This is a genomic window from Ensifer sp. R1-3 (assembly GCF_056739175.1).
The window spans coordinates 1,257,194-1,312,654 of record NZ_CP096516.1 but is presented as its reverse complement, the minus strand read 5'-3'; the positions used below and the strand labels follow the sequence as shown (position 1 = coordinate 1,312,654).

General features: G+C 62.2%; 52 protein-coding genes, 1 tRNA gene and 9 pseudogenes (1 of these 62 running past the window's edge). 30 read left to right on the top strand and 32 right to left on the bottom strand.

Annotated features, from left to right (window positions below; translation table 11 throughout):
• Positions 1–216 (top strand): hypothetical protein, encoded by a 216-nt coding sequence (locus tag M1D43_RS23315; protein ID WP_014527842.1) that lies wholly within the window; start codon positions 1–3, stop codon positions 214–216.
• Between the two features lie 16 nt (positions 217–232).
• Here the strand turns inward: M1D43_RS23315 and M1D43_RS23310 are convergent.
• Positions 233–770, bottom strand: a pseudogene (locus M1D43_RS23310) (cupin domain-containing protein).
• Positions 771–910: 140 nt separating this feature from the next.
• Between M1D43_RS23310 and M1D43_RS23305 the strand changes: the two are divergent.
• Complete coding sequence (locus M1D43_RS23305) at positions 911–1,633, top strand: glutathione S-transferase (protein ID WP_014527844.1); 723 nt, start codon at positions 911–913, stop codon at positions 1,631–1,633.
• Between the two features lie 4 nt (positions 1,634–1,637).
• Here the strand turns inward: M1D43_RS23305 and M1D43_RS23300 are convergent, their stop codons facing one another.
• Positions 1,638–2,279, bottom strand: a complete 642-nt coding sequence (locus tag M1D43_RS23300) for a UdgX family uracil-DNA binding protein (protein ID WP_014527845.1) — start codon at positions 2,277–2,279, stop codon at positions 1,638–1,640.
• Positions 2,280–2,365: 86 nt separating this feature from the next.
• On the bottom strand, positions 2,366–4,171 hold the full coding sequence (treZ, locus tag M1D43_RS23295; protein WP_014527846.1) for a malto-oligosyltrehalose trehalohydrolase: 1,806 nt from the start codon (positions 4,169–4,171) through the stop codon (positions 2,366–2,368).
• A gap of 142 nt (positions 4,172–4,313) precedes the next feature.
• Here treZ and glgX point away from each other — a divergent pair, with 142 nt between their 5' ends.
• Both glgX and M1D43_RS23285 read left to right on the top strand, forming a co-directional pair.
• On the top strand, positions 4,314–6,410 hold the full coding sequence (gene glgX / locus M1D43_RS23290; RefSeq protein WP_498814276.1) for a glycogen debranching protein GlgX: 2,097 nt from the start codon (positions 4,314–4,316) through the stop codon (positions 6,408–6,410).
• Positions 6,403–7,545 (top strand): DNA topoisomerase IB, encoded by a 1,143-nt coding sequence (locus M1D43_RS23285; RefSeq protein ID WP_122103566.1) that lies wholly within the window; start codon positions 6,403–6,405, stop codon positions 7,543–7,545. The genes glgX and M1D43_RS23285 overlap by 8 nt, the downstream gene beginning before the upstream one ends.
• A 378-nt stretch (positions 7,546–7,923) precedes the next feature.
• On the opposite strand, the gene M1D43_RS23280 is transcribed toward M1D43_RS23285, so the two are convergent.
• Positions 7,924–8,667: a BON domain-containing protein gene (locus M1D43_RS23280; protein WP_014527849.1), complete on the bottom strand. Its 744-nt coding sequence runs from the start codon at positions 8,665–8,667 to the stop codon at positions 7,924–7,926.
• Between the two features lie 429 nt (positions 8,668–9,096).
• On the opposite strand from M1D43_RS23280, the gene M1D43_RS23275 reads away from it, so the two are divergent.
• From M1D43_RS23275 to M1D43_RS23265, 3 genes are all read left to right on the top strand, one after another.
• Entirely contained in the window at positions 9,097–9,411 is a 315-nt protein-coding gene (locus tag M1D43_RS23275) for a DUF2934 domain-containing protein (protein WP_014527850.1), read from the top strand.
• A gap of 74 nt (positions 9,412–9,485) precedes the next feature.
• A complete protein-coding gene (locus M1D43_RS23270; RefSeq protein ID WP_122103565.1) occupies positions 9,486–9,926 on the top strand; it encodes a CBS domain-containing protein in 441 nt (146 codons plus the stop codon).
• Positions 9,927–9,999: 73 nt separating this feature from the next.
• Positions 10,000–10,362: a hypothetical protein gene (locus tag M1D43_RS23265; RefSeq protein WP_014527851.1), complete on the top strand. Its 363-nt coding sequence runs from the start codon at positions 10,000–10,002 to the stop codon at positions 10,360–10,362.
• A 115-nt stretch (positions 10,363–10,477) separates the two neighbouring features.
• Here the strand turns inward: M1D43_RS23265 and M1D43_RS23260 are convergent, their stop codons facing one another.
• Positions 10,478–10,912 carry a DUF4168 domain-containing protein gene (locus M1D43_RS23260; RefSeq protein ID WP_003526223.1) on the bottom strand — a complete coding sequence of 145 codons (435 nt, stop codon included), beginning with the start codon at positions 10,910–10,912 and terminating at the stop codon, positions 10,478–10,480.
• A gap of 306 nt (positions 10,913–11,218) precedes the next feature.
• On the opposite strand from M1D43_RS23260, the gene M1D43_RS23255 reads away from it, so the two are divergent.
• The 5 genes from M1D43_RS23255 (at position 11,219) to M1D43_RS23235 (ending at position 15,863) form a co-directional block, all read left to right on the top strand.
• On the top strand, positions 11,219–11,611 hold the full coding sequence (locus tag M1D43_RS23255) for a RidA family protein (protein WP_014527852.1): 393 nt from the start codon (positions 11,219–11,221) through the stop codon (positions 11,609–11,611).
• Between the two features lie 135 nt (positions 11,612–11,746).
• A complete protein-coding gene (locus tag M1D43_RS23250; RefSeq protein WP_010976088.1) occupies positions 11,747–12,745 on the top strand; it encodes a TRAP transporter substrate-binding protein in 999 nt (332 codons plus the stop codon).
• 83 nt (positions 12,746–12,828) lie between these two features.
• A complete protein-coding gene (locus M1D43_RS23245) occupies positions 12,829–13,305 on the top strand; it encodes a TRAP transporter small permease (protein ID WP_027990149.1) in 477 nt (158 codons plus the stop codon).
• Complete coding sequence (locus tag M1D43_RS23240) at positions 13,302–14,582, top strand: TRAP transporter large permease (protein ID WP_010976086.1); 1,281 nt, start codon at positions 13,302–13,304, stop codon at positions 14,580–14,582. The genes M1D43_RS23245 and M1D43_RS23240 overlap by 4 nt, the downstream gene beginning before the upstream one ends.
• Before the next feature lie 36 nt (positions 14,583–14,618).
• Positions 14,619–15,863 (top strand): Zn-dependent hydrolase, encoded by a 1,245-nt coding sequence (locus M1D43_RS23235; protein ID WP_014527854.1) that lies wholly within the window; start codon positions 14,619–14,621, stop codon positions 15,861–15,863.
• Positions 15,864–15,918: 55 nt separating this feature from the next.
• Here the strand turns inward: M1D43_RS23235 and M1D43_RS23230 are convergent, their stop codons facing one another.
• Positions 15,919–16,839: a LysR family transcriptional regulator gene (locus M1D43_RS23230; RefSeq protein ID WP_010976084.1), complete on the bottom strand. Its 921-nt coding sequence runs from the start codon at positions 16,837–16,839 to the stop codon at positions 15,919–15,921.
• 272 nt (positions 16,840–17,111) lie between these two features.
• The gene (locus M1D43_RS23225) at positions 17,112–17,921 is read right to left on the bottom strand and encodes a class I SAM-dependent methyltransferase (protein WP_014527855.1); all 810 of its coding nucleotides are present in this window, start codon (positions 17,919–17,921) and stop codon (positions 17,112–17,114) included.
• A 105-nt stretch (positions 17,922–18,026) separates the two neighbouring features.
• On the opposite strand from M1D43_RS23225, the gene M1D43_RS23220 reads away from it, so the two are divergent.
• The 3 genes from M1D43_RS23220 (at position 18,027) to M1D43_RS23210 (ending at position 21,111) form a co-directional block, all read left to right on the top strand.
• Positions 18,027–19,160 (top strand): ABC transporter substrate-binding protein, encoded by a 1,134-nt coding sequence (locus M1D43_RS23220; protein ID WP_014527856.1) that lies wholly within the window; start codon positions 18,027–18,029, stop codon positions 19,158–19,160.
• Positions 19,161–19,288: 128 nt separating this feature from the next.
• Positions 19,289–20,356: a FecCD family ABC transporter permease gene (locus M1D43_RS23215; RefSeq protein WP_014527857.1), complete on the top strand. Its 1,068-nt coding sequence runs from the start codon at positions 19,289–19,291 to the stop codon at positions 20,354–20,356.
• Positions 20,350–21,111, top strand: a complete 762-nt coding sequence (locus M1D43_RS23210) for an ABC transporter ATP-binding protein (protein WP_010976078.1) — start codon at positions 20,350–20,352, stop codon at positions 21,109–21,111. The genes M1D43_RS23215 and M1D43_RS23210 overlap by 7 nt, the downstream gene beginning before the upstream one ends.
• A gap of 24 nt (positions 21,112–21,135) precedes the next feature.
• Here the strand turns inward: M1D43_RS23210 and rfbC are convergent, their stop codons facing one another.
• Positions 21,136–21,675: a dTDP-4-dehydrorhamnose 3,5-epimerase gene (gene rfbC, locus M1D43_RS23205; protein ID WP_015242878.1), complete on the bottom strand. Its 540-nt coding sequence runs from the start codon at positions 21,673–21,675 to the stop codon at positions 21,136–21,138.
• Positions 21,676–21,854: 179 nt separating this feature from the next.
• Between rfbC and M1D43_RS23200 the strand changes: the two genes are divergently transcribed.
• The 3 genes from M1D43_RS23200 to M1D43_RS23190 are packed head-to-tail and all read left to right on the top strand — an operon-like array spanning position 21,855 to position 23,963.
• Entirely contained in the window at positions 21,855–22,343 is a 489-nt protein-coding gene (locus M1D43_RS23200) for an acyltransferase (protein WP_088195198.1), read from the top strand.
• The gene (locus M1D43_RS23195) at positions 22,343–23,185 is read left to right on the top strand and encodes an NAD-dependent epimerase/dehydratase family protein (protein ID WP_014527859.1); all 843 of its coding nucleotides are present in this window, start codon (positions 22,343–22,345) and stop codon (positions 23,183–23,185) included. Before M1D43_RS23200 ends, M1D43_RS23195 begins: the two co-directional genes overlap by 1 nt.
• Position 23,186: 1 nt before the next feature.
• Positions 23,187–23,963, top strand: coding sequence for a cephalosporin hydroxylase family protein (locus M1D43_RS23190; protein WP_003526207.1), 777 nt, complete (start codon positions 23,187–23,189; stop codon positions 23,961–23,963).
• 46 nt (positions 23,964–24,009) lie between these two features.
• On the opposite strand, the gene M1D43_RS23185 is transcribed toward M1D43_RS23190, so the two are convergent.
• From M1D43_RS23185 to M1D43_RS23165, 5 genes are all read right to left on the bottom strand, one after another.
• On the bottom strand, positions 24,010–25,746 hold the full coding sequence (locus M1D43_RS23185) for a CocE/NonD family hydrolase (protein WP_014527861.1): 1,737 nt from the start codon (positions 25,744–25,746) through the stop codon (positions 24,010–24,012).
• A gap of 2 nt (positions 25,747–25,748) precedes the next feature.
• Positions 25,749–26,744 carry an ABC transporter permease gene (locus M1D43_RS23180; RefSeq protein ID WP_010976073.1) on the bottom strand — a complete coding sequence of 332 codons (996 nt, stop codon included), beginning with the start codon at positions 26,742–26,744 and terminating at the stop codon, positions 25,749–25,751.
• Complete coding sequence (locus M1D43_RS23175) at positions 26,737–28,233, bottom strand: sugar ABC transporter ATP-binding protein (protein WP_498814273.1); 1,497 nt, start codon at positions 28,231–28,233, stop codon at positions 26,737–26,739. The genes M1D43_RS23180 and M1D43_RS23175 overlap by 8 nt, the downstream gene beginning before the upstream one ends.
• The gene (locus M1D43_RS23170; RefSeq protein WP_017264944.1) at positions 28,230–29,291 is read right to left on the bottom strand and encodes a sugar ABC transporter substrate-binding protein; all 1,062 of its coding nucleotides are present in this window, start codon (positions 29,289–29,291) and stop codon (positions 28,230–28,232) included. The genes M1D43_RS23175 and M1D43_RS23170 overlap by 4 nt, the downstream gene beginning before the upstream one ends.
• A gap of 73 nt (positions 29,292–29,364) precedes the next feature.
• Positions 29,365–30,792 carry an arabinose isomerase gene (locus M1D43_RS23165; protein ID WP_014527864.1) on the bottom strand — a complete coding sequence of 476 codons (1,428 nt, stop codon included), beginning with the start codon at positions 30,790–30,792 and terminating at the stop codon, positions 29,365–29,367.
• 245 nt (positions 30,793–31,037) lie between these two features.
• On the opposite strand from M1D43_RS23165, the gene M1D43_RS23160 reads away from it, so the two are divergent.
• Positions 31,038–31,925: a helix-turn-helix domain-containing protein gene (locus tag M1D43_RS23160; RefSeq protein ID WP_017264943.1), complete on the top strand. Its 888-nt coding sequence runs from the start codon at positions 31,038–31,040 to the stop codon at positions 31,923–31,925.
• A 21-nt stretch (positions 31,926–31,946) separates the two neighbouring features.
• Here M1D43_RS23160 and M1D43_RS23155 read toward each other — a convergent pair whose 3' ends face one another.
• The 3 genes from M1D43_RS23155 to rfbF are packed head-to-tail and all read right to left on the bottom strand — an operon-like array spanning position 31,947 to position 35,020.
• Positions 31,947–33,179 carry a class I SAM-dependent methyltransferase gene (locus M1D43_RS23155; protein ID WP_014527866.1) on the bottom strand — a complete coding sequence of 411 codons (1,233 nt, stop codon included), beginning with the start codon at positions 33,177–33,179 and terminating at the stop codon, positions 31,947–31,949.
• 6 nt (positions 33,180–33,185) lie between these two features.
• Positions 33,186–34,256, bottom strand: a complete 1,071-nt coding sequence (gene rfbG / locus M1D43_RS23150; protein WP_122103562.1) for a CDP-glucose 4,6-dehydratase — start codon at positions 34,254–34,256, stop codon at positions 33,186–33,188.
• Positions 34,253–35,020 (bottom strand): glucose-1-phosphate cytidylyltransferase, encoded by a 768-nt coding sequence (gene rfbF / locus M1D43_RS23145; protein WP_122103561.1) that lies wholly within the window; start codon positions 35,018–35,020, stop codon positions 34,253–34,255. The genes rfbG and rfbF overlap by 4 nt, the downstream gene beginning before the upstream one ends.
• A 243-nt stretch (positions 35,021–35,263) precedes the next feature.
• On the opposite strand from rfbF, the gene M1D43_RS23140 reads away from it, so the two are divergent.
• From M1D43_RS23140 to M1D43_RS23120, 5 genes are all read left to right on the top strand, one after another.
• Positions 35,264–36,703, top strand: a complete 1,440-nt coding sequence (locus M1D43_RS23140) for an FAD-binding oxidoreductase (protein ID WP_014527869.1) — start codon at positions 35,264–35,266, stop codon at positions 36,701–36,703.
• A gap of 42 nt (positions 36,704–36,745) precedes the next feature.
• Positions 36,746–38,167, top strand: coding sequence for a pyridoxal phosphate-dependent decarboxylase family protein (locus tag M1D43_RS23135; protein ID WP_122103560.1), 1,422 nt, complete (start codon positions 36,746–36,748; stop codon positions 38,165–38,167).
• A 172-nt stretch (positions 38,168–38,339) separates the two neighbouring features.
• Positions 38,340–38,807 carry an EF-hand domain-containing protein gene (locus tag M1D43_RS23130; protein WP_164777830.1) on the top strand — a complete coding sequence of 156 codons (468 nt, stop codon included), beginning with the start codon at positions 38,340–38,342 and terminating at the stop codon, positions 38,805–38,807.
• Positions 38,808–38,889: 82 nt separating this feature from the next.
• The gene (locus M1D43_RS23125; protein ID WP_014530232.1) at positions 38,890–39,252 is read left to right on the top strand and encodes a DUF488 domain-containing protein; all 363 of its coding nucleotides are present in this window, start codon (positions 38,890–38,892) and stop codon (positions 39,250–39,252) included.
• Between the two features lie 342 nt (positions 39,253–39,594).
• On the top strand, positions 39,595–39,870 hold the full coding sequence (locus M1D43_RS23120; RefSeq protein WP_013850457.1) for a hypothetical protein: 276 nt from the start codon (positions 39,595–39,597) through the stop codon (positions 39,868–39,870).
• 68 nt (positions 39,871–39,938) lie between these two features.
• Here M1D43_RS23120 and M1D43_RS23115 read toward each other — a convergent pair whose 3' ends face one another.
• The 5 genes from M1D43_RS23115 to M1D43_RS23095 all read right to left on the bottom strand — a co-directional run bounded on the left by M1D43_RS23115 (position 39,939) and on the right by M1D43_RS23095 (position 44,647).
• Complete coding sequence (locus M1D43_RS23115; RefSeq protein WP_014527872.1) at positions 39,939–40,739, bottom strand: class I SAM-dependent methyltransferase; 801 nt, start codon at positions 40,737–40,739, stop codon at positions 39,939–39,941.
• Between the two features lie 905 nt (positions 40,740–41,644).
• On the bottom strand, positions 41,645–41,986 hold the full coding sequence (locus M1D43_RS23110; protein WP_234704479.1) for a helix-turn-helix domain-containing protein: 342 nt from the start codon (positions 41,984–41,986) through the stop codon (positions 41,645–41,647).
• 123 nt (positions 41,987–42,109) lie between these two features.
• Complete coding sequence (gene ku / locus M1D43_RS23105; RefSeq protein ID WP_010976057.1) at positions 42,110–42,928, bottom strand: non-homologous end joining protein Ku; 819 nt, start codon at positions 42,926–42,928, stop codon at positions 42,110–42,112.
• Positions 42,929–42,939: 11 nt separating this feature from the next.
• A complete protein-coding gene (ku, locus tag M1D43_RS23100) occupies positions 42,940–43,824 on the bottom strand; it encodes a non-homologous end joining protein Ku (protein WP_010976056.1) in 885 nt (294 codons plus the stop codon).
• 169 nt (positions 43,825–43,993) lie between these two features.
• Positions 43,994–44,647 (bottom strand): isochorismatase family protein, encoded by a 654-nt coding sequence (locus tag M1D43_RS23095; protein ID WP_122103558.1) that lies wholly within the window; start codon positions 44,645–44,647, stop codon positions 43,994–43,996.
• A 68-nt stretch (positions 44,648–44,715) separates the two neighbouring features.
• Between M1D43_RS23095 and M1D43_RS23090 the strand changes: the two are divergent.
• A pseudogene (locus M1D43_RS23090) lies at positions 44,716–44,936 on the top strand (LysR substrate-binding domain-containing protein); the annotation flags it as partial.
• A gap of 953 nt (positions 44,937–45,889) precedes the next feature.
• Here the strand turns inward: M1D43_RS23090 and M1D43_RS23085 are convergent.
• Positions 45,890–46,087: pseudogene (locus M1D43_RS23085) on the bottom strand (hypothetical protein).
• Positions 46,088–46,122: 35 nt separating this feature from the next.
• On the opposite strand from M1D43_RS23085, the pseudogene M1D43_RS23080 reads away from it, so the two are divergent.
• Both M1D43_RS23080 and M1D43_RS23075 read left to right on the top strand, forming a co-directional pair.
• A pseudogene (locus M1D43_RS23080) lies at positions 46,123–46,484 on the top strand (hypothetical protein).
• Between the two features lie 392 nt (positions 46,485–46,876).
• Positions 46,877–47,080 (top strand): hypothetical protein, encoded by a 204-nt coding sequence (locus tag M1D43_RS23075; RefSeq protein ID WP_371070291.1) that lies wholly within the window; start codon positions 46,877–46,879, stop codon positions 47,078–47,080.
• Here M1D43_RS23075 and M1D43_RS23070 read toward each other — a convergent pair.
• Positions 47,037–48,200, bottom strand: a complete 1,164-nt coding sequence (locus tag M1D43_RS23070; RefSeq protein ID WP_010976052.1) for a calcium-binding protein — start codon at positions 48,198–48,200, stop codon at positions 47,037–47,039. The genes M1D43_RS23075 and M1D43_RS23070 overlap by 44 nt on opposite strands.
• A gap of 540 nt (positions 48,201–48,740) precedes the next feature.
• On the opposite strand from M1D43_RS23070, the gene M1D43_RS23065 reads away from it, so the two are divergent.
• Positions 48,741–48,983, top strand: a complete 243-nt coding sequence (locus M1D43_RS23065; RefSeq protein ID WP_017269815.1) for a hypothetical protein — start codon at positions 48,741–48,743, stop codon at positions 48,981–48,983.
• Positions 48,984–49,148: 165 nt separating this feature from the next.
• On the opposite strand, the pseudogene M1D43_RS23060 reads toward M1D43_RS23065, so the two are convergent.
• Positions 49,149–49,383 (bottom strand): annotated as a pseudogene (locus M1D43_RS23060) (hypothetical protein).
• 103 nt (positions 49,384–49,486) lie between these two features.
• Here M1D43_RS23060 and M1D43_RS23055 point away from each other — a divergent pair.
• A complete protein-coding gene (locus M1D43_RS23055) occupies positions 49,487–49,660 on the top strand; it encodes a DUF3606 domain-containing protein (protein ID WP_013850466.1) in 174 nt (57 codons plus the stop codon).
• 140 nt (positions 49,661–49,800) lie between these two features.
• On the opposite strand, the gene M1D43_RS23050 is transcribed toward M1D43_RS23055, so the two are convergent.
• From M1D43_RS23050 to M1D43_RS23030, 5 genes and pseudogenes are all read right to left on the bottom strand, one after another.
• On the bottom strand, positions 49,801–50,076 hold the full coding sequence (locus M1D43_RS23050) for a hypothetical protein (RefSeq protein WP_014527876.1): 276 nt from the start codon (positions 50,074–50,076) through the stop codon (positions 49,801–49,803).
• A gap of 67 nt (positions 50,077–50,143) precedes the next feature.
• Positions 50,144–50,254: pseudogene (locus M1D43_RS23045) on the bottom strand (hypothetical protein); the annotation flags it as partial.
• A 94-nt stretch (positions 50,255–50,348) separates the two neighbouring features.
• A pseudogene (locus M1D43_RS23040) lies at positions 50,349–50,790 on the bottom strand (hypothetical protein).
• 518 nt (positions 50,791–51,308) lie between these two features.
• On the bottom strand, positions 51,309–51,593 hold the full coding sequence (locus M1D43_RS23035) for a hypothetical protein (RefSeq protein ID WP_411756087.1): 285 nt from the start codon (positions 51,591–51,593) through the stop codon (positions 51,309–51,311).
• A pseudogene (locus tag M1D43_RS23030) lies at positions 51,482–51,733 on the bottom strand (IS110 family transposase); the annotation flags it as partial. The pseudogene M1D43_RS23030 and the gene M1D43_RS23035, both read right to left, overlap by 112 nt.
• Positions 51,734–52,006: 273 nt before the next feature.
• On the opposite strand from M1D43_RS23030, the pseudogene M1D43_RS23025 reads away from it, so the two are divergent.
• Positions 52,007–53,196: pseudogene (locus M1D43_RS23025) on the top strand (helix-turn-helix domain-containing protein).
• A gap of 37 nt (positions 53,197–53,233) precedes the next feature.
• On the opposite strand, the gene M1D43_RS23020 reads toward M1D43_RS23025, so the two are convergent.
• The 3 genes from M1D43_RS23020 to M1D43_RS23010 all read right to left on the bottom strand — a co-directional run.
• Positions 53,234–53,310 (bottom strand) — tRNA-Arg (locus M1D43_RS23020).
• 182 nt (positions 53,311–53,492) lie between these two features.
• Positions 53,493–54,278 carry an ATP-binding cassette domain-containing protein gene (locus M1D43_RS23015; RefSeq protein WP_003535549.1) on the bottom strand — a complete coding sequence of 262 codons (786 nt, stop codon included), beginning with the start codon at positions 54,276–54,278 and terminating at the stop codon, positions 53,493–53,495.
• Between the two features lie 14 nt (positions 54,279–54,292).
• Positions 54,293–55,461, bottom strand: partial view of a sugar ABC transporter permease gene (locus M1D43_RS23010; protein ID WP_015242893.1) — the 3' portion only. It continues 193 nt past the right edge of the window; the window shows 1,169 of its 1,362 coding nt (coding positions 194–1,362); its start codon lies off the right edge, out of view; it ends in the stop codon at positions 54,293–54,295.

The following is a 55,461-nucleotide window of genomic DNA, read 5'->3' as shown; positions in this document are numbered from 1 at the left end:
ATGCATTCCGAAGACTACCTCGAACTTCACTACGATCTGCTGAGCCACAGGGCACTCCTGTCGTGTGGCCGTAAGGCATATGTGCTGCCGGACATCTACGAGACCAAGGAAATGGCACAGGTCGCGGCCCAGAAATTCGCATGGGAGAAGCTGGGACTGAAAGAGCGGGCAGCGGGCTGCCGCACGGCCGCCGATCTCCCCGTCTGGCTGCGCTGACGATTGCGGCGAGCGATCAGAGGCCCTGTCCTTCGCCGAGACCGCGCTCCGCATGCATGGCGGACTGCCAGACCGTGACCGCAGGTCCCTCTGCGCCGAGAACGGGGTCAAGGCTCGGCAGCGGGACCGAGACGATCGCCTTAAGGTCATCCGTGGTCGCAGCGCCGCTCTGAATCCCGGCGTCCTGACCCGGCGGATAGCCGCCGACGACCAGGAAATCCACGCTTGCCTCGTTCCGGCGATGGCCCGTACCCGCGGGGAGGAGGATGACGTCGCCGGCTGCGACCTCGATCTCCTGACCGTCCGGCCCTCCGATCATAAGCCGTGCCCGGCCTTCCGCGATCCCGAGAACCTCGTGCGCACCGCAATGGTAATGGTGATGGGCAAAGACGCCGTCGCGCCACAGGCCGCCAACCATTGGCCCGGAAGCGTTCCTCTATCCGTGTGGCTCCATTTTCCGTAACGTCGATCGCTTGACGATAGACCAGCACCGGCAGGCGCGGGTTGTTCGGTACGCCGCCGCTTTCCGCGAACATGAGCTCTTCGATTTTCATTGGTATTCTCCTCGGCGCAGGATGTTCTGTTTCCCTGCCGAACCGGAACGAATTCCGCGGCTGTATGTTTCCTTCAATCGTGCTCAGAAAAGACTTCGGCCGCGAACCAAGATTGATTCTGGCAAAGAAGGGGACCTTTCATGCCATACAAGCTCTATTACTGGGACGGCATTCCCGGCCGCGGTGAATTCGTGCGCCTTGCGCTGGAGGAGGCCGGCGCGGATTACGTCGACATTGCCCGCCAGCCGGGCGGAACGAATGAGATGCTGAAGCTGATGAAGATGCCCGGTGGAGCCGCCGCTCCCTTCGCTCCCCCGTTCCTCGTCGATGGCGACCTCGTCATAAGCCACGTCGCCAACATACTTTTTTATCTCGGGCCGAGGCTCGGCCTTGTTGCCGAGGACGAGGGGCTTCGAACCTTCACCAATGGCCTGCAGTTGACGATCACCGATTTCATCGCGGAGATTCACGACACGCACCATCCGATCGCCGTGTCGCTCTATTATGAGGACCAGAAGCCTGAAGCGCTGAGGCGGTCGGCCGATTTCCTCTCCGAGCGCCTGCCGAAGTTTCTCGGCTATTTCGAACGCGTGCTCACACAGAATCCCAGCGGCCCGGAACATATGGTCGGGGACCGGCTGAGCTACGTCGATCTTTCGCTTTTCCAGGTGGTCGAAGGACTTCGCTATGCCTTTCCCAAGGCGATGGATGCCTATGAGACAAACATTCCCGGACTGGTCGCCTTGCACGATGCCGTTCGTGAACGGCCGAGAATTCTGAGCTACATGGCCTCGGAGCGGCGGCTTGCCTTCAACGAATCCTGCGTCTTCCGCCACTATCCGGAACTCGACCGGCAGTCCTGACCGGTCAACCGATGCGAGCGGCCACCTTGGCGAGATCGCCGACAAACCGGGCGCGTTCCGCTTCGGGGTCGGATCTCCCTCGAATTCTCAGAAGATAGGAGGGGTGGATAGTCACGAGCACGGAGAAGCCCCCGGGGGCCGTCAGAAGTTCGCCGCGGTTTCTGGTGACACCCACGCTTCGCCCGAGCAGGGACATCAGCGCCGTTGCCCCGAGCGCGACGACGATTTCGGGGCGGAGCTCATCGAGTTCGGCGCCGAGCCACCAGGCGCAGGCCTGAATCTCACCGGCATTCGGCCGCGAATGCAGCCGGCGCTTGCCGCGCTGTTCGAATTTGAAGTGTTTGACGGCATTGGTGAGATAGCATTCCGACCGGTCGATGCCGGCTTCGTGCAGGCACTCGTCCAGGATGCGCCCGGCGGGTCCGACGAACGGGCGCCCGGCAAGGTCCTCGCGGTCGCCGGGCTGTTCGCCGACGAGCACGACACGGGCATCGACCGGGCCCTCGCCGAAGACCAGTTGCGTGGCGTCCTTGTAGAGGTCGCAGCGCTCGCACCTCTCCGCCTGCCGCCGCAGAGAGGCAATCGTCGTTGCCTCGGCGTGTTCGCCGGCAAGGGCCGGGCCAAGTTTCGCAGGCTGTTTCGGCATCGTTCCTCAAGACTCTCCCCCGTCATTCTCGCCGCGATGTCTAACCGTGAGGCTCAAGGCATGTTCCACTGTCTGCCGGTGTCGTGTCACCGTGCAATGGCGACGACAATACCAGGGCCGGCCAACGCGCTGCCGTTGACGGTCTCGCCTCCGGACGTTTCGCTCGTGAAGATCGGCTGACCGCGTATTGCGGGAACGGCGTGTGTCTCCTGCAAAAGATTGACGCGCAATTCCAGGCAAGCCTCCCCGAACCGCCAGTCGACGGCGATGATGCCGTCCTTGGTTTCGTATGCACCGCAATCCGGTACGGCGGTGCCGGCGATCAGCGGTACGATGTGCCGCTGCCTTATACCGGCGAGGTCGCGCATATAGGCAAGATGCCGCTCGCCAGCAGGGCTTGTCGCGCGATCCCAACGTAGCTTCGAACCGGCAAAGACATCCGGGTCGAGCGGATCGGGCAGATCATCCATCGTCTTGCCCTCTGGGAGGCCGCCGAAATTTTCGGCTTCGTCCCGGCGTCCCAGCCGGATAGCAGCGGCGATTTCCCCCTGGTAGTCGGAGAAAAAATAGAAGGGCTGCGTCTCGCCGTATTCCTCACCCATGAACAGGAGAGGGATTTGCGGCGTCAGCATGTGCATGGCCGCCAACACGCGCAGGCTGTCCTCCTGGAGGAGCGAAGCGAGACGCTCGCCGAAGGCGCGGTTGCCGATCTGGTCGTGGTTCTGCAGGAAATTCACGCGGCCTTGCGGCGGCACGCGGGCTCGGCTCCCCTCAGGAGAGAAATTGTCTTCCTTTGCCGGCACGGCGAAGCCTTCGGCCAGCGCGCTGCGGATCTTGCCCCAAGGCTCGTCCGCGAAGAGGCGGTAATGGCCCTTGGTTTCGCCGGTCGCCACGACGTGGAGGGCATTGTGAAGATCGTCGTTCCATGCCGCATCGAAGAGCATGCGCGCGCCGCTCGCGTCGCGCTGCAGAAGGCTTCTGCGGCGGTGCGCGTCTTCCAGCACCAGGTGGATTTGCCGCTCGGCGAACGCTTCCCGGACCTCGTGCTCCAGCGCGACGAGAAAATGCGGCTTGGTCGTATCGCGGATCTGTTCGGTCGCATCGAGACGCAATCCGTCGAAACGGAAATCCCCGAGCCAGTAGAGCGCGTTCTCGATGAAATAGCGCCGGACCGCTTCCTCCTCGAAGGCGATCGACGCGCCCCACGGTGTCGGGCGGTCCTTGTTGAAGAAGCGGCTTGCATAGCGGGAAAGGTAATTCCCCTCCGGCCCGAAGTGGTTGTAGACGACATCGAGCAGGACCGTGAGACCGAGCGAATGGGCCGCATCCACGAGCGCCTTCAGGTCATCCGGCTTGCCGTAGGCATTGTGCGGAGCATAGTGCAGCACGCCGTCGTAGCCCCAGCCCCGCACACCGGGGAATTGCGGGACGGGCATGATCTCGATCGCGGTGATTCCGGCCCCTGCCAGATGCGGCAAGCGCTCGATTGCAGCTCGGAAGGTGCCCTCCGGCGTGAAGCAGCCGACATGCAACTCGGAAATGACCGCCTCCTCCCAGGGCCTGCCGCGCCAGGAGGAAGCCTGCCATTCATAGGCGGCGTGATCGACGACGATCGACGTACCCGACGCTTCCCGCTCCTGTGCCGAGGAGGCGGGATCGGCCACCTCGGTGCCGTCGGCAAGGCGGAAGCAATAGCGCTCTCCCGCCTTCGCCTCGAGCGTGATTTCGAACCAGCCGCCGGCGAGCGACTGCATCTTATGCGCGGCCCCGCCGAGAACCAGATCGACGCCCCGCTCGTCGGGAGCCCACAAACGAAACCGGCATGTGTCGCCGTCGATGAAATTCGCGCCCCAGCTGTTTCTGAAATGTGCACGCGTCGAACTTGCCGGCATCGATATGTCCCTCGAGATGAAAGGCGAGGAACTGGCCGAGGGCGGGGAAAGTTCCCCCGGCACCCGTTCGTGGAGAGGAACAAATGCCTGCCCGTTGCGTTGCATCAAAGCTGCCGGGCAAGGCGGTAGAGGGCGCGATTGAATGAACCTGACTTTTTCCGAACTCGATTTCATGAAACCTGAACTCGGTGCAGAATACACCGGCCAGGGGACGCATTTTGCGGTCTTCTCGGCCCATGCGGAGAAGATCGAGCTCTGCCTGTTTTCCGAGGATGGGCGCGAGGAAACGGCGCGCATGCCGCTGCCGAAGCGCGAGGGCGATATCTGGTCCGGTTACATCGAGGGTATCGGTCCCGGCACCCTCTATGGCTACCGCGCCCACGGACCTTACGACCCGCACAATGGTCACCGCTTCAATCCGAACAAGCTGCTGCTCGATCCCTACGCGAAGCTGGTCGCGGGTGAGCTCATCTGGGACGATGCCCTCTTCGGTTATACGATCGGCAGCCCTGAGGGCGATCTTTCTTTTGACGAGCGCGACAGCGCCCCCTTCATGGTGAAGGGCGTCGTTCAGGACCCGACTTTCGACTGGGCGGGCGAAGAAGCGATCCGCCGCCCCTGGACCGAAACGATCATCTACGAGTCGCATGTCCGCGGCATGACCATGACGCATCCCTGCGTGCCGGACGACCTGCGTGGCACGTTTCTCGGCATGGCGAGCGATCCGATCATCGAGCACCTGACGAAGCTCGGCGTTTCGGCGATCGAATTGATGCCGGTGCAATATTTCCTCGACGACCGCTACCTGGTGGAGCGGAACCTCAGAAACTATTGGGGATATCAGACGCTCGGGTTCTTTGCTCCCCACGAGCGCTATCTCAAGGGCGACCGCTTTACCGAATTCAAGACGATGGTGAAGCGGTTTCATTCCGTCGGCATCGAGGTTCTGATGGATGTCGTCTACAACCATACGGCCGAGGGCTCGGAACGCGGCCCGACCTTGAGCTTCCGCGGGCTCGACAATTTCAGCTACTATCGCCAGTCGCCGGACAAGCCGCGCCACACCTACGACACGACGGGCACCGGCAACACGCTCAACGTTGCCCATCCCCTGGTGCTGCGGATGGTCCTCGACAGCCTGCGCTACTGGGTGGGCGTGATGCATATCGACGGCTTCCGCTTCGATCTCGCAAGCACGCTCGGCCGCGAATACATGGAGTTCGATCGCGAAGGCGGCTTCTTCGACGCGATCCGGCAGGATCCGATTCTGGCAGGTGTGAAGCTGATCGCCGAACCCTGGGACGTCGGCGAGGGCGGCTATCAGCTCGGCGGCTTCCCGCCGCCGTTCCGCGAATGGAACGACCGGTTCCGCGACGATGTCCGGCGCTTCTGGAAGGGAGACGGCGGCATGGTTCCGGTGCTTGCCGAGCGCATTCTCGGCTCACCGGTGCAGTTCAGGCATTCGGACCGTGCCGCGACCTCGTCGATCAACCTGGTGAGCGCCCATGACGGCTTCACCCTGATGGACACGGTCTCCTACGGCGAAAAGCACAACGAGGCGAACGGAGAGGAGAACCGGGACGGTCACTCCGACAATCATTCCGACAACATGGGCGCAGAAGGCCCAACCGACAACGGGGAGATCATCGAGGCGCGCAAACGACGGCGGGCGGCCATGCTCGCCACCCTGATGATCAGCCAGGGCGTGCCGATGGTGCTCGGCGGCGACGAGCTGGGAAACAGCCAGCAGGGCAACAACAACGCCTATTGTCAGGATAACGAGATCGGCTGGCTCGATTGGAGCGGAGCGGACGATGGCTTCGTGGATTTCTGCCGCAAGCTCCTCGCCTTCCGCAAGGACCATCCTGTCCTGCGGCAGGAACGATTCCTCGACGGAGAGCCCGACGAGAATGGACGGGTCGAAATCGCCTGGTACAAGGCGGATGGCAGCCCGATGGACGAGGACGCGTGGCACGACGCTGAGCTCCGCCTGATCTGCGCCTATATCTGCCGCGTCGGGCAGGGCGAAGCTCCGCCGGCCGGCGAGATCGTCCTAGTGCTCAATGCCGGCGGTGATTGCGAGATAGCCCTTCCCCACGGAAATGGAAGCAGGCGCTGGCTACGCGTGCTCGACACGGCAGCCGACGAACCGTTCGGCATGCGCGCCAGCGCGGTTCGCGACACTATCCCGGCGCAGAGCGTCGTCGCCTTCGTGCCGCAGGAGGGAGGCAATGGCTAGAGCAACGTCGGTCGACGTGCTCGAATGTCCGCCTTGCGTGATTGCGGATGGTCCGCGGCACTTGGCGGCGGCCGGTCTCGTGCCCGAGGAAACCGGACTCGTCTATGTCAGCGACAGCGAACCGGGCATCCGGCGGCAAAGGCGCGGCAAGGGGTTTGTCTACCGAATGCCGGACGGCTCGATCGTTACCGATCCGTCGATCAAAAGCCGCATAGCGGCGCTGGGCCTGCCGCCTGCCTATGACAACGTCTGGATCTGCCTCGAAGAACGGGGGCATCTGCAGGCCACGGGCTACGATGCGCGCGGACGAAAACAGTACCGCTATCACAGCGAGTGGCAGGCTCTCAGGAGCGCCGACAAATTCGCGCAACTGGTGGAATTCGGCAAGGCATTGCCCAAGATACGCCGCACCATACGCCGCCACATGCAGGGCGACGTGGAAAACATGCAAACCGTGCTCGCTGCGCTGGTGGCCCTGCTGGACGAAGCCCATCTGCGCACCGGCAACCAGGCTTATGTGCAGGCCAATGGGAGCTATGGTGCCACGACGCTGCTGAAGCGGCATCTCAGGCTGGGCGATGGCTTCATAGAGCTGAAATTCATCGGCAAGGGCGGCAAGCGCGTCCAGCGCCTGCTCCGCCGCCCCAAATTGCAGCAGTTGCTCGAAGAGATCGCGGATCTGCCGGGCAGACAGCTTTTCGTTTGGAAGGATGAAAACGACGTCCTGCGGCCGGTCGATTCCGGGCGGCTCAACCGGTACCTTTCAGATGTGGCCGGAACAGCGGTTTCTGCAAAGACATTCCGGACCTGGGGCGGCACTCTCGCGGCTTTCACGGCCGCCCGGACTTCGATCGAACAGGGCGAGTGGCCGACGATCAAACAGATGAGCGAAGCGGCTGCGTCCGTTCTTCACAACACCCCCGCCATCAGCCGGAGCAGCTACATTCATCCCGATGTGCTCGCTCTCGCCGACAAGTCGGCCTCGATCTCGGCACGGCAGCTTCAGGCGCGCGGGCGCTTGGACAGCGTACTGCGTGTGGAGGAACAGCGCTTGCTGAGCTTTCTTCAGCGCTCGGCGCGCTCCAGGGCGCGGCAGGCAAAATCGGTCGCAGAAGAGCGGCGAGCTTCCAGCTAAGGCCTGTTGAGATTCATCTCGAGTTTTGACGGCTGCTTCAAGATGATTGCTTTTGTCGACGCGTAGGGCGGTGCGGACAAGGTAGCCGGGCGCAATTTCTCCTCGCTCTCATCTCTGTGCTTGTCACAGAGATGAGGGCAGCGCCGCGTCTGCGGCGCGGGAAGCGTTGTTTCAGCCCAAGGACTTGGTCTGGCTGGATCCCTGTGACGAGCACAGGGATGAGGAAATCAAACAAGCCGCCGCGGTATCTCGATAGTCCTTAGCTAAGAGCGGGATGAGGAAAAGTGTGTGCGGTTTTCCGCGCGCCTTCCGCTGATCTAGGCAAAGACGCCGCGCAAGCTTACGCGGCGCTCCTCGGCTCGCACGCACGCAATCGCCTCAACTAAGATCGGTGAGGTTCGGGTTCTGCTGGACAGTGCCGGTATCCGCCGTCTCTATGCGCAGATTGTTTTGTACATTCGTGACCCCGGATACGTTTTCGGCACAGTCCTCGGCGCGGCGTTTCGCCCATTTCGAGCTCACCGACCCGTTGAGCTGTACTTCGCCGTTCGTCACGCTCACTTCGATGTTGGAGGCGTCGAGAGCGCCGTCGTCGCTCAGGCGGTCGCTGACATCTTCCTGGATGCGGCCGTCGGTGCGCCTGTAGCCTTTCGGACCCTTGCCCCGGTGCCGGTCCATCTCCCGTCTGCGCTCGGCATCTTCGTCACCGAACCAGGAAGCGACCTCGTCGCTGGCGCGGTCGAGAAAATCGCGGTCGCGGCGATAATCGCGTGTTTCGCCGTAACCTCCATAACCGCGGTAACGGCCCTCGCCGCGATAGCCATAACCGGGCCCGTGATAATCCCTGAAATAACGCTCGCGGTCCCTGCGATCGTAGTCGTCGTCGCTCCAGCGTTCGCGTTCGCTTTCGCCGCCGCGGTAGCTCCCGGTCGGCCACGACATCGAGCTCTCGTAGTCGGCGCCACGCGGCTCGACATCCTCATCGAAGCGGCTGCGCGCCCGACCGCGGCGCTCGGATCCATAGTTGTAAGGGTCGCGGTGGCGCTCGTTCTCCCAGTCGCGGCGGGCCCAATCGCGACGGCCGTAGGGATCGTATCTGCCATAGTCCGGATGTCTGGGCATGGGCTCTCTCCTGGCTTTTGCTCTTGCTGATGTTGGGTCAAACCCGCGATCGACCCAAAGGGTTCCGCGCTTCGCCCCGTTCCCTGCGCCGGCGGCGGAACAATCACGCACGGTCGGGATTGTCCCGAAAGAGGGGTGTCGCCCCCGCATGCTCAAGGGAGACGAAAATGCCGAACCCGCGTCAGCCGGTGCCAGTACCCGAGCCGCCGCCGCCGCCGGACTTGCCGCCATGGTATCCGGAACCGCCGATCGAAGAGCCTGATCCAGACCGCCTTCCGGATGAAATTCCGGTCCCTAATCCGGACGAAAATCCGGAGCCGCCAAAGCACATATGAAGGTCCCGCGCGGATCTAGCCGGGGGCGGAACAAATGGACGGTCGCGCCGTTTGAAACTCGCCATCAACGAAGTCCAGCGGCGAGGTAAGGGACATGGACGAGCTAAGGGATATGGACAACGAACGGGAAGAGCTCATCAGGCGCAGAGCCTATGCGATCTGGGAGCAGGAGGGACGGCCGGACGGGCAGCATCAGCGCCACTGGGAGCAGGCGGCCAGAGAAATGCAGGGACCGGAAATGCAGGGACCGGAAATGCCAGGACAGGAAACGCAGAGAGACGGCTCCGCGCCGGAGAGCGAGGTCCAGGCCAACGGCAGCAGGCGGCGCGAAAAGCAGACCGCGGCGGGGGCTGGGGCACCCGCTTCGCCCGAAGGAAATCCGGCGGCTCGCCCGGACGGTGGGCGCTGAGCGGCCGTCACGGCGGCTTGAGCATTTCCGGGCCGCCGATGAAACGTGCCGATGAAACGTGAAGGAGAAAACAAATGCGTGTATCGGAGATCATGACAAGAGACGTTCATCTTGCAAGCCCCAACGACACCATAACGGCTGTTGCGCGGCAGATGGCGGAAAACGATATCGGCTTCATGCCGGTCGGAGACGACGACCGCCTGATCGGCATGATAACGGACAGAGACATCGTCGTGCGCGGCGTTGCCGATGGTATGGACCCTCAGGCACGGGTGGCCGACATCATGACCACGGACGTGAAATATTGCTTCGACGACGATGAGGTGGACGATGTCGCGCGCAACATGGGCGACATCCAGGTTCGACGGCTGCCCGTCGTGAACCATCACAAGCAGCTGGTCGGGATAGTCTCGCTCGCCGACGCGGCCCGTGAACAACCGCAAATGGCCGGCACCGGCCTGAAGGGCGTGACCGAGCCCGGTGGATCCCACAACCAGTCCAATCGAAGCGGCTGAACGATATGCCGTTTCGGCACGGGTGGGGGCGCGATGGCGCCCCCTTTCTCATTTCGCACAAGGGAGGCCAACTATGGCGGGGAAACAGGAAAGCATGCCGGTCCGGACTGGTCTCGCTCCCGGCGGTGGTGCGGAGCCCGACGATCACGTCGCCGATGCCGGCGATGCAGGAGGCGGTGCGCCATATCTCGGCGAGGCGGACCGGGCGCGCCCCGACCCGCCACAGCCGCAGCCGCGCAATTTCAGTGCAGGCGACGGAAAGGTCGCGACGACGCATGCGCCTGCGGAAGCGGGCATCGAAGGGAACGACGCCACTGGCGGCGAATACTGGAATCGCGTGCTCGGCGACAATACGAGCACCGGCACGCTGCGTTTCCTTGCCGCTGTGGGATTGTTCGTTCTGATTGCCGCGGCGCTGTTCTGGCTCGTCGGCTGAAGAGCTCAGATCGTTTCACTCAATGGTGAAACGACCTAAGTCTTTGACATTGCGCAATTCCGGCAGAAGACCGTCACGCGATCTTCTCGGAACTGCTCAAGGTGTCGAACCGTGCTTATTGCTGCTGCGGCTGCTGCGGCGTCGAAGTCTGGAGCTTTTCCTGAACCTTCTGGGCAAGCGCCGGATCACTCTGCGCAGCCTTCAAGATCGTCGTATATTCCTCCACCGACATGTTCGGCGCGGTCTCTACCGCCTTGACCATTTCCTGACTGGCTTCGTTCTGCAGCTTTGCCTTCGCAGCCTCGTCGGTGGTAGCCCCGATTTTCGTGGAGTACTCCTGCCTTACCTTGTCGACCTGAAGATATGCCACTGCGAAGGCCTCGATCTTCTGGTCGCTGATCGGGGCGCTCGTGCCGCTGGCGTCGGGTTGGGTCTGTGTCGGCTGCGCCTGTTGCGCCTGCGCGATTTCGAGCGCCGAAGCCGGGCTGAGAAGCATTAAGCTGGAGGCTGCAACGGTCAGCGATGCAACGAGTGTATAGCGAGTAATCATGTTCTGTCCTCCATGACGTGCATGACTTGATCGGCAGCAATACCGCCTTGCTCATTCGCTCCGCCGTCGAAACGACGCAAGCGACTCGGGGAGCATGTACGCCTCGGAAGTGCTCGGTGCGGCGACGAGGGGGCAATTTGCTGACCATTAGGCGGCAGCTTTGTGGCTGCCGCGGGGGGCCATGCAGAACAAGATGCAGGGCTTGGAACACGACATACGCTACGGCTATACATCGGTTGAAACGTGGCGCAAACGGTGTCCCATACGACCGGGTACGATCTGCGCCGTTATAAAGGGTCATGCGACATGAAGCACGAAATCATTGAAATCCCCGTGATTTCCGAAGCAATCCGAAGACTGGGCGCGCCGACCTCCGCGTTGACCCGCGTTGGCGGTTTTCTCTATACGTGCGGAATGCCGCCGATCGACCTGAAGACAGGCGAGATCGTCAGGGGGGACATGACCACCCAGGCGCGCGCCTGCATGGACGCGCTTTCGTTCACGCTCCGCCATGCCGGCTCCTCGCTCGACAACGTCTTCAAATCGCTCGTCTTTATCACCGATAACGATTTGGCGGCGGAGATGAATGCGGTTTATCGCGCGTATTTTCCTGGCGGCTTTCCGGCCCGCAGTTGCGTGGCGATCAAGCCCTGGACGCATTTCGATGTCGAGATCGAATGTATCGCGACCGTTGGATGATGCGGTCGTTTCTCACAGGAAATCGCAGCCGCTCCCATAAGCGGACTCAATGTTTGCCATTGAGTCAGGCTATTTGCGTTGCGGGCATCATGCCCGCCTAATATGCCTAGAATAAACGCAACAAATGAGGGCGCTATGAAACTGGGCATTTCGAAAATTTCACGCGGTCTTGCCGCCACCGTGATCGCTGGCATTGTCGGCCTTTCCGCTCATTCTGCTGCCATGGCCGAAACGACGATCCGTCTCGGCCATGTGCTTGCCGACACCCATAGCTGGCACAAGGCCTCGACGGACTTCGCCAAGGAGGTCTCGGAGAAGACGGAAGGCCGCGTCAAGATCGAGATCTTCCCCTCCGGCCAACTCGGCACGGAGAAGGAAGTCATCGAGGGCATGCAGATAGGCACCATCCAGGGCGGCCTGATCGGCAGCGGCTCCTTCCAGTTCGTCGAGCCGAAGTTCGGGATCATCGAGATGCCCTATGCCTGGACCAGTCGCGAGCAGGCCTTCGCCGCGCTCGACGGCAAGCTCGGCACGGCGCTTGCCGATCTGCTTCGGCCGAAAGGCATCGAGGTTCTCGCCTGGTGGGAAAACGGCTTCCGCAACATCACCAACAACAAGCACCCGATCGTCAAGCCGGCCGATCTCGCCGGCATCAAGATCCGCGTAACGCCGGACAAGGTTCGGCTTGCGACGTTCGAACGTCTCGGCGCGCAGCCGGCGCCGCTGGCCTTCGGCGAGCTATACTCGGCCCTGCAGCAGGGCGTGTTCGACGCGCAGGAAAATCCGCTCTCGATCATCGATGCCTCGTCGTTCTACGAAGTACAGAAATACGTTTCGATGACCGGCCACATCTGGGGGGCCGCATGCCTGACCGTGTCGAGCATGACCTGGGCGCAGGTTTCCCCCGAGGACCAGGCCATCGTGAAGGAAGCGGCCGTCAAGTGGGGCAACGCGCAGCGCCAGATGGTTGCCGATAACGAGGTCGCGCTGATCGAGAAGCTGAAATCGAAAGGCATGCAGTTCAACGAGGTGGACAAGGCTGCTTTCGTCGACGCCCTGAAGCCGATCTGGGAAAGCGAGAAGGACGTCTTCGGTCCCGAGCTGCTTGAAGTCATGGACAGCTACCGCAAGTAATGCGGTCGTCCTGCCCGCCGGTTGCGGGCAGGACGTTTCCCATCGCCGGATCATGTCCGTCCGTCCACACCAGCGAGGCTTCCATGCAACACGCATCGATACCGCGTCCGCGGATTTCCAATGCCATAGACAACGTAGCCCGCGCGGTGGGCGGCCTGGCCATCGCCACCTTCACCGCCATCATCGTCTACGTCGTCATTTGCCGTTATGCCCTTTCCTTCACACCACGCTGGTCGGAGGAAATCCCGCGTCTTCTATTGGTTTGGGTGACGTTCATCGGCGCGGTTTCCGCCTTTGTCCGCAACACGCATCTTTGCGCCGGCCTGACGGACCTGCTTGTTGCGCCCGGCCGGTTCCGTTCCCTCCTGGCCGTGCTCGCGCGTCTGGCATCCCTGCTGTTCCTGGTCGTCGTCATCTGGTCCGGATGGAAGATAACGGTGCTGACATGGTCGCATGAAACCACGGTCCTAAGCTGGCCCGCGGGGCTCGTCTATCTCGCGCTGCCGGTCACGGGTGCCATCGCCTTCGTTGCCCTCGTTGCCGCGGAACTGCGCAAATGAGCCTTGCCCTTCTCGTCCTCTTTGCCGTCTTCATTCTCTTGCTCCTGATCGATGCGCCGATCGCGATCGCGCTTGCGCTTTCCTCGGTCGCTTATCTGCTGGTCGGCGATGTATTGCCGCTGATGGTGGTCGCGCAGCGCATGGTGGCGGGGATCGACAGCTTCACGCTGCTGGCAATCCCGCTTTTCCTGCTCGCCGGCCTGCTCATGGTGCATGGGGGGCTCGCCCCGAGGATCGTCAATCTTTGCGCGGCAGTCGTGGGCCAGCGGACGGGTGGTCTCGCTATCGTGATGATTGCCGCCTGCATGATGTTCGGCTCGCTCTCGGGATCGGGTGTCGCGGACGTGGTGGCGATCGGTTCCATGCTGCTGCCGGCCATGAAGGAGCGCGGCTACCATCCGGGTTTCTCCGCCGCTGGTCTCGGCTGCGCCGGTTCGCTTGGCACGGTCATTCCTCCGTCCATAGTCCTGATCGTCTACGGAACGGCGACCGGAACGTCGATCGGGCAGCTTTTCATCCACTCCATCGGTCCAGGCATCCTGCTCGGTTTCGGGCTGATGGTAGTCGCGTGGTGGATTTCCCGCAAGAACGGTTGGAAGGGCGGAGAACCGTTCAGCTGGACTCGGCTGGGCACCGCGCTGCGCGAATCCGTGCTTGCCCTGCTCGCGCCGGTCATCATCGTCGGCGGCATCCGCTTCGGCATCTTCACGCCGACGGAGGCGGCGGGCATCGGCGTCGCCTATGCGCTGCTCGTCGGGGCCCTCATCTATCGCCAGCTGACGCTCGCCAAGGTCTTCAGCCTCCTGCGCGACACGACGGAAATGACCGGTTCCATCCTCATCGTCATCGCGGCCGCCTCCGTCTTCGGCTGGATCCTGACGGTCGAGCAGGTTCCGCAGCTCGTCGTCAATGCCATCACCGGCGCGACCGAGAGCGCCACAGTCGCGCTCATGCTGATGATGGTCGCGGTCCTGGTCCTCGGCACGTTCATGGAATCGATCGCCATCATTCTCATCCTGGCGCCCGTTTTCCTGCCGGTGCTGCGGGTCTTCGAGATCGACCCGGTCTATTTCGGCGTGCTGCTGACCATCAACCTGGCGATCGGCGCCAATACACCGCCACTCGGCATCGACCTGATGGCCGCGTGCCGCACCGGTGGCATACCGATGTCGGCGTCCTTCCGCTATCTGCTGCCGTTCATCGGCGTCATGGCGCTCATCATGTTCCTCCTCGTTCTCTTTCCGGGGCTGATGACACTGATGTCGCTCGGAATGTGAGCCGCTTCGTCCGCAATTGCATTTGAAAGGTGAACCATGTCGTTCGCATCGAACACCCGTGCCAACATCGATCGCTTCTGGTCGACCATCGAGACTTCCGCCGAAATCGGCCAGGGGCGGCCGGGCGGCCTCGCCCGCCTAACGCTGACGGACGATGATCGCAGAATGCGCGACCTCTTCGTCAACTGGTGTCGCGATGCGGGCCTGTGCGTCGAGATCGATGAACTCGGCAACATCTTCGGCCGGCGCGAAGGAAGCGATCCGTCGCTGCCGCCGGTGCTGATCGGCAGCCATCTTGACACCCAGATCAACGGTGGTCGCTTCGATGGGATCGCCGGCGTTCTCTCCGGACTCGAGGTGATCCGTACGCTGAACGACGTCGGTCATGTCACCCGCCGCCCGATCGTCGTCGTCAACTGGACGAATGAAGAGGGAGCGCGTTTCTCGCCGCCCATGGTCGCATCCGGCTGCTTCGTCGGGGCCTATGACGGGGACTGGGTCAAAGAGCTCGTCTCCGACGACGGAGCGCGTTTCGGCGCCGAGCTCGAGCGCATCGGTTACAACGGAAACAAGCCCTGTCGTGCCGGTGAGATCGATGCCTATTACGAATTGCATATCGAGCAGGGGCCGATCCTCGACCTCGAGAATCGCGATGTCGGAGTGGTGACGAGCGGATATCCGAGCTACGGGATGCGGGTGCGCTTTTCGGGCAAGACGGCACATACCGGCCCGACGCCGATGGACCTGCGCCGCAATGCGCTGGTCGCGGGCGCACGCTGGCTGACTGCCGTGGACGACATCGGCTGGGATTTTGCCGTCGGCGACGGCAAGGCGACCGGCGCCCGGCTGGCGGCGTGGCCGAACAAACCGGGCATCCTCTCCGACACGGCCCAAGCGATCTGCGACGTTCGCCATCCCGATGCGGCGACCGCGCGCGTCATGGGTGAAAAGATGCGCCGTGCCGTCTTCGAAAGCGCCGCCCGCGCCGGCTGCGACGCGGTCATAGAGGACGAGTGGTTTTGGGGCGGGGACATCTTCGATCACGCGATGGTGGACGGAATCCGGGCGGAAGCGGTCCGGATGGGCTATGACTGGCGCGACATCCAGTCCCAGGCCGGGCACGATGCCTATTTCCTCGCCCGACATTGCCCGACGGCAATGATCTTCACGCCCTGCAAGGGCGGCATCACGCACAACAACGAGGAGGACTGCGACCGCGACGATCTTGCGCCGGGCCTCAATGTCCTGTTGCATGCCGTCGTGGCGCGCGCCGACCGCTGATTGATCGGAGCACTTCCAGGAAAAGTGTATAACGGTTTTTCGTCGGGACGCGCGCTCAGTGCATTTCCGGGTAGAGCGAGCGCAGCTCCTGCACCAGGTCGATGAAATGTTGCTCGGCGCGGGAATAGTCGCCTTCCGGGTGCGTCACCAAAAACACGTCCGCGCCGAGCGGATAACCCTTGATTTCGAGCGGCCAGAGAAGTCCGCTCGCGACTTCGTCGTGAACCGCCGTCAACGGGAGAATTCCGATCCCGAGACCGGCGACGATCATGCGTCTTACTTCCTCGAGATTGGGGCTTTGCCCGCTGATCCGTTCGCCGAGACCGAGGCTTTGGCTGAGGACCGCCATGGGCTCGAGGCCCATGCCTTCGGTGGCGCAGGTAAAGGAAACAAATGACTCCTGCCGCAGTTCCCTCTTCTCCACCTCCTTACGGCCGAAGAGGGGATGCTCAGCGCCGCAATAGACGCTGAATTCCTCGCGAAACAGCAACTGACAATTCAGGCTGAAGACGGGGCGCGACAGGAGACATAATCCTATTCCGCATTTCTCCGTCTGGATCCGCTTGACCGTATCCTGGCTGTTCTGGACCTCCATCACCCAGGTTACGGAGGGAAAGCGCTGATGGTAGAGACGCAGCGCTTCGTTTATGAGCGGGGACTCGAGGTTCGAGATGATCTGGATGCGCACCTCGCCGAACTCTTCGGCGGTCCTTTCCTGCGTGAGCTGGCCGATACGCTCGACGGCTCGGAAGATCTCTCCGCATTCCTCGTAGATTTTCTGCCCCCGGGCCGTCAGCTCGAACTTCCGGCTGCCGCGAAGGACGAGCTGACAGGCCAACTGCTCCTCCAGTCGTTGCAGCGCCTGGCTGACCGATGGCTGACTCATGTTGAGCCGGGCCGCTGCCCGCGTGAGGCTTCGCTCTTCGGCGATCATGAAAAACGACCGCAGGAGATTGAGATTGAGATCTGTCGACATCGTACGGGCCTATCCATTGCGACTCCACTCACGTGGAGTCGGCACGAGCTGCTGAACCACGATGGCAGCGCAGCCTCCGGGAGAGATAGAGCGGGATGAGGAAAAATGTGCGCGGTTTTCCGCCCGCATCCCGCGTCTCAACTTCTTGGAATCGATCACGTTCATGCTTTCAGGTCGGCTCGGCCGAAAAGCATGAACGTGATCCAGAGCACCGACACGTCGAAGCTCAAGAGTGCTTTAATGGCCCACGCAGCCCGTTCAGTAGGCCGGCATCAGGCCACCGGTTTGCTTGCGCGGATCGCAAAGCGGTGCTGGCTTCTTCGTGCGAGGCCCTTGAACAGATTCCAATTCTTCGCCTGCATCCGATGTATCTCTCCGAGATCGGTATCGACTGTTATATCGGCGAAGCCGGCGGCCCGCAGCAGGCCGACTACGGCCTCGGCGCGCGCCCCTTGCGAGAAGTGGACGCGGGCAAGAATGCTTCGATGCGTTTCCAGCATCTCCCGGGGCTGGGACGGCGCGTCGGGTCTGAGGAGCCCGACACGCTGCCCCCAGACGTTGAGCGACGAAAAGAACCGTTCGAGCCGGGTCGCATTGACGAAATCGCCATCGACGATCAGCACCCTGCCGCCAGGTTTCAGCACGCGAAGCCACTCCCTGAAGGCCGCGGCCGGATCGACGAGCGTCCATACCAGATGCCGGTTGACGACCACGTCATAATGGTCGTCCGGCTCCATGGTATTTTCCGCATCGCCCATGCGGAAGGAAATATCGCGTCCGCGGCTCTTCGCCTTTTGCCGTGCGCGTTCGAGCATCGGTTCGGACCAGTCCATGCCAGCCACCCGGAAGCCGAGATCGTCGAGAAGGTGCGAGACCACCCCGGTCCCGCTTGCAAGGTCGAGTGCCGAGCGGCCGGCTCCTTCGCCGAGATGGCGCAGGATGAGCCGATGCCAGGCGGCGCGTTCCTCCTCGGAAAAAACCTCGTGGCCGGGAGAGAGATCGAAAGTGGCCGCACGTTCCGACCAATAGGCTTTGATTTCGTCGCGAAGATCATAGTTGGGCCGCGTTGCCACGTCGCTCATTTTCGGTCCCGGTCTCGTCTGTTTGGAAGCGTTCTAAAAGATATATGTTGACCGGTAAAGTCATGAAATATTAGAAGGCATCGAATTTCCATGGAGCAGGGAACGATGAAGTTTTTCAACAAGGTGGCCGCTGCCGCTGCGGGTTTCTGCCTATTCATTTCAAGCATTGCGCTTGCCGACACCGTCAAGGTGACGGACGTAACCGGTCGCGAGGTCGAGGTCAACGTGCCGGTCGAGCATGTGATCCTTGGAGAGGGGCGCCAGATTTACTTCGTCGGCGCTCTCGACAAGGACGAGCCGTTCAAGCGCGTCGTCGGCTGGCGCGACGACCTCGCCAAGGCCGACCCGGAAACCTACGCCGCCTATCTCGCGAAGTACCCTGACATTGCCAAGCTGCCGACCTTCGGCGGCATGAAGGACGGAACCTTCGACATCGAACAGGCGGTCGCGCTGAAGCCCGACGTCATGCTGATGAATATCGACGCCAAAACGGCGACGGAGGAGGCTGGTTATATCGAGAAGCTCGAGAAGGTCGGTATCCCGCTCGTCTATGTCGATTTCCGCGAAAAGCCGATGGAGAACACCGAGCCGAGCATGCGCCTCATCGGCAAGCTCTTCGGCAAGGAGGAAAAGGCCGAGGAATTCATCAAGTTCCGTGCCGACAGCATCGCCAAGGTGACCGATACCCTCGCCAAGGCCAACCCGAAGAAGCCGCTCGTTTTCATGGAGCGCGCCGGCGGTTATTCGGATGACTGCTGCATGTCCTTCGGTAACGAGAATTTCGGCAGGATGGTCGAGTTCGCGGGCGGCGTGAACATGGCGAAGGACATCATTCCCGGCACCTTCGGCACCGTCAATCCGGAGCAGGTCATCGCATCCAATCCCGATCAGATCATTATCACGGGCGGCAACTGGGAAGGTTATGTGCCTGGCGGGGCCTGGGTCGGCGTCGGCTATGGCGCGGACGAGAAGGAGGCGCAGCGTAAGCTCGAAGGTCTCACCGAGCGTCCGGCTTTCACGGGTGTGAAGGCAGTCAAGGACGGCAACGTCCATGCCGTCTGGCATCAGTTCTACAACAACCCCTATCAGTTCGTGGCCATTCAGCAGATGGCAAAGTGGCTCCACCCGGACCTCTTCGGCGATCTCGATCCCGAGGCGACGTTCAAGGAACTGCACGAGCGTTTCCTGCCGCTGCCTTACAAGAGCGGCTACTTCGTCTCCCTGAATGCAAGCCGGTAAGGCTCCGGATCGGAGGGCGAAAGCCCTCCGATCCCTGTTCGCGAGGTTCTAATGCGAATACCGAGGAAAGTCCTTCCGGTCGCCTGTCGGCCAGATCATTTCGTCTCGCTCATCGGCGGAGGCGAATGATGGCTGCTGTCGCCGAGGAAATCGCAGGCATCGAAGGGCGCGGACGATACCGCGCCCTCGTCTTTCGCCGGCTCGTCATGCTCTCGGGCCTCGTTGCCGCGCTGTTCGTCTCCGTTGCCGTCGACATGGCGCTCGGCCCTGCGAACTATCCGCTTTCCGACGTCCTGACGGCGCTGTTTCATGCCGAGACCGTGAGCGATCAACTCCGCGTCGTGATCTGGGATATACGCATGCCGATCGCCCTGATGGCGGTCACGGTCGGCGCCTCGCTGTCTCTGGCGGGTGCGCAAATGCAGACGATCCTGGCCAATCCGCTGGCGAGCCCGTTCACGCTCGGCATTTCGGCCGCCGCCGGCTTCGGCGCAGCGCTCGGGCTCGTCGCCGGCGTCGCCGTGTTCCCGGTCGCCGTTCAATATATGGTGCCGGTCAACGCCTTCCTGATGGCGATGGTGGCGGCGCTCTTCATCCATTTCGCCTCCACCATGCGCGGCGTCACCGTCGAGACGATCGTCCTTCTCGGTATCGCGCTCGTCTTCACCTTCAATGCAGCGCTGTCGCTGCTCGAATATCTCGCCTCCGAACAGGCGCTGGCGGCGGTCGTGTTCTGGACCATGGGGAGCCTCACCAAGGCAACCTGGCCGAAGGTCTGGGTCACCGGCGCGGTGCTGCTCGTTGCGGTGCCGGTCTTCGCAAGGCGCGCCTGGGCGCTGACCGCGCTGCGGCTCGGCGAGGATAAGGCGGCGAGCTTCGGCATCAATGTCCGCCGGCTCAGGCTCGAAACGATGCTGACGGTCAGTCTGCTCGCGGCGATCCCGGTTTCCTTCGTCGGCACGATCGGTTTCGTCGGACTGGTCGGGCCGCATATCGCCCGTATGCTCGTCGGCGAAGACCAGCGCTTCTTCCTGCCGGCCTCGGTGCTTTGCGGCGCACTGCTGCTCTCCGTCACCTCGGTCGTCAGCAAGATGCTCATCCCCGGTGCGGTGCTGCCGATCGGCATCATCACCGCGCTCGTCGGCGTCCCCTTCTTCTTCGTGCTGATCTTCACCAACAGGAAGCGCGCATGGTAAGCCTCGCTCTCAAGGATGTCGGTGCAACCTATGGCCGGCGCGTCGTTCTTTCCGACATCAATACCGGGACATTGAAAGGCGGGCATCTTACCGCCGTCATCGGCCCCAACGCGGCCGGGAAGTCGACGCTGTTCAAGCGGATCGCCGGCCTCGCCGCCGGCCCCGGCCTCGTACACCTATCCGACACGGCCAACGGTGCTGAGGCGATCTGCTACATGCCGCAGGACACCGGCGCCAATGCCGTCCTGACCGTCTACGAGTCGGTTCTGCTTTCTGCCAAGCAGGGATCGGGATGGAAGGTGAAGGACGGCGAACTGGCGGAGATCGATCGCGTGCTCGCGGCGCTCAAGATCAACGATCTCGCCTTCCGCGGGCTTGGCGAGCTATCCGGGGGACAGCGCCAGCTCGTCTCGATCGCACAGGCGCTCGTGCGCAAGCCGGAGGTTCTCCTGATGGACGAGCCGACCTCGGCGCTCGATCTCTTCCGCCAGATCGAGGTGCTCGGCTTCATGAAGCGCCTCGCCGCTCAATCCGGCATGGCGGTACTGATCGCCCTGCACGATCTCAATCATGCGCTGCGCTATTGCGAAGACACGATCGTGATCAGCGGCGGCTCCGTCGTCGCAAGCGGCCCGACGCACACGGTCGTCACTGCCGACATGCTGAAATCCGTCTACCGCGTCGAGGCGCGGGTCGAAGCCTGCTCCCGCGGCCGGCCGGTCATCATCGTCGACGATTCCATCACCTTCGGGTGAAGGGCCGCCGCTTCGGCTGCGGCCTCAAGCGGAGATGAAAGCGAAGGCGCGATCGCGCTCGGACATCTGTGCCACTTCGAGCGGCCAGGAAATGGCAAGCCGCGGGTCGAGCGGATTGAGCCCGCCTTCCGCGTCGGGCGCGTAGGGCTTGTCGTGCAGGTAGACGAGTTCGCAATTCTCGCTCAGCGTCTGGAATCCATGGGCAAACCCGCCGGGGATCATCATCGAGCGGGCATTCTCGCCGCTCAGGATTTCACCGTGCCATTGCAGATAGGTGGGTGAATCCGGCCTGATGTCGACGGCGACGTCGAAAACGGCGCCGGCCAGGCACGAGACGAACTTCGCCTCGTCATGGGGCGGCCGCTGGAAGTGCATGCCACGGATCGTGCCCTTCGCTCGCGTCAGGGTGTGGTTGATCTGCGAGATCGTTCCGTCAGCTCCGAAATCGCGCAATTCGTCCCGGCAGAAGAAGCGTGAGAAAAAGCCGCGTTCGTCACCCATCTGCTTGCGCTCGATGACAGTCAGGCCCGCGAGTGGCGTGGAGAGACGGCTGAACCGCGACATGAGGCCCCCGAGAGAACATTTCAACCGGTGCTTCTTGCACGATCCGGCGTTGACGCGGCAAGCGCTAACTGGAAAAGAGGAACTGAGACAGCCCTCTACAGCGACCTTTGCGCGTCTCATCAGACGCGCAAAGGTCGCTAGTGCCGGCGAAATCCGGGAGTTCGAATGTCGGAGTCATCATGATCGAGGTGCATCCCTCGGCTAAGATCAGCCCGCTCTGCGATATCGAGGATTCCGTGCGCGGCACACGGATCGTCGTCGGAGAAGCATCGGTCATCGACAGCTTCGTCAAGGTCAAACCGGTGGGCGGCACCGGCGATCTCACGATCGGCCGCTTCTGTTATGTCAACAGCGGCTGCGTCTTCTACACCGGCAACGGGATAAGCATAGCCCACAATGTCTTGATCGCGGCCAATTGTACCTTCGCTCCGGTCAATCACGCCTATGGCGACCGGGATCGCCTGATCCGGGAACAGGGCTTCCTGCCGAGCCGCGGCGGCATCCTCGTCGAGGAGGATGTCTGGATCGGGGCGAATTCGGTGATCCTGGACGGCGCCCTGTTGCGCAAGGGCTGTGTCATCGCCGCCGGGTCCATCGTGCGCGGCGAGGTCGAAGCCTACACCGTCTGCGGCGGCAATCCGCTGAGGCGCCTGGGGGTGCGATCGTGATGTTCACGGTATTCGGCGGCTCCGGTTTCATCGGGCGCAATCTCGTCCGCCGATTGCGCAACCGGGGTGCCGAGGTGCGTGTTCCTTCCCGCGCCGCTATGCCTGCGGCCGGCGAGGACCTCGGCCATGTCATCTATGCCATCGGCCTTACGGCCGATTTCCGCACCCGGCCGTTTGACACCATCGAAGCGCATGTCTCGCTCGCAGCGAAGCTCCTGCGGGAGAATGGGTTTTCGTCCTTTCTCTATCTCTCGTCCACTCGAGTCTATGCCGGCAGCGAAGATACGCGCGAGGAAGCCCGGCTGTCGGCCTCGCCGCTCGATCCTTCGGATCTCTACAATCTCTCCAAGTTGACGGGCGAAGCGATCTGCCTCGCCTCCGGCCGCGAGAAGGTGCGGGTCGCCCGCTTGTCGAACGTCGTCGGGCCCGGCGAGGCGAAGTCGGACACGTTCCTGGGCGCGCTGTGCCGTGAGGCAGGCAGCGGCCTTATCCAGCTCCAAACCGCGCTCGATTCGAGCAAGGATTATATCTGGATCGACGATGCCGTGGACCTCCTCTTGCGGATCGCGCAGGAGGGCCGCCATTCCGTCTACAACGTCGCAAGCGGGCGTCAGACGAGCCACGCCGAGTGGTGCGCAGCCATCCAATCCCGGACGAAATGCTCCCTAGCTGTGGACGAAGGTGCGCCGACGATTTCATTCGCACCGATCTCTGTCGACAGGTCGAAGGACGAGTTCGCTTTTGCTGCAGCACCTGTGCTAGAGCGCATCGCAGAAATCCTGGGCGAGGGAGAGCCGGATACCGGTTCCCACCCGCGGCCCTCCACAAGAAGCAGGATCTGACATGGACCCCATCGAACAATTCCGCACCGAGCGGGCGGCCGCGATCGACGGCTATGGCCGTGACGGCGATTTCCAGGCGCTTTCGAACCGGTGGCGCGAGGCTTCTATGGCGAAGCGCTACGTCTATAATTTCGATTGGATGGGGCGCCCGATCATCCAATATCCGCAGGATATCGTAGCGATGCAGGAGTTGATCTGGGCGACACGGCCCGATCTGGTGATCGAGACGGGGATCGCGCATGGCGGCTCGCTGATCATGAGCGCCTCGCTGCTCGCGATGCTCGACATGTGCGACGCGATCGAGGCGGGCGTTTCATTCGACCCCAGCCGGTCCAAGCGCAAGGTCATCGGCATCGACATCGACATCCGCCCCCACAACCGCGCGGCGATCGAGAGCCATCCGTTGGCGAGCCGCATCCAGATGTTTGAGGGATCTTCCATCGATCCGGACATCGTCGCGCAGGTGCGCGAGGCGTCGGCCGGCTACAGCCGCGTCATGGTATGCCTCGATTCCATGCATACCCATGCGCATGTGCTCGCCGAACTTGAAGCCTATGCGCCGTTGGTGACGGCCGGCTGCTATTGCGTGGTCTTCGACACTCTGGTCGAAGACATGCCCGCGGGTTTCTTCGACGACCGCCCCTGGGACGTGGGCGACAATCCGAAGACCGCCGTGCATGAGTATCTGAAGTCGCATCCTGAGTTCGAGATCGACCGGTCGGTTCAGAACAAGTTGATGGTGACCGTTGCGCCGGATGGCTTCCTGAAGAGGCTTTGATCGGTCCGCTTCCCGTTTGAGGGAGATCGCCGCGACTGCAAGTATCTTACCTTCCCATTGCCGACAGCGTTTCCGCCTGCGCAAAGCTCGTGGTCACCACTGGCAGGATGAGTCGGCTTGGGAAAGCCTCTCCCGAGAAGATGCGCTGTTCTGCTCTGATGAAATCGGAGGCTCTCGCCAAGGTCGGCGGGATGCCGGACTGCGGATTGCGGTCGAAGCGTGGAAAGTTCGACGAGGCGATCTGCAGCCGGAGCCTGCATCCCTTGCGGAACAGGCGGCTGATGTGACCGAGGCGCACGGCGACTTCTTGTGGTTCGCCTCCTGCTTGTCTCGAACGGGACCAGCGCAGGATGCCGTCCACAATGCCGGAGCTTCCGCCATCCGCGCCGACTTCGCAGAGCCGTGCCGTCCAGTCACAGCTTGCGGCTGAGGACGATACCCAGAGCCGTGCTCTGACTAGTCCCGTAACCTCCAGATCTTCACCCAGCGGCTGGCCGGTGAAAATCACGACATCGTCGCGCGCTTCGATCGCGGCCTGGTCCACCGGGCCGGAGTTGCGGCCGAGCAAAAGGCCGGGCAGAAAAGTGGCGCCACCGGCAGTGGGAACCGGCTTCAACGGGTCGGAGATGAAGGAAGCGCTCGCCTGTTCGGCAGGCGTGGAGCCGAGCGAAAACCGGCTGCAATCGAGAATGAGCGACACCTCAATGCTGTCCGGAAGGGGCCAGTCGGGCGCGGCGTGCCAGGTGTTGGATCCGGAGCGGAAGTAGCGGACCACGGGGGATGCCGGTTCCCGGTCCTCGAGAGCGCTGTCGAAGAACCTTAGGGTTTCCTCCGGCAGATCGATGGTGGACGCAGCGTAACCCAGCCACTCCCGGCCCTGCCAGTCGGTCGGGTTGCCGTGCGACCAGGGACCGATGATAAGGCGGTCTGGCATGTACTCGCCTCGGGACCAGCGCGATCTCGCCTTCTCGAAGAGCTCGATCGACCCTTCCACGAAGATGTCGTTCCAGCCGCCGACCACGAGCAGCGCCGCCCGACTTTTCTCAACCCATTCGAGACGGTCGCGGTTGCGCTCGCCGGCGATCGCTTTCGAATCGAGCCAGTCCGCGAGGTATGGTGCAAGCTCGATGATCGCGTCATCGAGGACCGGAAGACGCTCGAAGGCGGCGTGAGGGCTCTCCCGCAACGTCTGCAACAAAGCCCGGGCACGCTCGCGCATGTCTGCCGGCAAGAAAGCGATACGATGCTGCAGATGATCGGGACCAAGGGATTCGATCACCCAAAGTAGTATGAAGGCGAGTTCCACCGCTCCGCCGCGATACATCCAGGTTTCGCCGTGGCGGGCTGTAGTCAGCTGCGGCGCTATCGCCTTCAGACCTTCCGGGTTTTCCGCAAGAGCGAGGATCTGCGTCGCACCGACATAGGAGGCGCCGAACATCGCAACCGAGCCGTTGCAGAACGGCTGCATACGAAGCCAGCCGATGGTATCCGCCCCATCGCTCGCCTCGGTCTGGAAGGGGGTGAAATCGCCTTCCGAGCCGTAACGCCCTCGCGTATCCTGCACGACGACGGCATAGCCCCGTCCTAGAGCCGTCTGGAACTCCAATGCTGAAATGTACTGGGAGCCGAACGGCGTCTCCCGACGATACGGCGTTCGCTGCAGCAGAACGGGGCACGGCTCTTCCGTCGCGGGTAGCCAGATATCCGTCTTCAGCCTCACGCCATCGCGCATCGGGACATCTATATTGTCGAGCAGGCGGATCGTCGATTGCGTGTGCATCATGTTCACCGTCGGCCGACGAGCCGCTGGCGGAGCTGATCGAAAGACACGGCCAGGATCAAAAGTAAGCCCGTGGCGGCCTGCTGCCAGGACGAGTTGACGTTCATCAGCGTCAAGCCGTTGTTGAGAACGCCGACAATCAACAATCCGATCACGGTACCGAGCATGGTGCCGGTCCCGCCCTTCAGCGAGGTACCTCCGAGAATGACTGCTGTGACGACGGCAAGCTCCAATCCGAGACCCGTGGTTCCGGATGTCGAGCCGAGCTGCGAGGCGCTGATGAGACCGCCGAGCCCGATGAAGGCGCCGGAGAGGAGAAAGCCCGCGAATACCACACCCTTGGTCCTGATGCCGACGAGGCGGGCAGCGTTTTCATTCGCGCCGATCGCATAGATCGAGCGGCCGAAGACGGAGCGTTTGAGCACGATGCCGACCATGATAGCAACGAGCAGGAAGACGAGCGCCGAGAGCGGAATGTTCAGGAAGGGACGCCAGATAGCCCAGTCGAAATTGGCGATCGGGATATTCCTGCCGCCGCCGATGGACTGCGTGAGGCCGCGAAAGATGGCCAGCGTCCCGAGCGTTGTGATGAGCGCGTTGACACCGATCCTCGTCACCAGAAAGCCGTTGATCAGGCCGATTCCGACGCCGACGAGCATCGCAAGCACGCTGGCCGGCAGAACCCCCAGGCTATCGATGGTCAAGGCCAGCACGAGGGCGACGAAGGCGACGCCGCTACCGACCGACAGATCGAATTGGCCCGCAATCAGAAGCATTGTGCCTCCCGCGGCAAGAACGCCGGTGATCGAAAGCGCGGTGAAGACATTGACCCAGTTTCCCCAGGTCAGGAAGTAGGGTGAGCTCAGCGAGAAGAAGATGATCTCCGCAACAAGGAATGCGAGCAGGGCGGCCGATTCCGGCGCCCTGCGGATTGCCGCCCTGTTCCGGTTGCGCTCCAGATCGGCCATGGGGAGGGTCTCGGATTGAAGATTGTCAGGCATGGACACCGCCTCCTGCGGCTTCAGTCAGGGCTTCAGTCGAAATGCGCTCGTACGGGATCTCAGCGACCATCCGTCCGCGCACCATGACCAGCGCGCGGCTGGCAACGGCCGTGATGTCCTCGTAATCCGAGGTGGCGACGACGATGGCGTGGCCCTTGGCAGCCAGTCCGGCGAGCACGCGGTAAATTTCCTGGCGGGCGCCGACGTCGACGCCGCGTGTCGGTTCGCTCAGCACGAGGATTTTCGAACCGGCTTCAAGCCACCGGCCTAGCAGAACCTTCTGCTGGTTGCCGCCGGACAGTTCCGTGATCAGTTGTTCGCCGGAAGCGGCGGCCTTGATGTGCAACGTGCGATGCCAGCGGCAATAGGCCTGGCGCAGCTTGCGGCGGTTCACGAAGCCGCGCCTGGCCAGGCGGCCCCAGCTGGGAGCTGAAAGATTTTCCGCAAGCGTCATCGTGCGAAGCAGGCCGTCGGCCGCGCGATCCGCCGATAGATGGCCTATGCCAGCCGCAATCGCGTCCGCCGGGTGCCGGAAGTGCCTCGGCGAGCCTTCCACATACAGTGTTCCTTCGTCGAATGCGCGCGCGCCGACCAGCGAACTCGACAATTCCTGAACGCCCGAGCCGACCTTACCGTAGACGCCCAGGATCTCGCCCGGGCGTAACGCAAAGGAAACGTCTGAGAAGGAAGCAGACCCCAGGCCGGTTGCTTTCAGCACCGGAGGAGCGTCGGTCGATGGCGGTACGGCATGTCGCGCATAAGCGACCGCGCGGCCCACCATCGCCTCTATGACCTGGTCCTGAGTGACGTCGCCCGCCGCGCTATCAAGGGAAACGCCGCCGTCGCGCAGGACACACACCCGGTCGGCAAGCGCGAACACTTCGTCGAGCCGGTGGGTGATGTAGAGAATGGCGACGCGGCGTCCCGCAAGACGCCGAATCAACTGGAAGAGTTTGCGTGCCTCCGCGTCCGAGAGGGCCGCGGTCGCCTCGTCGAAAATGATGCATTTCGAGGCGCCTATCGTGGAGCGGGCGATCTCGATGATCTGCCGTTCGCCCAACCGCAGAGAGGCGACCTTCGCCTCCAGTGGAAGTTCGGTGCCAAGCATTTCCAGCGCCTGTCGTGCCAGTTCGCGCATGGACCGGTAATCGACGAGCCCGGCCCGCGTCGGCCATGCACCGAGCAGAATGTTCTCCGCCACCGAGAGCGTCGGCGCATCGGCGATCTCCTGGGCGATCAAACGGATTCCCGCCGCGCGCGCATCTCCCACACCGCGAAAGGAGGCAACGGCGCCGTCCACAGAGATCGTGCCGCCGTCGGGCATGTGGTCTCCGGCCAGGATCCGCACGAATGTGGACTTGCCGGCCCCGTTCTCCCCCAGAAGGGCGGTAATCGTTCCTGCCGGCAGATCGAGGTCCACGCCATGGAGAACCTCGATCTGGCCGAACGATTTCCTGATGCCGCGTACGGCGAGGAAATCCGCCGTCATTTGCAGGCAAACTCCGGATAGACCTTGGAGATGTTCTCCGGCGTGATCAGTTCATGCGGAACGAGAATCTGCTGGTTGATCGTCTCGCCCTTGATGGCCTTCACCAGATTGGGAACGATCAGCTCGGCATACCGCTCCGGGAAATAGGCGGCAGTCGCGATGAAATGCGACGCAGTCCAGATCTGGCAATTGTCGGGGTCAAAGTTCTGGACGCCGAGATACAGGTCCTGGTTGCGACCCTGGGTGCGCGCCGCCGCAAGGGCGGCTATGACGACGTCCTCGTTGATGCCGACCGTGATGACCTTGGTGGCGCCGGGAAGAGCCGTCAACGTGTCAGTGAACTGGCGCTGCGCTGCATCGGCCTGCCCGCCGGCACCGGTGTCGATGATGCGAAGGTTCTGTACCGGCCCGCACACCGCTTCGAATGCCTTGCGGATGCCGCCCATGCGCTGGTCGTTGACGACGCCGACGGCCGTCGATTCCAGCGAGACGAAGGCGTCGTGCTCGCAGTTGAAGTTTTTGGCGAAGTGCATACCCAGCTCGTGGCCCACGATCTCGCCGGCATAGGAATTGGCGGCACCGACGAAGGCCGTTTCGCAAGGTTTCTGTTCGATGTCGATGGCGATGACCGGCACCTGCGGGCCCTCGGCGCAGATGTTGGCAGCAGCGGCGGCGTCCGCCTGAAAGGTGACGAGGCCGTCGACATTCTGGGTCTTGAACTGGCGGGCGCAGTTGAGTGCCGTCGCTGCGTCGAGCTTGGAGTCGCAGGTGACCAGCTTGAAGCCGGCCGTTTCAGCAGCCTTCTCCATCCCGGCCTGAAGTGCATCGGGGAAGGGGACGCCGAGAATGAGCTGGGTGAATCCGATTGTCAGGCCTTCGGCGCTGCCGGGCTCGATCGCCTGAAACTTGGCGATCTCGGGAGGAAAGGTCGGGGCTGGTGCGTCCAGATTGATCTCCGCCGCGGTCGCCATCGGGCTTGCCAGCCCCATGGTGGCGGCAAAGAACAGGCCGATCAGCCGCCGCGCTCGGATGAAGTTCGTTGATTTTTCTGCAGGCATTTCAGGTCCTCCTCACCTCTTGACTATAGGTTTCTCGCGGGTCTCGAGTTGCAGCTCTCCCGGATTTGTCCGTTCAGCACACCTGGACCACTTGCAGACCGAGAAGTTCGCCGAGTTTTGCGATCTTGCGGGCGATGTGACCGACGCCGACGGCGCAGTGATGCGCCGGTCCCTGCGCGTTCCAGTCCTCCACGAAACGGCGCGCCCCGACATCGAACTTGTAGCGGCTGTTGGTATTCCCGATCTCGAGAATCGGACCAGGCACGGATTGTCCCTCCGCACATAGGAGGACGATCCGGCCCTCACGCTCGATCACGGAAAGAAGCGTCACGGGACCATGCCTGACGGACATTTCGACGCTGATGCCGGAGCCGACCTTGCCGTGATAAACCTTGAGGGGACGTATCTTCGTTCTGCCTTCCGAAACCTTGATGTGCCCCGGTCCGTCATGCCCCATGAGGACGACGTCGTCGTTGAAGTCCATGGCGTAGTATTCGGTGAAGGATCCGCCCGCGCCGAAGGTGTCCATGATCTTCATCGCCTGGGCGTTCTTGATCTCGTACTCGCCCGCGACCGGAATGCCTGCCGCCGTCAGAAGCGAGCACCCGACGATCACCGATGCGATGAGATCCTCGTATTCATGCCCCGCCACCGATTCGTAATAGTAGGCGAGCGAGCCGAGCTTTTTCTGCTCGGCAAGCTTGCGCAGGGCCACGGCCGTATGCGCTGCCCGGTGCAGTTCGGCGGGATCGCAGTCCGGCTGGATGTCGAACTCGCTCCGGATATTTTCGAGGCAAAGCTCGACCTCCGCCTCGGTCGCCTCGCGCCGGAGCCGGGCGAGCTCGTCGATCTCGACGATCTCGATGTGGGTTCCGAAGGCGGCCGCTTGGGCGGTCAGGTCGGAATAGATGTCGAGCATGCCGTTATAGTACCGGCCCATCACGCCCAGGCGGTTATGTGCCATGACATGGGCGACCCGCGCCGCGTCCATCCAGTCGCCAATCTCCCGGTCGACATGCGGATCGCCGTTGAGCATGCCCGTGATCTGGTGGAACGCGATGCCCGACCGCCGGAACACATTGGCGATTTCCGGTACCGGGCAGGCTCCGCAATGGGCGAGCCAGTCACCGGTCATCTTGGTCCTGTCGCCGAGCGCATTGAAGCTGTGGTAGTCGATCGCGGCCGCAGGCTGAAGATTGAGGATCACCACCGGCACGCGGGCTCGCCGGACCACGGGCAGAACGGTGGACGACAGAGCATAGGTAGTGACGTGAAGGAATATGATATCGACATCGGCCTCGCGAAAGCGGTGACCAGCGTCGTATGCCGCCTCGGCAGAGTCGATGAGGCCCAGGTTCACCACCTCGATGTCGGGTCGGGCCAATTTCTCGGCCATTTGTCCGACATAGCCTGTGAGCCGATCCTCCAGGCCCTCAAACTGGGGCCAGTAAGTGGACAGACCGATGCCGAAGAGGCCCACCTTCAAGATGCGGTCCGTCATGAGCGCCCCGCAACCGCAAGGCAAAGATCATGCTCCGGCAGCAGGCTCGTGCCTGCTGCCCCGTGCGGCGATCGGTTCATCATATCTCCTCCGAGGACCGCGCTCTCCCTGCGGCCATGGCGGCTTCCGTTGCCGACAGCCGAAACTTGCATCCCCGGGTAAACCCTAGCATCGGCCATGCGGATTGACATCATGGTCTTTTCCGCAAAAATGATCAGAAGCATATAAAAAGTGATCCTGAGGGGATGCCTTTGGCGGAGAACTATTTCCTCTATCTGCCCGATAACAGGCTGTGTTCGGCCTGGGGGTGCACGGCAGTATCGACCGGCCATACGAAAATACCTCCGCATTCGATCTACCCGCCGATACGTCATCCCGATGACCACCACTTCGACTGGAAAAGAGGGAGGATCCTCCAGGCCTATCAGGTGATCCTGATCGCGGACGGGCGGGGCATGTTCGAATTCGGACGGCGCGGGAAAACGCAACTGGTGGAAGGCGGATCGATCGTTCTCCTGTTCCCCGGCGTCTGGCATCGGTTTGCTCCGGATCCGGAACTGGGCTGGACGGAGAACTGGATAGAATGCCGAAGCGCCGCATTCGACTTTGCGCGTGCGATCGGCCTAATCGACCCCGCGCGCCCCGTCTTGCCCTCGGGGCCGGAATTCGCCGCCATTTTCGATGAGATTCACGACCGTGCTGTCGAAGACGGTTTGAAAAACCAGCCGGTTCTATCAACGCTCGGCCTGCAATTGCTGGCGCTACTCTCACAGCAGCAGGAAGGCGCCTCCGCTGCTCCTGCGGACCGGCTGGTCGAAAGGGCGCGCGTGCTCTTGATGGAGCGCTGTGCGGACCAGATGCCGCTCGAGGAAATTGCCCGCGAACTCGGTGTCAGCTATTCCTATTTCCGGAGGGTATTCAAGGAGAAGACGGGAGCCTCACCCAAGCAGCACCAGATGGCGCTCAGGATCCGGCGGACACAGGACATCCTGACCAATACGGATAAGCCTATCAAGGAAATTGCCGCCTTGCTCGGATTTAGCTCGGCCTTTCACCTGTCGACCCAGTTCCAGGATCTGATGGGATGCAGCCCGTCGGAATACCGGAGGCGATCGGGCAGCCTGGGCGAATGAGGTGCAGCGCGGCAGCCCGGCTCAGATCACCCGCACTTGCGGAATGGCGACGACGAAGCGGCCGCCCCAGGAGCGGATATAGGCGTGGGCGGCGACGATCTCGTCGGTCAGGTTCCAGGGCAGGATGACGACATAGTCGGGTTTTACGGCCTCGATCCTGGCGGGATCGTAGATCGGAATGTGGCTGCCGGGCGAGAGCTTGCCCTGCTTCAGATCGTTGCGGTCGACGATGAAGTCGATGTCCGACGCGGTGAGCCCGCAGACGTTCAGGAAGGTGTTGCCCTTTGCCGCCGCGCCATAAGCCGCCACGCGCTTGTTTTCGCTTCTGGCGTCCGCGAGAAACGCGCGGAATCCATCGCAGACCGAAGCGATGCGCTTGCCGAAGGCGGCGTAGGTGGGCATCTGCGTGAGCCCGGCGCTTTCCTCCTCGGCCCGCACTTCGGCGAGCGTCTCGGTCGCCGGTCTCGTTCCGGTCACCGGCTGGGCGTAGACGCGCAGCGAGCCGCCATGGGTAGGCAGTTCCTCGACATCGAAGACCTTCAGCCCGCAAGCGGCGAAGATACGTTCGACGGCCGCGAGCGACAGGTAGGAATAGTGCTCGTGATAGATCGTGTCGAATTGGATGCCTTCGATCAGCCGCAGGAGGTGCGGAAACTCGAAGGTAGCGACGCCGTCCGGCTTCAGGAGGATCGCAAAGCCGCTGACGAAATCGGCGATATCCGGCACATGCGCAAGCACATTGTTGGCGGCGGTGAGATCGGCGCGGATGCCGCGGGCGACGAGCGCGTTGGCTGTGTCGCGGCCGAAGAAGGCGACATGAGTCGGCACGTTGCGGCCTTCGGCGATCCTCGCGGCATTGGCCGCCGGCTCGACGCCGAGCACCGGAATTCGCTCGGCGGCGAAATACTGCAGCAGATAGCCGTCATTCGACGCGACTTCCACCACCTGCGAGCGGCCGTCGAGAGCGAAGCGTTCGGCCATCGCCTCTGCATAACGGCGCGCATGGTCGAGCCAACTCGTCGAGAATGACGAGAGATAGTGGTAGTCGGCGTTGAAGATTTCGTCGGCCGGGACCGTCTCCGTCGTCTGGACGAGCAGGCATTCGGAACAGACCATCACCTTCAGCGGAAAAGCCTTCTCCCGGGCGATCGCCTCCTCGGTCGGTTCGAGAAACGAGTTGGACCAGGGCGTCGCCCCGAGGTCGGCCACAACGGTTTCAAGCGGGGTCGAGCAGAAGCGGCAGGAGTGGGACATCTTGGGTTAAAGGCCTTTCGTGAATGCTTCTATCTGATCGAGCGTGAGCTGACGCGCAGCTTCGCCGCGACGCCAGCCGTCGTACCAGCGCGCGGTCCACTCGATCGCCTGGCTCTGGGCGAGGCGGGGGCGCCAGGCGAGGGTCTCGCCGGCGAGAGCCGGATCAAGGCCGAGCGTTCGCATCTCGCGCGGTTGCTCGAGCGCCGAGACGTCGTCCCATTCGGGGTCGAGCCCCATCGCGGCCTGCACCGCGTTCGCCACGTCGTGCACGGGGATCGCCTGCTCGGAGGGCGAGGGGCCGAAATTCAGCGCGTCGACATCGCTTTCGCCCTTGAAGAGCGCCTCGGCGAAGAGAAAATAGCCGTTGAGACAATCGAGCACGTGCTGCCAGGGGCGCGTCGCGAGCGGGCTTCGGATGTTGAGCCGGGTGCCGGAAAGGGCGGCGCGCACGACGTCGGGCACCAGCCGGTCGTCGGAAAAGTCGCCGCCACCGATCACATTGCCGCCGCGCGCCGTGGCGACACGAATGCCGCGCTCCTTAAGATAGGCGCTGCGCCAGGTTGCGACGGCAAGCTCGCAGGCTGCCTTGGAGCCCGAATAGGGGTCGTGCCCGCCGAGCGTGTCGCTCTCCCGGAAATGCCGTCCGCTCTCGTCGTTGCGATAGACCTTGTCGGTCGTCACAACGAGAACGGCTTTCACGGAAGGCGTCGCACGGGCCGCTTCGAGCAGCCGGACCGTGCCCATGACATTGACGTCGAAAGTTTCGGCAGGCTCCGCATAGCTTTCGCGGACCAGCGGCTGCGCCGCCATATGCAGGACAATCTCCGGCTCGCTCTTCCGTGCAATCGTCGCCAGCGCTTCACCGTCGCGTATATCGCCGAATTGCCCGCCCGGGGCTCCGCTCGGATGCAGCAAGTCATGGAGCGACGGCCGGGAGGCGGGCGGAAGGGCATAGCCGGTCACATGCGCGCCCATCTCTTTGAGCCATACAGCCGCCCAGCTCCCCTTGAAGCCCGTATGGCCGGTTAGCAGGACGCGCTTTCCCGCCCAGAATTCCGGATCAGGGAGACGGCTCATGCCCAGATCTTCCAGGGCGCGCGGTTTTGCTGCCAGAGTTCCTCGAGCTGGGTCTTGTCGCGCAGCGTGTCCATCGGGCGCCAGAAACCGTCATGCGGGAATGCCATCAGCTGCCGGTCGCGCGCCAGGCCCTCGAGCGGCGCGCTTTCGAAGGCGACGTCATCCCCCGCGATGCGGTCGAGCACGGAGCGATTGAGAACGAAGAAGCCGCCATTGATACGGCCGTTGTCGCCGGCCGGCTTTTCGGTAAAGCTCATGACCTGCCCGGCTTCGGTGGCGAGCGCACCATAGCGCCCCGGCGGCACGACGCTCGTCACCGTCGCCTCGCGGCCGTGACGCAAATGGAATTCGGTGAGCGCGCGAACGTCGACATCGGCGACGCCGTCGCCATAGGTCAGGCAGAAGGTATCGCCGAGATAGCCGGCGACACGCTTCAGGCGGCCGCCGGTCATGGATTCCGGTCCCGTATCGACCAGCGTCACCCGCCAGGGTTCGGCACTCTTCGTGTGATAGGCTGTTTCGCCCGTCACCATGTCGAAGGTGACGTCGGAGGAATGCAGAACGTAGTTGGAGAAGTACTCCTTGATCATGTAGCCGCGATAGCCGAGGCAGATAACGAAATCCGAAAAGCCGTAATGGCTGTAGATCTTCATGATGTGCCAGAGGATCGGGCGCCCGCCGATCTCGATCATAGGCTTCGGCCTGAGGTGGCTCTCCTCCGAAATGCGGGTGCCGTATCCGCCGGCGAGAATGACCACCTTCATGCCCACGACTTTCCCTCTCCATACTGCCTTCGACCGCCATTTCGCGGATTGCCGCGCCGGCGGTTCATTGGAGCATTTTAGCCGCGATTGCAACAATGGCGGTGGCGGGAACCCGTGTCGGCGCCCTGCAACCTAACTCCAAAGGACTAGGGACGGCGACCGCGGGTCTGCTTGCCGGGTGCAGGGCAAAGGCGCAGAATGCCCGCCGCTGGGGGCAATGGTTCACCGCGGGAGGAGCGAATCATGAACGACATGTGCCTCACCAATCTACAAAGCGGAATAACAATGGTCAGCGCCGCGGCAATCGAGGCATTTACCGCCCGCCTTCGCGGGCGCGTCCTGGTTGCGACCGACGCCGCCTATGACGAGGCGCGCACGATCTGGAACGGCATGATCGACCGTAGGCCCGGGCTTATCGTGCAATGCGCTGGAGCTGCCGACGTCGTCAATGCGGTGCGCTTCGCGGCGGAGAACCAGTTGCTCGTCGCGGTGCGCGGCGGCGGTCACAACATCGCCGGCAACGCGGTCTGCGACGGCGGCATGGTAATCGATCTCACGCCGATGAAGTCGGTTCGGGTCGATGCGACGACGAAGACGGCCTGGGTCGAGCCGGGAGCGACGCTTGCCGATCTGGACATGGAGACGCAGGCCTTCCGTCTTGCATTGCCGACCGGCATCAACTCGACGACCGGTATTGCCGGCCTGACGCTCGGCGGCGGGTTCGGCTGGATCACGCGCAAATTCGGATTGACGATCGACAACCTGCTTTCGGCCGATGTGGTCACGGCGAACGGCGAGCTGGTGCGCGCGAGCCCCACCGAACACCGCGACCTTTTCTGGGCCATCAGGGGCGGCGGCGGCAATTTCGGGGTCGTGACGGCCTTCGAATTCCGCCTGCACGAACTCGGCCCCGAGGTGCTCTCCGGGCTCGTCATCCATCCCTTTGCCGAAGCCGGAAGCGTGCTTCAGCAATATAGGCAGGCGCTCGAAAATGCGCCGGACGAACTCACCTGCTGGGTGGTGATGCGCCAGGCGCCGCCGCTGCCCTTCCTTCCGGCCGAATGGCACGGCAAGGAGGTCGTCGTGCTCGCCATGTGCTATTGCGGCGATCTCGAAGCGGGCGAGAAGGCGATGGCGGGGCTGCGGGCGATCGGCAACCCGATCGCCGACGTGGTATCGCCGCATCCCTTCGTCGGCTGGCAGCAGGCTTTCGACCCCTTACTCGCTCCGGGTGCCCGCAACTACTGGAAGAGCCACGACTTCATGGAGCTTTCCGATCAGGCGATCGGGATTCTCACCGAATCAATCCGGCAGTTGCCGGGCCCGGAATGCGAGATATTCATCGCCCATGTCGGCGGCGCCGCCGGTCGCGTCGCGCCCGAGGAAACCGCTTTCCCGCAGCGCAACTCGCACTTCGTCATGAACGTGCATGGCCGATGGCGGGACCCGGCGATGGACCGGGCCTGCATCGACTGGGCGAGGCATCTCTTCGAGGCGGCAAAACCCCATGCCGCCGGCACGGCCTACGTCAATTTCATGCCTGAGGACGAGATGGACCGGGTCGAGGCCGCCTACGGCGCGAACTATGGCCGGCTCGTCGAGATCAAGCGGCATTACGACCCGCTCAATCTCTTCCGGATGAACCAGAACGTCCGGCCGATAGAGGAACGCGGGGCGGCCTGAAGCGGGCGGCCTCGTTCGTAAGGCAACACCTGGAGACAGTTCATGAAGGAGGAGACGACCCGCGAAATTCTTCAATGCGCGGCGGAACACGCCGCGCGTTTCCGCGAGAAAATTGCGGAGCTGCCGCAGCGGCCGGAGCTATCCTACCCCGCCGCCTTGGAGACCTTTCGTGAAACTCTGCCGGAACGGGGAAGCGCCGGTAGCGAGGTGATCGGCGAGCTTGCCGCCAAGGCGGAGCCGGGGCTTCACGCGATGACCGGGCCGCGCTTCTTCGGCTGGGTCATCGGCGGTTCGCATCCGGTCGGGGTTGCGGCCGACTGGATGACGAGCGCCTGGGGCCAGAACGCCGGCAACCACCACGCGGCGCCGGCCGCAGCCGCCGCCGAGGCGATCGCGGCCAACTGGCTGCTCGATCTTCTCGACCTGCCGCGGGAGAGTTCCGTCGGTTTTGCGACCGGGGCGACGCTTGCCAATTTCATCTGCCTTGCCGCAGCGCGGGGAGAGGTGCTGCGGCAGGCCGGATGGGATGTCGAGGCGCAGGGCCTCTTCGGCGCGCCGCCGGTCGCGGTCCTGATCGGCGACGACGCGCATGCCACGGTCTTTTCGGCGCTGCAGTTTCTCGGCTTCGGGCACGACCGCGTCCTTCGCGTCCGGACCGACGACATGGGTCGCATCACCGGACCGGCTTTCGCCGAGGCAGCGGCGCAGGTCTCCGGTCCCTGCATTGCGATACTGCAGGCAGGACAGATCAATACCGGTGCCCTCGACGACTTCGCCGGCATTATGCCGATTGCCCGGGGTTTGGGCGCCTGGGTTCATGTCGACGGCGCCTTCGGCCTCTGGGCGCGCGCCACTCCCGGAAAGCGCGGGCTCACCGACGGGATCGACGAAGCCCACACCTGGGCCACCGATGGGCACAAATGGCTGCAGACGCCCTATGACTGCGGATATGCCATCATCCGCGATCAGGAAGCGCATCGCCGGGCGATGACGATCGCCGCGAGCTACCTGCCGCCGACCACCGAAGGTGAACGGGACCCGAGCCATTTCGTGCCCGAACTGTCGCGCCGAGCCCGCGGTTTTGCCACCTGGGCGATGATCAAGCATCTGGGACGCGAAGGCATTGCCGCCATGGTCGACCGGCACTGCCGCGTCGCCCGCGCCATCGCCCAGCGGCTGAGCCGCGAAGACGGCATAAACGTCCTGAACGAGGTAGCCCTCAATCAGGTCCTTGTGCGCTTCGGAGCGGCAGTGCCGGGTGAGGAAGGCGACCGGCTGACCCAGGCGACGACCGCCCGGCTGCAGGCCGACGGCATCCTGTTCGCCGGTGGCGCCGTCTGGCGCGGCCGAAGGGTGATGCGGATGTCGGTCATCTCCTGGCTGACAGACGACCGCGCCGGCGAGGTAGCCGCCGGGGCGATCATCGCCGCCTGGCGCGCCGTTCGTGATGGCACTGAGGTGTAAGGTGCTTTTGCCCGGCTCCGAAAGAAGGGCGGCGCGTATCGGAACCTCTCCACGCCCTTGCGGTTAGCAGGCGATGAGGCGGCTGTTCCATCACCGCGGCGAAGCCGCCGCGCCGTGCAAGGACAATGCAGCCGCTACCGCACCCCGACGTGCAACTCGAGGAGGAGCTCACATGTCACCGATGAAATTTCCGACCGTGACGGCTCTTGCCGCCACCATGGCCATCAGCGCCGCAACGGCCGCCGCCGCGCAGGCCCCCGCTCCAATTCCGCCCGCAGGAGAAATGCCGGCCCAGGATCAGGCCATTGAACCCGACTTGCAACCCGGCGATCAGGGGGGCGCTGGAAGCGTCACCCAAGGCGATCAGCAAGACATGATGCGCGAGGACATGGTACGCGGCGACGGGAAGCGCGGCGACCGGATGCGGCACCGCGACCGAATGCGGGACATGATGATGCACCGGCAGACGATGCACCGCCAGATGATGAAGATCATGTTCGCCATCACCGATGCGGACAATGACGGCGCTCTTTCCTTCGAGGAGATCAGCACCATTCACAAGCGGGTTTTCGACAAGGTCGATATCAACCGCGACGGCAAGGTCACGCCGGAAGAGATACAGGGATTCTTCCACGATTAGGAAGGCTCCGCTACGCTGGATGAAAGCAGTTTTCCTCGCCGGGGAAGGTTACGGCCGCCCCGGCCCGTCTCGTGGGGACCCTATGGCATCACTCCAGTTGAAGCGCGTCTACCAGGCGCCCGAGGCGTCCGACGGGACGCGCATTCTCGTCGACCGGCTATGGCCGCGCGGCGTCACCAAGGAAAAGGCCGGCATCGACCTCTGGCTCAAGGACATTGCGCCCAGCGACGCGCTGCGCAAGCGGTTTCATGGGAAGCCGCAGGATTGGAATGCGTTCTGCGTCGCCTATGCGGAGGAGCTCGAGAGCGGGGCGGCGGGGGCGGCGGTGGCGGAGTTGCGCGAACGGTTGAGTGAGGGGCCGCTGACGCTGCTTTATGCGGCGCGCGACGAGGCCCACAACAATGCGGTTGCGCTGAAGGCGTGGCTGGAGCGGGGAGGGACATAGGCCGCTTAGATCACTATGATTTCAAGTCGGATCGGCCTAAAATCATGGAGGTAATCGATTCTAATAAGCAGGGCGGCACGCGGGCGGAAAACCGCATGCAGTTCTCCTCATCCCGCTCTGAAGACGTGGACAGTGACCTTCACGGATCATCCGGAGCGTGGTTGCCGGTAGCAGCCCGGCATGCGGTAGCCGCATAGTAGCCATTCCTTGCATTCGCCGTGCCTGATACCGATCTATGCAATGAAAGCTTCGACCCGGACTCCAACAATAAACGTGGCATACGTCCGCCCGGCCGACCGGCCGCGCCTGCGGAGGCCGCCTTAACGACTAAAGGAGCCAGCAATGCGGGATTCTGCCAAGACCCTGAATGAGATGACGCCTCGCGAGCGCGCAAACCTGATGACCCTCGTCGCGGACGCACTTGAAGCCACCGCGGACGAGGCACAGGAAATCGGCGATGATCGGTTTGCAGCAAACTCGATCAGTCTCGCCAGAATTATCAGCGGTTGCGCCGAAGACGTCGCGACGATGGATTTGCCGGCCGCGGAGCTTCTTTTGCAGCACGGTATCTCGCTGATCGCGCTGTTCCGGCGTGAAGCGCCGCCTGTTCTGCATTAGGTCGTGTGCCTATGCTGGCCAAGCGGACCGGCTGAGAATGTCAGTGAACGCGTTAGCGTGCGGCTCGATCACGGAACTGTGCCCCGGCAGACCCAGGCGACGTTCGCAAAGGAGCGCGGACCGTCGGGCCGGCCGGCCTCGTAAGCGTCGCGCACGGCGGCACCGGTGCGCGCCCGCTCCTCCGCATCAAGCGTTGCCACATATTTTCCGAGCGGCCCTTCGCCGGCGCCAATGGGCGCCCAGTAATCGTCGAAGTTCCCGTAATCCATGCGGATCATCAGCTCGCTTTCCGTAATGTTCGCGAGACCCTGCTCGACGAATGTCCGCTTCATTTCTCCTGGCTGCATCATCGGCTGGAAGCAGTAGCGGGTGCGAAGTCGGCGCCCGCCTTCGCTGAGGGCCGCCACTGTGTCGACCATCATGCGCATACCGGGCATTCCGCCGAGATGGTCCCACACCGCCGCCGCGACGACGCCACCCGGACGCACCACGCGGCGCATCTCGGCCACGGCCTTGCCCGCTTCGGGGACGAAGTGGAGCACGAGAAGGGCGAAGGCGCGGTCGAACGTCCTGTCTTCGAACGGCAGGGCGCAGGCATCCGCTTCTCTAATCTTTATGCGCGGATTGGTGTTGCGCCGGGTCGCCTCCTCCACGAAGACGGTTGAATAGTCGATCGCGGCGATCTCTTTGAGCCTGGCGGCATCCGCGAGCGCGAAGGTGAGACTGCCGGTGCCGCAGCCGACATCCAAGACCTTTTCGCCATCGGCGACGCCGGCAAAGTCTATGAATTTCGGCGCAAGCTTCCGGCTCCAGCGGCCCATAAGCTGCTCATAGCCGGCTGCATCATGCACGTTGAAGCTTGATGTCATCAGGGCCCCCTTCGCCGCGAGTGGTAATCTAGACCTGTGAAGAGGGGTTGCCAAGGCGGCACGCATCACGCGCGTCCCACTTATCTCAGCGAAGTTCTAGCTAAGCGATTCCCTTGAATGGACCAGGCCGAATAAGCCCCAGCCAGATAAAGAACACGTCGCGATCGGAGCTGCGGCGGACCTGGCCAGTCCATCTGCAACTCTGTTGTGTGGTCACGCCATTTCGCTGTTTGGGGAATGGGGGTTTCCACCGCCCTGGTCATCGTCCGACCACCCATCGTCTGGCCACCAACCCTTCCAGCACCAAGCACCTCTTCCGTCTGCGGTCGCGCCGGATACCGCCGCACCGGCTCAAGCGATCTGCTGAGCTCGGCGCCCTTGGGCGCGCAAGCCTGTTCCAACCCTTAAAACTAAGCACTTCCGGACGGAAAACCGTTACACATTTTCCTGGAAGTGCTCTACTAAATGTCGGAAAGTCCCGCTTCCTCGATGTCCGCGGCTCCGAGCATCAGGAACTGGTTCAGCAGCACGCCGCGGCCGGCCCCGGCGGGGTATCCCGGCGCCAGATGCCGCCGAAACGGTAGATGCCCCCCTTGTGGTCCGGCATGGAAAGCCGGAGCAGCGCACCACTTGCCAGGTCGGGTTGTATGAGTGGGAGAGGCATGTTTCCGCAGGCCGATTCCCTCGCGCAACAGCGCTGCTTCACGCCAAGATCCGCAAGCCGACGCGGGCTGTGCACGAAAAAATCCCCGCCTGCGGTCCGCTCCATGCGCCCGAGCGGGTGATGGGGTGCCGCCACTGGGGCCATTGATACGGAGCCCGCCGCGATGCACTCACGCCTCGAACGCCGGTCGCCAAGGGACCGGAGATGCCGATGATGGCGTTGTGGTCCAGTACTGCCGCGGTCACCGCCCCGAGCGCCTCGACATGCAGTCGGAGCGCTTCGGCGAAGGCTCGCAGCACCTTTCCCAGCCGCTCCTCGGCAGCATGACGTCGACGGCCATATCCACTTCTACTTCCAGCCCGTCATGCAGGGCCTTGACCGCCCGGCGGCCGTGAGTTGCGGTTTGCGCGTGCCCGTGCTCGAATAGTTCAAGGTCCAGCTGCGATTTGAGATTGGCCACACCGTAGGTGATGACCAAGACGGCGTGGTTGAGCTTGCACGCGGCCCCGGCAACGCTTCCGCTATCGACCACCGCCAGAAAGACGCGGAGCTGCTCGAAGGTCGGAGTTCCTAGATTCGACACTTTCCAAAACCGCGCCACAGGGCGCAGGCCAACCTGGCCGACGACCTAGCAATGTTGGATGTACCGATGTTGCCACCCGCGGGGTACCTGGGTAGCTCCACGTAAGCCGCTCGCCATCCCTCCTTAAGACTTCTTGCCCCCGGGTTTCTTTTTCTCGAGGCTTCCCTTGAGCGCCGCCATGAGGTCGATGACGTTCCCGGCGTGGACCGGCTCTCCCTCCTTGGCTTTCGGCTTGGCTACCTTCTTCGCCGACTTCCGCTTGCTTTCTATAATTTCGAGCAGCTTTTCCTGAACGGGATCGCTGACCATGTTGGGATTCCACGGTTTGCTGCGCTCTTCGATCAGCGAGGTGACGAGGCTCATCAGTTTCGGATCGTTATCCCCATCGCCGATATCGGCGAAATAGTTCTCCGGCTTGCGCACCTCGTCGCCATAGCGAAGGGTCCATACGACGATGCCTTTGCCGCACGGTTCTAGCATCACGGCTCGTTCGCGGCGGCCGATCACGAGCCGGGAAATGCCGGCGACCTTCTCGGCTACCATGGCGTCGCGGATCACGCTGAATGCTTCGTGGCCGACTTCGTCCGAAGGCGTAAGGTAGTGAGGCTTCTCCAGCCAGATCCATTCGATCGTATCGCGCGGAACGAATTTCTCGATGTCGATCGTCCTCGCACTTTCGAGAGCGACACTCTCCAGCTCTTCGTCCTCGATCACGAGGAAATCGTTTTCACCGCGCTCGTAACCTTTCACCTCGTCGTCTTCGTCGACCTCCTTGCCGGTCACCGCATCGACATACCTGGACACGACGCGGTTGTTGGACTTGCGGTTGAGCGTGTGGAAGCGGACCTTCTCGGACTCGCTGGTCGCCGGCATCATCGAGACGGGGCAGGTGACGAGCGAGAGCTTCAGGTAGCCTTTCCAGTATGGGCGTGGGGGCGCCATCGTTCACCTTCCTAGCTGGCGCGGCGGCGCTGGGCGGGCGCGCTCTTTGCAGCCGTTTTCGCCTTGGTCTTTGCCGCGCTTTCCTTGCCCGCGCGCTTCTTCGAGGCTGCCGGGGGCTTCTTCATCCCGGCGCTTTGGCGGAGCGCCTCGAGCAGGTCATTGGCTTTCGAGACTTTCGGCGGTGCGCGTTTCGGCAGCGACTTGCCTTCGAGCTTGGCCTTGATCAGATCGGCGAGCGCGGCCTCGTAGCGATCGTCGAATTCTTCGGCCGAGAAAGTGCCCTTCTTCATGCCGATGATGTGCTTGGCGAGATCGAGCATCTCGCCCTCGATCTTGATGTCCGGAATCTCCTTGAAGGCCTCCTTAGCGCTCCGGACCTCGTAGTCGAAGTTCAGGGTCGTAGCGATCAGTCCCTTGTCATGCGGTCGAAGCAGAATGGTGCGCATGCGCCGGAAGAGGACCGTTTGGGCGATTGCGGCGACTTTCTTCTTGCGCATGCCTTCCCGAAGCAAGGCAAAGGCATCCGTGCCCATCTTGTCCGGTGTCAGATAATAGGGCTTGTCGAAATAGACCTTTTCGACCTCGTCGCAGGGAATGAATGCCTGGACCCGCAAGGTCTTGTCGCTCTCCGGAACGGCTGAGGCGACTTCCTCCGGCTCGAGCACCACATATCGCTCGTCGCCGATCTCGTAGCCCTTGACCTGATCTTCCTTTTCCACCGGCTTGCCAGAGACGCTGTCAATGAACTCGCGCCGCACCCGGTTTCCGGTCTCGCGGTTGACCGTGTGGAAGGCGATCCGGTCGGAGGTCGACGTCGCGGTATATAGCGCCACCGGCGCAGTGACTTCACCAAATCGGAGATAGCCCTTCCATTGGGCTCGTGCCGAGACTGCCATGGCTAACTCCCTGCATATCCAGGGGAGTCAACCGAATCGCATTCCGCTTTGTTCCGGTACGGGGCAAATCTCTTGAAAGATACGGAGCGAAGCAGAATGGCGATGACGAGGCTCGACAAACGATCGGCTCACAAAGCGTCGTTCAAGAATCTCGTCATCCCCGCTCAGATCAGCCCGCGTCCTTTGGCACCGGCGTGTTGAGCAGCTGCTGCTCCCAAAGGAAGGCGATGCCGCTGCCGGCGGCTCGGCGGCATGTCCGGGGCCAGCCGCGCTGCCATTCCGCAGCCACCGCCAGCCAGGTCATCATGTTCGCGCCAGCCATGATCATGCGCTGGATGGCGACCTCGTGGGCCTCGACCGAAGTGCCGCCGGACGCATCGGTGACAACCGTCACATCCCAACCTTCGCCGAGCGCCTGGATCGCCGGCGCAACGCATATCTCGATCCACAGGCCCGCGAGGATGAGCTGCTTGCGGCCGGTGGCCCTGACCGCGTCCACGACCTTCTCATCCTGCCAGGTGTGGATGAACGTCCGATCGATCACCTCTTGGCCGGGAAACACGTCAGTGATCTGGGGGAAGATGCGGCCGCCCCGATCAGCGATCACGCTCGTCAGAATCGTAGGCACGGCGAAGGCCTTGGCAGCCTTCGCCAGAGCCGCCGCATTGTTGACCAGCATCTGCGGTTCGTGGCTGTTCACGTTTGTGAGCTGATAGGGCTGGTGGTCGATCAGAACGAGGACCGAGTCTTGAGGACGAAGAAGCGAATCAAGTCCGTTACGAGGGTCATCAAGACCTCCTTTGTCCGCCGCTATGGACGGCAATGGGTTTCACGGGAGACATGCGCCAGTGGGCGACGTTGCCTGGACGCAATTTGCTGTTCCTTCTGGTTGCGGCAGGACTCGGCATCGCCTGGCTCCCCGATTGCATCACACACGAATATGTGGCCTCCGGCACGCTTGTTCCGATTATGAGACGCTATCCCCACCTTCGGCAGGCGCGTATGTCGTCCGACCGCCGGGTCAGCACCCCGCTCGCAAAGTCCGGGTCCTCGTAGAACTGCTGATCGAGTACTTCGCACGAAACCCGGACGTTTGGGATCTCGACCGTTAGAACACGAACAGGGCGAAGCCTTATCAACGAATTGCGTTCGACGGTTGCTCCACTGCGAGCCGAATAGGAATTCGGCGATCGGGAGACTAATCCCCGCGTTGGGATGCCGACAGGGCCAACCTGAGGTGGTCTCTCGCACCGGGAACCTGAGCGATAGAATGGCTTGCTATTACTCAAATATTATTTTGGTTTCATGAGTTATAGAGAGGCGCCCAATAACTCATTGTCTGGGCAGCAGGCCGATTGGCCAAAATTTCGATGACAACATATTTAGCCGCAAGAGCGCGGTATCTGGGAAATCATGGTCGATCTCAAGCAGGGTTTTGCCAATCCGCTTTCCGACGAAGCGCTTTTCACCTGGCACAAGATGCCTGACCGGGGAGGGCGTATTGAAACGATTGGGCGTACCGCGCCCATAGCGACCCGATGCAGGTGATATCGGGAAGAATCGGCCAGCCCAAAATCCATTTTGAGGCACCTCCATCCAAGCAGATAGATCGATGGCGGCGCCGGCAGCGATAAGGCCTCTTATGCAGGCGCATACGTCGGTGTGGTCGCAAGCTTGGCTAACCCTGCAGGCAGCACCAGCGAGGCGGCGGGCGATGTATCCCGTCGTCCTCGAACCCATCCCATGTTCGGGGATGGGATGAGAAGGGGCTTGCTTTCCAAAACACAAAAGACCCGCGATCCGGGGCCGAGGATCACGGGTTAGCGGTACGCATGATACGAGGTGCGGCTTTTATTGGGCGAGGCTCGTCGCCTTCTGCGGTTAGCAACGAGCCTCTGGCCGCCATGAATGAGGCGGCTGCTAACCAGAAGCAAACCACAGATCAGATCCTCCACCGATTCAGCTATCAGTGTTAACGGGCTCGTCCTTACGGGGAGGAAGAGGGTATCCCCCCTGCGTCTTGGAGCTGAAGCCACAGCCACACATTCATCCAGGAAGGCTTGCGTCAGCCTGATCTTTCGGTTTCGACCAAAAGCGAAATGGGCTCAATCGGTCTTGCGTTCAGAGCCTTGAGATCCTCGGCGAGGCCTGCGAGCTGCGCTGCAAAGTCCAGCAAATCTTAAGCCGCGCGGTGCGCCGCGATTTCCGAGAGGTCAGAAGCCGGTTCGTTTCGGCCGGCCCATTTCGCATCGCTATCGTCCATGTAGGGCATTGGCCGAAACACAGGAAACCGGAAAAATGGTCACAACTCTGAAATGGAGGTTTGAATATGACCTCAACACGCTGGTGATCCTATTCGGCTTTGGCTGCGGCCTCGTAGCGTGGGGCGCGCGACACGGCAGAGGGTGAATGCCAATCAGGATTCGCAGGCAAATTCCATCGATGGCCTCGACAAGCGCCTGACGGACGTCTCCCTCCGGTAGATCGATAATCACGAGCTTCGAATATCGGCGGTGGAGAAGCAGGCGGCCGAAGCGGCTACCTCAATGAAGGCTGTCGAGAACACGCTCAACAGCTTTTCCATCGTTACGCGTGTGATGCGCGAGACCCTGCAGCGGATCGAGGCCAGTCAGCGGGACGGCGCGCAGCTCCGGCGTTAATGCCGGCACTGCTAGTGGTGTGACAGCCACCGTCTGCCGAGATATTCCAACGCTTTCAGGCGGGCGGTATCGCGTTCGTGGTTAACGCCAACCGACTTCAGCCGATATGGATCGTTCTCTTTGGAGTGTCTGGCGCGGGTTTCTCGTCAGTGGATGCGCTTCTTCCGGTAGGCTGTGATCGTCTCGGTCTCGCATCCTTGAAAGTCCTGTAAAGCGTGCGCACCTCAGAGCTTCCCAGAAGGGACGACGCGGGGAGCTCTAAGGCATCACTCACACGAGCGGCAGACGAGAATGCCGCTCCGGGTGACAACTCCAATATGCCTCGATGATTTCGCTCAGCGCTCCGCCTAAGAACCTTTGCCATCGATGAGCCGGACTAAGGTTCGGCCGACATGGACACGAGACTTGCAGACCTAAAACGCAAGCCGCGGCTCCTCATCGAGCTTAACCAGCTCGGATATGAGGTGATCGGGGATGTGCAGCACCTATCCGCAGCCGATGCTCGGTACGGGTGGATGGGACTGCCGACTGCAGTTAGTCCATCGCCCCGGCCTATGCGAAAACGAAGTCCGCCCTCGAGAAGTTGGCAGCGGTGAGACTGCCGTTGGGATCGTCCACCAGGATGGAGAACGCGTTCCCGGCAGAATTATAGCCCTTCACCAGCACGTCGCCGCCGGTGGCGTCGTAGGCGTAGATCGTACCTGCGGCGCCGGAATTGGAGTACTGCTTGACCCCGAGCGACTCGATGGCAAGCAAGTCCAGGCCATCCTGAAAATCCATGACGGTATCCTGGCCAGATAGTGCCCCTAAGCCCTTGAAGACAAAGCGGTCGGAATCGGATCCGCCCCAGAGTATGTCGCTTCCCGCGTCGCCTGAGAGAACGTCTCGGCCTGCGTCACCCCGCAGTGTGTCATTGCCAGTGCCGCCAAAAAGGCGATCCTGATGGATGCCGCCGCTCAGATAATCGTCGCCGGCCCCGCTGGTCAGGATGTCATCTCCGTCATCCCCAAAGGCCCGGTCGTTACCGGCCCCCACCGAGATTCTGTCATTGCCGCTGCCACCATGGGCTTCGTCGCTTCCGCCCTCCGAATCCAACACATCGTTGCCGTCGCCGCCATCGAGATAGTTGTTTCCGTTGCCGCCATCGACGATGTCGTCGCCGATGCCGCCATAGACCCGGTCGTTTCCGGATTGGCCCTTTAGAGCGTCGTTGCCCCCTTCGCCATAGATGGTATCGTTGCCGGCGCCACCACCTACTGCCTGCTGCGTCAGCTTGCCCGTTGCGGGGTTCACCCGATTGTTGAAGCCGTCGTCTCCGGACCCAGCAAAAATAATGTCGTCGCCCTCGTCTGCGTCGATGTAATCTTCTCCCGCGCCACCAAAAATCTTGTCGTGTCCCCGACCGCCCAGCATCTGGTCATGGCCATGGCCGCCATCGAGAACGTCGTTGCCTTCCCCGCCGTCAAAGATGTCGTTCCCTATTCCACCCATGAACGCATCGTTCCCGAGGCCGCCGTCGAGCCGATCGTTACCCTCGCCGCCCTCGGCATAGTCATCGCCGACGCCGCCGACGATATAGTCATTGCCATCTCCGCCAAAGATCCTGTCATTGCCGACGCCGCCGTAGAGATAATCGTCGCCTGCATATCCCCATATCTGGTCGTCGCTAAGAAAGCCACGGATGACGTCAGACAGGCTAGTTCCATTGAGGATCATTTCTTCCCTCTAGATTTCGCGGAGCGGTAATTCGTGAGAAGGCTCAAAGTGACTAGCGGATCTTTTAAGGCTTAAAAACAATGCGCACAATTCGGACAGGTGGACTAGACCACTTGTTGGGATACTTGCTAGCGAAAGTCGAGGGGTGACCGAGCCAGCAGATTAGCCCGCAGACAAAAGCCCGAGGCGAGGGGCCTGGGCCTTCCATCGAGATGGAGTGTAGGGCTGGGGGCCATCCCAAACCCCTTATGGGTTTGTCTGTAATGCTACGGGCGACGGGCGGTGGCTTCAAGAACCTTTGTGTGCCGTTCTGGTTAAGTGGTTAAGCGCCTGCCACATTCGGGCAAGAAATGCCTCAAAAAGAGAATTCCGAAGTTTTGCGTCTCGGTTCAGCCTGGCGACCTCTTTTTCGGAGTGTACGAACGAGGTCGACCCGTAACGCGGTGGCAAAGAGCGCCGGCCGTGCTGCAACCGCGTTTCACCTGCTAGTCGGCTTCCTCACCATCCGGCACAATTTCAACGTCCAGCAGAACGTCTCTGGTGACAGCTATCATATGGGCGGTCACGACTATGGCGGCTTTCGTCGCCGGGATCTTTATGAACGACTTCGTCGAGTTCCGGTCGGACACGCGGGCCACATCGAAGACGCGTCTCAACGACTTCGATGGAACAACAAAGGCGTCTCTTCTGGGGAAACCGCAGCTCGACCAGAGGATCTCGATGCGAGGTAGTCTGTTGGAATTCCAGATAGCGGCGCGCGAGATAAGCTACAACCGGCACTGACCAATCAGGCGCTTTCCCTTGATTCCGTTTCTGCTGAGAGTAAAATATCCGCAAGCGACGTTCGAAGCGGTTCCCTTGAATGGAACAGGGCAATTCGCCCCAGCTATGTGACGGCAAACGTCGCGATCGGAGCTGCAGCAGTCCCCCGCTGCAGCTCTATTTGTCTCAGGCCATCTCTCGGTCTTGACGAACGGGGCTACCGCGGTCGCCGCCACCATCGTCATCCGGGCCCCAACCTTCAATCATCACCCAGCGCTTCCTTCGCCTGGCGACCATGGAGACGGGCGATGAGCATCTGTAGCAGCTCGTGCTCTGAAATGCCGCTCTCCGGCGGCCGGTCGGCGGCAATGTCCTTCTGGCAGTCCCAAATGAGCTGCTTCATCTTCTCTTTGCCGCCCATGGTCCATCTCCTCGGCAGGTGAACACGTCACCGGGCATGAGGTTCCAGTCCTTGCCGGCGGCCGGTCGGCTCCTATCCTTTATCCATGTTGATGGAGGAAAGCATGGCAGATAATCCGAAGAAGAGAGGCCGCGACCGCGAGCTGGTGTCCGAACAGGAGCACGAGGTCGCGTACCTCATGCGAACGGCGAGGGTGACGCGGCAGAAGGCGCTTGAGGCGATCCGCGAAGCCGGGCCGAACCGAGATAAGGTGATGGACTACCTTCAGAGCAAGTAGAAGATATCAAAAAGAGTGAGTGCCCGCACCAGGGGATGGTGGCGGGCACTCTGAACAGGTTGGGGGACCTGGTGCCGCGGAATGCGCGGCGCCACGAATAACGCATCTCGTGCGACTTTGTTCCAGGCTTCCTGCAGCATTTATTTACCAGGTTTGGCCTTCCCTTTGGCGTTATTTCCTCCTTTACCGCCCTTCGTGCCATTTCCACCCTTGCCGCCCTTTGCACTATTCCCGCCGCCGCCGCCCTTTCCCCCGGAGGCGCCGCTGCCGGATGCTGCGATGGCATCAGAAGTGAGGCTGGTCGACAGCAACATGGTCACTGCAGGCGGGGTGACTGCCGCGAAGCGGCCGCAAGCCTTTAAAAACTCGCGCCTATCTTCCTCGGCGGGCGAACCCTCTTTTCGAAGCTCTTCCAATTGCTCACCCTCCGTTTGTCTGCGGTAATTCTACAGCAGTTGCTAATGTTCACCAATATAGCTTTCTCTATAGCCGTTGGCCTGCATCTGACCGCTGACCGCTCGACCGCATCTGCGCGATTTTCCACTCGGGGCGATGCTCAAAGCAGAACCAACTCGGCTCCGACCGGCCGACGGTGAAACCAAAGCCACCCCATCTCGTGCAGCCAGGATGCTCGCAGCAATGGACCTAGCGGCCGGTCTCGTAGCGGGGTTCGCGCCATGTTCGTCACTCATCCGCTTGATCCTCCTCCTCGGCCGGCGCCAAACTGCTGCTCGAAAATCTCTTCCCAATTCGGATGGCAGGAAGCGCCGACGTGCTTCAATGGCTCACGCCAGCAGTGCGGCCGAGATTATCCGCGCCATCTCCTTGCGCGCGCTATCTGCTTTTAGTCGGTCGCGGTCGCAGGCGGCCCGCCGCAGTTCAAGCGGGATTGAGTAGAGCGTCTGCGTAACGAATGGCGTGATTGCCGGAGACCGCAACACCGTCTCGACATCGAAGATTGCAAAGACCCCGAAGGATTCGGCAACTCCCATAGCGAGTTCGTGGACGCCGCGCACCTCGACGGGACCGCGATACTGGTCGAGACCGGCAAAGGCCCGCCTTTGGTGCAAAGGCATTACCGCAAGATCGACTTCAATTGCGGTTCCTATCTCATCTTCAAGTGTTCGCATGATGCGCGCCTTTCGCCCCTGGACTGGCGCCCGCATCGCCGCCGAATGTTCCTAATATGTTCTCTCAGCCAAAAGAGTCAGTTCGGCTTTTTCCGGCTCCTGTGTTAATGGTTAGATGGCCAAAGCATCCTCAAAGAAGGCTTGCGAAATCGCTCCAATCGATCCCATGCCGGCGCGTGTCGATCCCTGCCTTGCGACGCTGGTCGACAAGTCGCCGAAGGGGTCGGACTGGGCTTACGAAGTGAAGGGCACGTGTGTGGACGCCACGGAAGATGCAAGCGGAAACTTACCTCGGTACATGCATGTGGTCAGGCGCTGACGTTTGTCCAGCCTCATGTGGCGAGATCGAGGCGCCGCGGGCCTTTATGGAGTTCGTGGATCGGATCCCAATCGGCTACACGTGCTTCTGAGCACTCATCCCACTGCTGGTTTATCCAATCCCGTTCTCTGACCGATTGCCCATAATCGCCGTTAGACCTCACCACATTCCCGATGTCTCGCGACTTCTGGCTGCTGCATCAGGCAGGGCCAGGGGCCGGATCTTCGTAGACGCCCCGCGGGCCATGAGAGCCCAGGCGATACGCGCCAATTTGTTGGCCAGAGCGACTGCAATTAGCTTTGGCGGTTTCGTCAGAATCATTCTTGCCGGCCAGGTACCAGCCGGCGCGCCGCGTCGCCTCGCCCAACGGACGACGGTCGTGCCTCCAATGATGAGCAGCCGCCGCAAATCTCGCTGCCCATTTTCGATGTCTTTCCCGACGCTCCTTGCCTCCGGACGAGTTCTGTTTTGGCGTAAGCCCGATCCACGCCGCAAAATCACGGCCCTTGGAAAGGCCGCCGCCGAGGGTGCCAAGGCTTCCATTGCTGTGGCGCAAATTGCACCAATCCCTGGAATGGTGGTCAAGCGCGAGGCAACCTCGTCCTGTCGAGCTCTGGCCCGCAAGTCTTGCTCCAGGGCGTTGATCCGTCAGAGATTCGATGTGCTGCAGCAGTCCGAAGCTCAGGCTTCTGGCGGTCCCTAGCAGGTCCGGATGCGTTCCGATCAATTGCCCAGGCGGGGAACGTTTTGCATCGCTTGCGCGACGACCAAGCCGAATTCCATCAGATGCCCCCGCAACGCGTTGATCGTTTGCGTTCGTGGGCGGACCAAAAGAGATGGGGACATTTCATTCCGCAGACATGGGTTACACTTTCGGCCTTTGCGAGGAGAGCAAAGGTGCCTTGGCAGGAGTGCAACCGCATGGACGAACGTCTCAAATTTCGTTGCGCGGGTTCTGGATGGCGAGAAGATCGCGGTGCTTTGCCGCCAGTTCGGCATCTCCCGCAAGACCGGTGCCACAAGGTCATCAGCCGCTATAATGCCTGCGGGGTGGAAGGACTGACCGACCGCTCGCGGCGTCCTTACCGGCACGCCAATCAGCTTCCATTCCAAATCGAGAAGCTGATTGTGCGTGCCAAGCAGGAGAAGCCGAATTGGGGCGCACCGAAGATCAGGGAACGACTGGCGCGGTTTTACCCGGACGTGCAAACGCCGGCGATCTCAACCGTGCACGCGGTGCTCGACCGCAACGGGCTGGTCGAGCACCGCAAGCGACGGCGAAACAGGGCACAGGGAACACCATTCTCCCAACCGTGTCGAGCGAACGACTTGTGGTGCGCCGATTACAAGGATGAGTTCATGCTCGCCGACAAGCGCTACTGCTATCCGTTGACGATCACCGATTTCGCCAGCCGCTACCTCCTGGCCTGTGAGGCGCTTCACACCACCAAGGAGGTTTACGCTTTCACCGTGTTCGAGCGCGTTTTCCAGGAGTTCGGCTTACCCCGTGCGATCAGAACCGACAACGGCGTGCCCTTCGCCAGCCCCAATGCACTGTTCAATCTTTCCCGGTTATCGGTGTGGTGGCTCAGGCTTGGCATCGACATTGAACGTATCAAACCAGGCCATCCGCAGCAGAACGGCCGCCATGAGCGCATGCATCCGGCCTTGAAGCTGGAGACAACCAAACCGGCCGGTGCCAATTTCCTGCAGCAGCAGGCCCGCTTCGACGATTTCGTCGAAGAATTCAACATCGAACGGCCCCATCAGGCCCCTAATATGGCCTGCCCAGCCGAGTGCTACAGCGTTTCACCGCGCCCCTACCGCGGACTGCCGAGTCTGGGCTATCCTTTCCACGACCAGGCGGTGGCCGTCACCACATGCGGGCGCATCTGCTACAAACGCAAGAAGATCAACTTAAGCCAGGTCTTCGCCGGGCAGACCGTCGGAATCAAACAGGTCGAAGACCACATATGGCTCACCAGCTTCATGCAGTATGATCTGGGATATTTCGATGACGAGACATGCAGACTGGAACCACTTCAAAACCGTTCGGGCCGAAAGTGTTACCTATGTCTCAGGAATAAACCGTAACCTATGTGTCCAGACTGGACCGGCAATATTTGGCGCACCCGACAGGATTCGAACCTGTGACCTTTGGAATCGGAATCCAACACTCTATCCAGCTGAGCTACGGGTGCATCCGTTTGGCGGCAGGGCCGCCGAAGCAGGCTGTGAGCGGTTCTTAGCCTAGCTTGCGCGCCGCTTCAATGGTGATTGACTGAGTTTGCAGCGGAAATTTGCGTTTGGTGTCCGCGCGAAGCGGCTTGCGCGAAGAAAATGCCGCGTCCGTCGACGCGGCATTGGGGGCGTTCGTGTCGCCTCACGCCATCTGCATGGCGCCGGGGCCGGGGATGGCCTTGGGGGGCACCTTGCCCATGATGATCATGCCGAGCACCTCGTCCTTGGTCACGTCCTCGGTGCGGGCGTGGCCGACGACCTGGCCGTTTTTCATGACGGAGACGCGGTCGGCGAGGTCGAAGACGTCGTGGATGTCGTGGCTGATCAGGAAGATGCCGATGCCCTCGCGCTTCAATTGCTTGATGAGCTCGCCCACCTGCGCGGTTTCCTGCGGCCCGAGCGCCGCGGTCGGCTCGTCCATGATCAGGATGCGGGCGTCGAAGAGGATGGCGCGGGCGATCGCCACCGATTGCCGCTGGCCGCCGGAAAGCGCCTTCACCGGCTCCTTGAAGCGCTGGAAGTTGGGGTTGAGCCGGCCCATCACTTCGCGGGCCTTGGCTTCCATCGCCACGTCGTCGAGCGTGCCCCAGGGGGTGCGCAGTTCGCGGCCGAGATAGAGATTGGCGGCGGCGTCGACATTGTCGGCCACGGCGAGCGTCTGGTAGATCGTCTCGATGCCGTATTTCTTGGCGTCGCGCGGATTGTTGATCTCGGCCGGCTCGCCGTTGATCAGGATCTCGCCGGCATCGCGCTTGTAGGCGCCGGAGAGAATCTTGATGAGCGTGGACTTGCCGGCACCGTTATGGCCGAGGAGGGCGACCACCTCGCCGGGGTAGAGATCGACGGAAGCATCGTCCACCGCGTGGATGCCGCCGAAGGAGATGGAAATGTTTTTCATTTCCACGAGCGGAGTGCGTTGTTCAGTCATGTTCGAACTCCTGATTATTTTGCACGGGCGCGGTAGACGGTGTCGAGCCAGACGGCGGTGACGAGCACGACGCCGACGACGATCCGCTGGAAGGGCGTATCGATCCCCAGAAGGACCATGCCCGACTGCAGGGATTGCATGACGAGCGCGCCGATCATCGCGCCGGCAATGGTGCCGACGCCGCCGGCAAGCGAGGTCCCGCCGATGACTGCGGCCGCGATCGTGTAGAGCTCGTCGAGCTCGCCCTGGGCATTGGTCGCCGCGTTGAGGCGCGCCGTCGAGATGGCCGCTGCGATGGCGCAGAGCACGCCCATCAGCGTGAAGATCTTGACGGTGACCCAGCGCGTCTTGATGCCGGCGAGCTCGGCCGCTTCGGGGTTGCCGCCGAGTGCGAAGACGTAGCGGCCGAAGCGAAGGCGGGTGGCGATGAAGGTCATGACGATGCCGACGACAATCGCGACCAGGACAGGAATGGCAATGCCGTGCGAGATCTGCAGGCCTCCGTCCGGCCAGGCGATGCCGTTCGCATCGGCATATCTGCGGGCGATATTGACCGGCCAGTAATAATGGTTGGCCACGGCGACTGCGCCAAGCACCAGGGCGCAGCCGAGGATCGACAGGAAATACTCGGCCCAGACAGGGCGTAGCGGGAAGCCAAAGCGCTTGCGCTGCTTGCGCGAATTCAGAATGGCGCCGACGATGGCGATACAGGCGAGGAAGCCGACGATCCAGCTTGCCGTCGCGCCGATGGAGCCCTCGGTGCCGCCGCCCATGAGACGGAAGGTGGCGTCCATCGGCGCAACCGTCTGGCCGCTCGTCACGAACCAGGTTGCGCCGCGCCAGACCAGCAGGCCGCCGAGCGTCACGATGAAAGCGGGAACGTTGAGGAAGGCGATGATCGATCCGTGAAGCGCGCCGATGGCGCCGCCGACCGCGATGCCGCAGGCAAGGGTGATCGCCCAGGTGGCGGGATGGCCGAGGCCGAGATATTGCGGCAGGACCTGCGCCTGCAGGACGCCCATGATCATGCCGCAGAAGCCGAGCACGGAGCCAACCGAGAGGTCGATGTTGCGGGTGACGATGACCAGCACCATGCCGGTCGCCATGACGGCGACGGATGAGGTCTGGACGGTCAGGTTCCACAGGTTGCGCGGTTTCAGGAACAGGCCGTCGAACAGTCCGC

Coding starts and splice junctions, on each gene's coding strand:
- M1D43_RS23125 (WP_014530232.1), top strand. CDS start 38,890: ATGGCATCACTCCAGTTGAAGCGCGTCTACCAGGCGCCCGAGGCGTCC.
- M1D43_RS23180 (WP_010976073.1), bottom strand. CDS start 26,744: ATGCCTGACAATCTTCAATCCGAGACCCTCCCCATGGCCGATCTGGAG.
- M1D43_RS23070 (WP_010976052.1), bottom strand. CDS start 48,200: ATGATCCTCAATGGAACTAGCCTGTCTGACGTCATCCGTGGCTTTCTT.
- M1D43_RS23160 (WP_017264943.1), top strand. CDS start 31,038: ATGCCTTTGGCGGAGAACTATTTCCTCTATCTGCCCGATAACAGGCTG.
- M1D43_RS23305 (WP_014527844.1), top strand. CDS start 911: ATGCCATACAAGCTCTATTACTGGGACGGCATTCCCGGCCGCGGTGAA.
- M1D43_RS23165 (WP_014527864.1), bottom strand. CDS start 30,792: ATGACGGACCGCATCTTGAAGGTGGGCCTCTTCGGCATCGGTCTGTCC.
- M1D43_RS23140 (WP_014527869.1), top strand. CDS start 35,264: ATGAACGACATGTGCCTCACCAATCTACAAAGCGGAATAACAATGGTC.
- M1D43_RS23075 (WP_371070291.1), top strand. CDS start 46,877: ATGGACACGAGACTTGCAGACCTAAAACGCAAGCCGCGGCTCCTCATC.
- M1D43_RS23055 (WP_013850466.1), top strand. CDS start 49,487: ATGGCAGATAATCCGAAGAAGAGAGGCCGCGACCGCGAGCTGGTGTCC.
- M1D43_RS23275 (WP_014527850.1), top strand. CDS start 9,097: ATGGACGAGCTAAGGGATATGGACAACGAACGGGAAGAGCTCATCAGG.
- M1D43_RS23190 (WP_003526207.1), top strand. CDS start 23,187: ATGGACCCCATCGAACAATTCCGCACCGAGCGGGCGGCCGCGATCGAC.
- M1D43_RS23220 (WP_014527856.1), top strand. CDS start 18,027: ATGAAGTTTTTCAACAAGGTGGCCGCTGCCGCTGCGGGTTTCTGCCTA.
- M1D43_RS23235 (WP_014527854.1), top strand. CDS start 14,619: ATGTCGTTCGCATCGAACACCCGTGCCAACATCGATCGCTTCTGGTCG.
- M1D43_RS23270 (WP_122103565.1), top strand. CDS start 9,486: ATGCGTGTATCGGAGATCATGACAAGAGACGTTCATCTTGCAAGCCCC.
- M1D43_RS23255 (WP_014527852.1), top strand. CDS start 11,219: ATGAAGCACGAAATCATTGAAATCCCCGTGATTTCCGAAGCAATCCGA.
- M1D43_RS23245 (WP_027990149.1), top strand. CDS start 12,829: ATGCAACACGCATCGATACCGCGTCCGCGGATTTCCAATGCCATAGAC.
- M1D43_RS23130 (WP_164777830.1), top strand. CDS start 38,340: ATGTCACCGATGAAATTTCCGACCGTGACGGCTCTTGCCGCCACCATG.
- M1D43_RS23240 (WP_010976086.1), top strand. CDS start 13,302: ATGAGCCTTGCCCTTCTCGTCCTCTTTGCCGTCTTCATTCTCTTGCTC.
- M1D43_RS23135 (WP_122103560.1), top strand. CDS start 36,746: ATGAAGGAGGAGACGACCCGCGAAATTCTTCAATGCGCGGCGGAACAC.
- M1D43_RS23170 (WP_017264944.1), bottom strand. CDS start 29,291: ATGCCTGCAGAAAAATCAACGAACTTCATCCGAGCGCGGCGGCTGATC.
- M1D43_RS23185 (WP_014527861.1), bottom strand. CDS start 25,746: ATGATGCACACGCAATCGACGATCCGCCTGCTCGACAATATAGATGTC.
- M1D43_RS23175 (WP_498814273.1), bottom strand. CDS start 28,233: ATGACGGCGGATTTCCTCGCCGTACGCGGCATCAGGAAATCGTTCGGC.
- rfbF (WP_122103561.1), bottom strand. CDS start 35,020: ATGAAGGTGGTCATTCTCGCCGGCGGATACGGCACCCGCATTTCGGAG.
- M1D43_RS23225 (WP_014527855.1), bottom strand. CDS start 17,921: ATGAGCGACGTGGCAACGCGGCCCAACTATGATCTTCGCGACGAAATC.
- M1D43_RS23200 (WP_088195198.1), top strand. CDS start 21,855: ATGATCGAGGTGCATCCCTCGGCTAAGATCAGCCCGCTCTGCGATATC.
- treZ (WP_014527846.1), bottom strand. CDS start 4,171: ATGCCGGCAAGTTCGACGCGTGCACATTTCAGAAACAGCTGGGGCGCG.
- M1D43_RS23280 (WP_014527849.1), bottom strand. CDS start 8,667: ATGCCCAGACATCCGGACTATGGCAGATACGATCCCTACGGCCGTCGC.
- M1D43_RS23260 (WP_003526223.1), bottom strand. CDS start 10,912: ATGATTACTCGCTATACACTCGTTGCATCGCTGACCGTTGCAGCCTCC.
- M1D43_RS23120 (WP_013850457.1), top strand. CDS start 39,595: ATGCGGGATTCTGCCAAGACCCTGAATGAGATGACGCCTCGCGAGCGC.
- M1D43_RS23015 (WP_003535549.1), bottom strand. CDS start 54,278: ATGACTGAACAACGCACTCCGCTCGTGGAAATGAAAAACATTTCCATC.
- M1D43_RS23210 (WP_010976078.1), top strand. CDS start 20,350: ATGGTAAGCCTCGCTCTCAAGGATGTCGGTGCAACCTATGGCCGGCGC.
- M1D43_RS23115 (WP_014527872.1), bottom strand. CDS start 40,739: ATGACATCAAGCTTCAACGTGCATGATGCAGCCGGCTATGAGCAGCTT.
- M1D43_RS23230 (WP_010976084.1), bottom strand. CDS start 16,839: ATGTCGACAGATCTCAATCTCAATCTCCTGCGGTCGTTTTTCATGATC.
- M1D43_RS23195 (WP_014527859.1), top strand. CDS start 22,343: ATGTTCACGGTATTCGGCGGCTCCGGTTTCATCGGGCGCAATCTCGTC.
- M1D43_RS23215 (WP_014527857.1), top strand. CDS start 19,289: ATGGCTGCTGTCGCCGAGGAAATCGCAGGCATCGAAGGGCGCGGACGA.
- glgX (WP_498814276.1), top strand. CDS start 4,314: ATGAACCTGACTTTTTCCGAACTCGATTTCATGAAACCTGAACTCGGT.
- M1D43_RS23315 (WP_014527842.1), top strand. CDS start 1: ATGCATTCCGAAGACTACCTCGAACTTCACTACGATCTGCTGAGCCAC.
- M1D43_RS23155 (WP_014527866.1), bottom strand. CDS start 33,179: ATGTCCCACTCCTGCCGCTTCTGCTCGACCCCGCTTGAAACCGTTGTG.
- M1D43_RS23265 (WP_014527851.1), top strand. CDS start 10,000: ATGGCGGGGAAACAGGAAAGCATGCCGGTCCGGACTGGTCTCGCTCCC.
- M1D43_RS23250 (WP_010976088.1), top strand. CDS start 11,747: ATGAAACTGGGCATTTCGAAAATTTCACGCGGTCTTGCCGCCACCGTG.
- M1D43_RS23285 (WP_122103566.1), top strand. CDS start 6,403: ATGGCTAGAGCAACGTCGGTCGACGTGCTCGAATGTCCGCCTTGCGTG.
- rfbC (WP_015242878.1), bottom strand. CDS start 21,675: ATGTCGCGGTTCAGCCGTCTCTCCACGCCACTCGCGGGCCTGACTGTC.
- ku (WP_010976056.1), bottom strand. CDS start 43,824: ATGGCAGTCTCGGCACGAGCCCAATGGAAGGGCTATCTCCGATTTGGT.
- ku (WP_010976057.1), bottom strand. CDS start 42,928: ATGGCGCCCCCACGCCCATACTGGAAAGGCTACCTGAAGCTCTCGCTC.
- M1D43_RS23300 (WP_014527845.1), bottom strand. CDS start 2,279: ATGCCGAAACAGCCTGCGAAACTTGGCCCGGCCCTTGCCGGCGAACAC.
- rfbG (WP_122103562.1), bottom strand. CDS start 34,256: ATGAGCCGTCTCCCTGATCCGGAATTCTGGGCGGGAAAGCGCGTCCTG.